Here is a 57,671-nt window from a genome sequence, read left to right as displayed (position 1 = left end):
GTGTCCAGCGGATAAGCGCCAGAGATAAAATCCTGCGTGAGATTATTTCCAACCTGCTCATGCACCGTGATTTTTCCAGTGGATATGTACCGAAGCTTGTCATTGAACGGGATAAGATTACAACAGAGAATGCGAACCTTGCGCATGGGCACGGAAACTTGAATCTGAAAACATTCAAGCCATTTGCAAAGAATCCGCCGATAGCAAAAGTGTTCCGAGAAATCGGACTTGCTGATGAGCTTGGAAGCGGCATGCGCAACAGCTATAAATACACGAAGATGTATTCTGGTGGAGAGCCTGTCTTTACAGAGGCAGATGTTTTTACGACAGTGATTCCCCTTTCCGAGGCGGCAACTGTCAAGGTCGGGCCGACTACCCAAGGTACCCCACAAGTCGCACCTCAAGATACCCATCAAGTCACGCCCCAAGATCTGGAACAAAGGTTATTGAGATTAATTGATTTTTGCAGTACACCGCGAAGTAAGCGTGAGATGATGGATTACCTTGGCCTTACGGATAGCAAGAATTTCAGAGAAAGGTATCTTGTTCCTTTGCTTAGTGCAGGAAAAATAGAAATGACGATACCAGATAAGCCAAACAGCAGGAACCAGAAATATAAAAAAGTGAACATTGAAGATTAAAAAGCGACCATTGGAGACAGAAACCATATATCGAATAGAGGAAAACGGACATTCAATGTATAGTTTTGGTTTCACAAATAGGTATGTCGAGACGATGGGATTTCGGACTTATTTCCTCAGAGCGAGTCTTGAAACGAACGTCAAATCTACGGATTTGCATATTACAGGTAGGAACATGTCCTTTGAACTTTTCCGAGAACGTATAAGGGCAAAAATCGGTGTGTTTCCGAGCAAAAACACGCTTTGACCAATTCCAGCGAGCGAGCACGAATCTGGCTACACACTTGACATCAAGATGAAGCAGTCGTGCCAGCTCGTGACCTTGAAGCTGCTGAAGATGATGTTACTGCTGCTAAGCAGGCTGTAACCGATGAGGAAGCAAAGCAGGCTAAGCATGATGCAGCCCAGACTGCTTCCGATAATGCTAACGATGCTTTCACCGCTGCTCTCGCTAAGTTGAACAAGACTAAGAAAGACGCTGAAGGTCCACTGCTGCTCCTGCAGATTTGACTGAAACGACCTTTGCTGCTGCTACCGCCGTTGTTTTTGCTGCTAAAGATAAGGTTGGCGCCTTTAATGCTGCTCACGCTGTTGCGTGCTGGACTGTTTTGCCAAATTTTCTTTTCTTCGCAGTCTAGTGTGGTAGTAGTTTTATACGGCTTGTTGAGTGTGTTGCTTCCGGTTTTGTGGACGCTACTAGGGGCGTTCGTGAAACCGGAGGCTTTTTTTGTTTATTAATTTCTTTCTTGCCGCTTGCCCATCCAATTTTTGGGGAATAACCCAATTTTTTACTGATTACCCTAATAAAATTAGGGTGACACCCTGATATTTGTCAGTGTTGCAAAAAAAATATGAAAATGCTTAAATAGTTGAATCTCTTTGCAGAGATTACGGTATATATTCTGCTGTAACAAAATGTAGTCTCACGTGCACTAATTTGGGCAGTGCAACAGGCTCTCAAATTAGCTGGAAAGGTGTAGAAATGATTTATAAGATAAAACAAAATATTGCTGATATTTCTGCTGGCGTAGTTTCTTTATTAGTAGCTTCATTCGTTAAAGGTCAAGGTTGGAATATTCAAAATATTATGATTTGGCTTGCAACATTCGTAGCAACATATATCACATTACGTCTATTATTTATGCTTTTCAAAATCGTAAGAAATCTTCTCACTAAAAAACAGTAAATTTTAGGGTTATAGGCCGAATTTATGGCAAATAAATTGGCCTATAACCTAAATTTTAAAACAGACATTATAAAACTTATCACTATTGTTAATAGTAATGTTATTAAACGAAAAACAATTTCTGAATCTTAGTGATTATATACTTATTCATAACGATACTTTTGAATTTCTTTAACGCTCAACTTACTATATAAAATTATAATTTGTTGGCGAATTTGTGTATCGACAAATGATGAGTTTAGGTAGAGTTTTATTGCGATTTTTTATTGGAACTCATTATGGTGCTTTTTTGGAAGCGTAATATTTACATGAGAATGTTTCTCATCAAGGCCTATTGGTATGATTACTAAACATAAATAAACATAAATAAATACAAATAAATACAAATATAAATTAAATATAAATCTTTACGCCGTGTATTGAGTGCGCTATTTAAGTTGCGCTCAATGGGTTAACAAGGCGTGAAATCGTGTGTTAAGCGTCTTAAGCGGTTAACCTGATCAGCGTAAGGAAAGTATATGCGTAAACTTTTAGCATATTGCCGTCGTGTACCTCAATTAACAGTCGTAATTCTTGCTTTTCCGTTTATTGCGGCTTTGTACTCATGCAATTTGCCAATATTAGCTACTTTTAATGAGAAAATTTCTAATCTTTCGCAACGAATTTTTGATTTCTTAAATCTTGATTTCGATATTTCAATAAGTCTTAGTATTGGCAAAACTATTATCGCTATTCTCGTTTTATATACCAGCCTTACTTCTTTACACAACATGATTAAAGATTTGCGCGACGGCACTTTGGGTATTGATTTGCTAGCTTTTGTTGCGCTACTAGCCACTTTGTCAATGGGAGAATTTTGGGCGAGCTATCTCATCGTGGTAATGGTTTGGACCGGATCCGCTATAGAAGATTTTGCGCATATTAAAGCCCAACGCAATCTGTCTCTTTTAGTAAGCGCAGCTCCAAAAACTGCTCATCTTATGACTTTGCCAGGCATTGAGCACGAAATGCAACGCAATCAAGAAAACAATGAAACGTACGTGCCACCGTGTATGAGCGGCAACCACTGCGACCCAAGCACGTGCGCATTGTGCCAGCACGCTGAATTCAAAAAAGTGGATGCGTGCCAGCAGAAACATATCCGCAATTGTTGCCCATTCTTACAATCAACCGAATCGGGCGAAACCGTCGCAAAATTGCAGCGCTACACAACAGTGCCAGTTAATGAACTAAAAATTGGTAACGTTATCGTCGTGCTTCCCGGCGAAACTGTGCCGGTTGACGGCGAACTACTCAGCGGTTCCGCAACCCTAGACACAAGCGCTATTAACGGCGAATCCGTGCCGCGAGAAGTATTTGCAGGGGCGTCAGTGCTTTCTGGCTGCGTAAACGGCGGCGTTGTGCTTATTATGCGCGTAACCAAGCTATCGGAACACTCGCAATACCAAAAAATTATGCAACTAGTCGAATCTGCTAGGTCGTCACGCGCAGCTGTCGTGCGTTTTGCAGATATGCTATCTGTACCGTTTACAATAATTTCGTTTGCAATCGCCGGCTTTGCTTGGGGTTTTTCTGGCGACGCATTGCGATTTGCGCAAGTGCTAGTTTTGGCAACTCCTTGCCCGCTACTTATTGCAGTTCCGGTCGCTTGCATGGCTGGTACCGGGCGTTTAGCAAAACTTGGAATTGTGGTTAAAAGTCAAGACGTACTCGAGCAATTAAGCCGCGTAACTGACGTCTTCTTCGACAAAACCGGCACGCTAACTGTAAAACAGCCGCAAGTGGTAAACGTAGACGTAACCGACACTACGCAGGATGCTGACCGAATTGTAATGCTCGCAGGCGTGCTCGAAACCTATTCGCAGCACATTCTCGCCGGCGGCATCGCGAAAGCGGGAGCAAAGCTGTGGGAACGCACGCACCCATCGTCAACTCCGCAACTTCCTAGCGTACGAGAATACCCTGTAGTGCACAGTGTTAAAGAAACTGCAGGTCAGGGTATTCAAGGCGTTGTAGACGGCATTTTAGTGCGTGTAGGTAGGCGAAAATACGTAACGGAAAAAGATGCGGATCAAACTGTAGGGACTGTAGAAACTGTGGAAACTGTGGGCAAAGCTCTTGCCGCAGACGAAATGGCAACCTACGTTTCTTTTGACGGCGTGCTAGTTGGTCGTATTGTGCTAAAAGACGTGCCGCGAAATAACACAAAAGCAACTATTGCTTCACTGCGTGCGTTAGGTGTGCAATCGGTAGCAATGCTCACCGGCGACGGTTTGCAAGCTGCAACAACCATTGGTAAAAGCGTCGGCATTGACACAATACACGCGAATTTGCTTCCGCAAGATAAATTAGCACACGTAAAAAAGCACAATCTTGACGCTGCTAAGAACGGGAAAAATTCAACCGTAACCATGATGGTTGGCGACGGTGTAAATGACGCTCCAGTGCTTGCGGCAGCCGATATTGGCGTGGCGGTAACGGACGGCACTGATACAGCGGCATCGGAGTGTGCGCAAGTTGTTATTATGAACAATGATATTGCGTCGGTTGCTAACGCCGTAAGCGTTGCGAAACATACCAAACGAGTGATGATACAGTCGGTTTTGCTTGGAATAGGCTTGGCTGTTGTCAGCATGATTTTTGCAGCTTTTGGTTTTATACCAACGGTTCTTGGCGCCATGATGCAGGAAATTATTGACGTTGTATCAATTATGTGGGCGTTAACTGCGTTGCGCTCGCGTAATATTACTCACTAAAGCATGTTGTAAGACTTAGCGGTGCGCTACTCTAAATATGAAAGCATACGCGGATGCCTTTTGCGATAGCGAGTGCTGCAAAATGCGTTGAGAGTAAGTTTTAAGCATGTTGCGTAATTAGTTTTAAGTATTACGTAATTAGCAGAGCTTGGAAGTTTAAATATACGAAGGCAACCTATGCTTGTAGGCCGCGCAAAATGGCGCGAACGCGGCGAAACTGCCGCATGATACAGCTCAATATGGGGATAATAATGGAAAATAATATTGCTATAAATGAAAATGTTTCACGGGAAACGTCCGAACTGCGCATTGCTGTAGTCGGGGCTGGTCCTGCCGGAGTGTATTCTTCCGATATTTTCTTGCGCCAGCTCGCTAAACGCGGAGAAGAATTAGGGCTTGGCACGCGTGCTCGCATCGATCTTTTTGAAAAATTGCCTGTGCCTTTTGGCTTAGTGCGTTACGGAGTGGCTCCGGATCATCCAAGTATTAAATTTATTGCCGACGCTCTCGAAAAAACGCTTGATAATCCAGATATTCACCTTTATGCGAACGTGGAATTTGGCAGAGATATTACTTTAGAAGACTTGCTGCAACGTTACGACGCAGTGTTGTTCGCTACGGGTGCCGTAGAAGACAGGCCGCTTCGAGGCGTGCCAGGCGCCGATTTAGATGGCGTGTACGGAGCTGCGAAATTCGTAGAATGGTACGACGGCTACCCAACGAGCAAGCGCACATGGCCGCTTAACGCTCAGGAAGTAGCTGTTATCGGCGGCGGAAACGTGGCTATGGATGTTGCACGCGAGCTTTTGCGAGATCCGGACTATTTGCGCGATCATACGGATATTCCGGACGACGTGTACGAAGGATTGCAGCAAAATCGTATACAAACTTTGCATCTGTTTATTCGCAGAGGCGTGGCACAAGCCAAATTCTCCGTGCAAGAATTGCGCGAAATGGAAAAGTTGCCGGGAGTGCAAATCGTTATTAACGAAGACGATTTTGAACTTGACGACGAAACGATAGAAGTCGCGGGTAACGATAAGCTCACGCGCCAAATGGTGGAAGAATTATTTGCTATACGCGACATGGCAGAAGACATGGAAGATGGCGGAAACGTTGATTTTGAAGGAAATCCTGCAAATCGGCGTTACGTTATTCATTTCAACTCGGCTCCGGTTGAAATTCTTGGCGAAGATGGGTGCGTAAAAGCAATTCGCGTTGAACGAACTGTCACAAGTGCAGACGGCACAATGACGCACACTGGCGAATTTGAAAACTACAATGTGCAAGCAGTATATCACGCTATCGGCTACCATCCTGCCGAAGTTGCCGGTATTGCTTACGACGAAAAGCGCACGTTGCTCGCGAATAATGACGGTAGAATCGTAACTTCTGCGGAAAATGGTGAGGTGCGCAAACGACTGTACGCTACTGGTTGGGCTAAGCGCGGGCCAGTCGGCTTGATCGGTTCTACAAAATCTGATGCATTGCTCATTGTGAATAATATGCTTGAAGATTTATCGACGTCTGGTTTGGATGCGCAAGATCGCGATGCGCAGTCTATTGATAGGCTGCTGGAATCTCGCGGCGTGCAGGCTATTGATTACGCAGGGTGGAAGCGGGTTGACGAGTATGAGCGAGAACTTGGCGCTAAAGAACAGCGCACTCGCAAGAAAGTAGTGTCTGCTGCGGAACTTGTGTCTATTGCTTTGGGCGAGTAGTGCGCTGGCGTTTTGACGTTGCGGCGTTTTGGCGTTGTGGCGTTTAGATAGTAGTGAGTAAATACGCAGTGTACATTCAGAAAAATTTAAGTTCTTTTTATTAGACTGACTCCCATGTTTAAGGGCGTAAGAGCATACCACTATAACAGTTTGAAAGCCGCGCTGTTTTTTGGCGTTGTGTGGCTTTTTCTTACGTTATGCTGGCTGCTTACCGGCGCCCACATGGACTCATTGTTGTGGTTTATTTTGCTGGGGCTTGTGGTAAGTGCTACCGCTTACTGGTGCTCCAGCAAGCTCGCCATCGCTGCTATGGGTGCGTGCGAAGTTACTGAGGATGAAGAACCAGTGCTGTACGGTATTGTGCGAGAACTTTCTGCACGTATCGGTAAATCCATGCCTCGCGTGATGGTAGCTCCTTGCGAAAGTCCTAACGCTTTCGCTACTGGGCGAAACGAACGGCACGCTACTATTTGCTGCACGCGCGGATTGCTTAATATTCTTAACGAACGTGAGCTTCGTGGAGTAATAAGCCATGAACTTATGCACATTTATAATCACGATATTCTTGCGTCTTCTCTCGCTACAGCTACAGCAACCGTGCTAACGTACGTTGGTTCCTTCCTTGTTTATACGGGAAATAAGTACCAGCGTGGCCTTCGTAAATATTGCAAATTTGTGGGTAAAGGCTTGAATGTGCTATTTGCTCCTATTGCTGCTGTTATTATGAGCGCAACAATTCCCGGCTCGCGTGAATTAGATGCCGATAAAGACGGAAGTGAAGTAACAGGTGACCCAGCGGCGCTCGCGTCTGCCCTGAATAAAATCGCATACGGCGTGCAATTGCACGGGATGAAAGCTACTGCTGGCCTGCAGGCGGTTGCTTCGTTGATGATTGTTCGTCCGTGGAATAGTGGCGATTCCGTGCTTGTTGATTTATGTCCTTCGAGGGCGGCCGTTCAGGAGCGCATTGAGAAATTGATGGATATGGCTCGCTGATTTTGCGTGGTTGCGTATTGGTATTTGCGAACGTTGCTGTTTTTGTTTGCGATTAGTAATAGTAGATGCGTGTTGAAGCAGTAAACGGTGCATGGTAACCTTGAATGGTTGTTGCGCAACATGGTTGCTGCAATTTTTGCGGATGTAGTTCATCGGTAGAATGGAAGCTTCCCAAGCTTCAGAGGCGGGTTCGACTCCCGTCATCCGCTCCACTTACATAGCAATCTTGCATATTCCACATATAAAATTTACGTTTCTATAAGTCTGCGTATAAGTCGTCGCGCGCACACTTTGGGTTAGATGTGCGAAAGTAAGTACTATATATTTCTTTTTATTAAGTATTGATAATTCGTATAAGCAATATAGAAAATAACTATACGTATATAAACATTTATAGAAATAATCTATTATTAATAGCAAATGATACAGCGCGATGAAAGCGCAAAATTAATATATTTAGGAGAACAATATGAGTCTTATGAACACGCATATTCTTCCATTTAAAGTAAATGGTTATAAGAATGGCGAATTTGTTGAAGTAAGTGATGCTGACGTTCTTGGCAAGTGGGCAATTTTCTTCTTCTATCCGGCTGATTTTTCATTCGTATGCCCAACTGAGTTGGAAGATCTTGCAAATCATTACGAAGAATTGCAAAATCTTGGCGTAGAAGTATATTCCGTTTCTACAGATACACATTTTGTGCACAAAGCATGGCACGACGATTCCGAAGCCATTGCAAAAGTAAAGTACACTATGTTAGGCGATCCTTCCGGTGCTCTTTCTCGCAACTTCGACGCTTGGAACGAAGAATCCGGTTTAGCTCACCGCGCTACGTTCCTCGTGGATCCGCAAGGAATGATTCAGTTCTTCGAGATGACAGCTGATGGCATTGGCCGCAACGCTGACGAGCTTCTTCGTAAAGTTAAGGCAGCCCAGTACATTGCTGCTCATCCAGGCGAAGTCTGCCCAGCTAAATGGGAACAAGGCGAAGAAACCTTGGAACCTTCTATCGATTTAGTTGGCAAAATCTGATTTATCTAAAATCCCAATATTGCGTAGGAACCTACAATCGTAGCTTCCTACGCAACCATATTTACTATGTAAGCCTACAATCAATATTGCTGAAAGAAGTAAAATTTTTATGTCACTGTTGAATACATCATTAACTGCTCAACTCGCGGAATTATTAAAGAAAATGGTTTTACCAGTTGAACTTGTAGCATATACGGATAATTCTGAAACATCCCAAAAAGTTCGCGCACTAATTAATGAAGTATCTCAACAAAGCAACAAAATCAATATTATTGAAGGCGAGCAAGCAGTAAAGCAGACTGGCACAATTCGGAAGCCAAGTTTTATAATTAGGCGCGCAGAATCTAAAAATAGTAAGAACCAAGAAAATGAAGTATTCGTAACCTTCGCAGGATTGCCTCTCGGCCACGAATTTAGTTCGCTTATTCTAGCACTGCTGCAAGTAAGCGGATACGCTCCAAAAATTACCGACGAACAACGCGAATCAATCCTCAAACTTGGCGAACACAACGTAACAACCTACATGTCCGTCACCTGCCTTAACTGCCCAGAAGTTGTGCAATCACTAAATACTATTTCCATAATCAACCCTAAAATTCAGCATACTGCAGTAGAAGGTAGCGCTTTTAGAGAAGAAGTAGAGCGCCTTGGTGTAATGAGCGTGCCAGCCGTATTTGAAAACGGAAAACTCATTTCTTCCGGACGAGCAGGAATTGATGAACTGGTGGCAATACTTGCGTCTAACGAAAAATCTGATGGGAATAATAGCGTTTCTGCGCAAAACGCTGCGCTAGCAGAAAAAATGAATGCGCAAGATCCTTACGATATTATTCTTGTTGGCGGCGGCCCTGCTGCTTCCGCTGCAGCAATTTACACTGCGCGCAAAGGCTTGCGTACGGCTATGATTATGGATCATCGTGGCGGACAAGTAGTGGAAACGGAAAGTATAGAAAACCATATTTCACAAACGCACACTACTGGTGCTCAGCTAGCAGCAGATTTAACTAAACATATTGCACAGTACAATATTGACGTTTTCACACCAGATTGGGCAGATTCGCTAGATTTAGCTAAAGAAGCATACGGTTTGCATACAATTCATGCTCGCTCTGGCGGTGTGCTTAAAGCTCGCGCTGTGATTATTGCAACTGGTGCGACTTGGCGTACGCTTGGCGTTCCTGGAGAAGATGAATATAGGAATAGAGGCGTATCGTTCTGCCCTCATTGCGACGGTCCGCTTTTCAAAGATAAGAATGTTGTCGTTGTTGGCGGCGGAAATTCTGGTGTTGAAGCTGCTATTGATTTAGCTGGAGTTGCAAAACACGTAACTGTAGTTGAATTTATGGATACGCTGAAAGCAGATCAAGTATTACTAAATACTTTAAATAATTTGCCAAATACTGAAGTTATTACGAGTGCTGCTGTAAGCAAAGTTGAAGGCAATGGAAATAAAGTTACAGCAGTGCATTACTTAGATCGAAACAGCGAAAATAATTCTGAATCTAAAGAGCATGTTATTGAAGCAGACGGCGTATTCGTGCAAATTGGTTTGGCTCCAAATACTAGCTGGCTGGAAAATCAGTTGCCTCTTAATAAACGAAAAGAAATTATTACGGATAGAGCAGGTTGCACCGATATTCCAGGTATTTTTGCTGCCGGAGATTGTTCAGACGAACCGTATAAGCAAATCATTACAGCGTATGGAACGGGCGCGAATGCCGCATTGTCTGCATTTGACTATCTTATCCGCAGCCCACAAAACAAATAATTTGTAACATTTATTACGCAATAAACAATGGGAGGCGTCTTATGAATATTAGAGCGCTAGAATATCTAATAGCTTTTGCGCAAGAAGGAAGCTTTACCAAGGCGGCTGTTCGTATGCGCGTTTCCCAGCCTACTCTTTCAACGCAAATTAAAAGACTTGAAGAAACTTTAGGCGTGGAACTTATTGAGCGTACTCCCGGAAAACAAATCTTAACTCCTGCTGGGAGGGAAGTGGTTTATTACGCTAAACGTATTCAGGCAGATATGTCACGTATTCGACAAGCTGCAAGGCGTTCAGAAGACCCATGGTCATCTACAGTGGTTTTGGGTGTTTTTCCAACATTAGGACCATACTTACTTCCGCGTATCATGCCTGTTTTAAGGCGTTTAAAACCAAAACTTACTATTCGTTTTATAGAAGAAAAATCAGCAAAACTTATTGATTTACTAGATAGCGGTCAAGTTGACGCAGTTATATTAAGCGAAAGTTTGAATGCGCCTTCAATAAAAGTGTGTCATGTTTTTGACGAAGATTTTCTTCTTGCGGCTTCTACAAATTCTTTGCTAGGCCATGAAAGTAAACCAATTGAACTTTCAGATTTGTCTACACAGAAAGTGCTTTTATTAGAAGATGGGCATTGTATGCGTAGAAGCATGCTCGACGTATGTCAAAAAGTAGGTGCGAAGCAATCGGAATTTAGAGCAACATCGTTAGAAACTTTGCGATATATGGTTGTAGGTAGCAAAGATGTGACGTTATTGCCACGTCTTGCAACTGTACCTCCAATTGTGCAGCCGGCTGGTTTAATGTTACGAGAGTTTAAGAATCCCAAGCCTTATCGTTCACTGTACTTAAATTGGCGTGCGGCTTCTCCAGTTGACAAGATTATGGAAGGATTGTGCAAAATCGTCAGCTCTGTTTGTGCTGACCTGCACAAACAATAATGTTGGCCTATAACCCTGCGGTAGCGTAGGTGCGCTCGCAAACAGAGCATTAAAAAATTTAACCCCGGCGCCTGAGCGCCGGGGAAACAAAAAGGAGAGAAGAAAAGAATAAGTTTTTAGTGCTTTTTTTCGTTGCACCTGTCGTTTTTTCATCGACAATATTATGAAACCACACGATGCTGGGTAGCAGTAAAATGCTGGCTGACAGTTATCTGAAAATTCTCTACTTTTCTTCTGAAACTTAGTATTTAATCAACAATCGCCATATTAATTTATATTTAATGACGATTGTGTGACCTTATTTTCCTAAATCAGCACGATAGAAATGTTCGTATGAGCGCGATGGGGTTGGACCGCGCTGACCCTGGTAATGTGAACCGTTTACAGAAGACCCATACGGATTCTCGCACGGAGAACTCAACTGGAAGAAGCACATTTGGCCAATCTTCATGCCAGGCCAAAGCTTAACCGGCAACGTGCTCACGTTAGAAAGTTCAAGCGTAATATGGCCTTCAAAGCCTGGGTCAATAAAGCCAGCTGTGGAATGCGTCAAAATACCAAGACGACCGAGCGAGCTTTTGCCTTCCAAACGCGCAGCAATAGTTGCATCAAGCTTTACATACTCCCACGTAGCGCCTAAAGCGAACTCTCCAGGATGAAGAATCCAAGGCTCGTCAGGAGCTACCTCGAACTGTTCCGTAAGCTCTCCCTGATTCTCTGCCGGATCAACATACGTGTAAGCATGATTGTTGAATAATCGGAAGAAACGGTCAAGACGCACGTCAATTGACGCTGGCTGTACCATTTCCGGGGTCCATGGGGTCAAATTAATATGGCCCTCATCATGAGCTTTGAGAATGTCGTGATCAGACAACAGCATGACGTCAAATCTCCTTGCAATAACTTATGCACAACACACTTCTTCGTTCGCACGAAATATTCCATTTTCTATTGCATATTTTGCGCGACAACACAATACGGACAATTGTAGCGTGTGCTGCGGTCCGGCAGTTTCTAAAACTATTTTCTGAAAACAAACAAGTATTCGTGAGCAATAAGCAAAAAATTTTATAGAAAATAAAAACACAAAACGCGGCACAGAAACGTAGCTGATGTAAGAAAACTACGTACTGTACCGCGTATTTGCAAGGCAGCTTGATAATTTATTTTATTAAGCAGCCATAGTTAAGGATTTTGCTGCCTTGCGTTTAGCGATAAAACGCAACACGCACTTTCTAAGCTCGGAAGCTATTAGCACCACCATGGAAAGGCCGAGGCACTCAAACCATTCAGTTAAGCTCAAAGGCACAGTGCCAAATGGCTCGTTCAAGAATGGAATGTAAATTACAGCCAGCTGGAGAACCACAGAAATTGCAATAGCGCCCCAAAGCCAACGGTTCGCAAACAAACCTACGAACACGCTCTGCAAATCGGAACGAGATGCTAACGCGTTCAACATCTGCGCAAACACAAGAATGGTGAAGCCCATTGTGCGAGCATGAGTCATTTGAGCGGCGTGGCTCATAACGCCAACAGAACGGTCAGTAAACAAGCCGCCAGCCAAATGCATATCCATGCCGATTAACGTAATAGCAGCCATGATTATGCCGATAAATACAATATCTCCCCACATTGGTCGGTCAATAACGCTATCGGTGAGCTTTCGAGGCTTCCTATCCATTACGTCGTCGGTTTGCGGGTCAACTCCCATAGCGAGAGCAGGGGCCGCGTCCGTTAGCAAATTAATCCATAAAAGCTGAGTTGCAAGCAAAGGCAAAGTAACGCCAACGGAATTAGGCTGCGTAATGCCAAGCGCGCCAGCAAAAACAACGCCACCAAAAACTGTGCAAACTTCGCCGACGTTAGAACTGAGCAAGTATCGTAAGAATTTACGAATATTATCGAAAATTCCTCTACCTTCGCGCACAGCCGCAACAATAGTTGAGAAATTATCGTCAGCCAAAATCATTTTGGCGGATTCTTTCGTAACTTCAGTACCGGTAATGCCCATAGCGACGCCAATATCAGCCGACTTTACTGCTGGAGCATCGTTTACGCCATCGCCAGTCATAGCAACAATGTTGCCTTGACGCTGCAACGAAGACACAATAGCAAGCTTGTGTTCAGGGGCAACGCGCGCGTAAACGCTGGTTTTGTTTATTGCTTCGTCAAAAGCGATATTGTCGTCGTCTCGAGAAAGAAGTTCGTCGAGATCGTCACCGGTGAGTGCGTGCTCGTCTTTGCCAACAATTCCAAGATCTCGCGCAATACGCGTCGCAGTGAGCGGGTGGTCGCCAGTAATCATAACAGTGCGGATTCCAGCGCGGTGAGCCTGAGCAACACTATCTCGAACCTCAATACGAGGCGGGTCAATAATGCCAACCATGCCGTTCCAAATCAAATCGGATTCCAACACGTCGCTCTGCTCAGCGACATCAGCAATCTGACCGGCAGCATTCGCAACCATGCCGTCAACCTTTGCCAAGCTATCCACGCTAAGCGGACGATACGCCATGCCAAGAGTTCGGTAAGCTTCTCCGGAAAGGCGTTCGACGGTAGCTAATATATCCTCACGGTCGCCATCGGTGAGCGGGCGCACAGCACCGGCTACCGCAATGCGAGTGCAGTAAGAAAGCAGCACGTCCGGAGCGCCCTTAGCGCAAACAATCAAATTTCCGGAATCTGAACCATCTTTTACAACCACGGACATACGCTTGCGTTCGGAAGTAAACGGAACCTCAGCAACGCGAACTAAGTGAGCGTAGCGCTTATCTGCCTTCGTTTTACGTGCGGCAACAATTAACGAAACTTCCGTAGGATCCCCAACCGGTTGCCAACTTTTAGTAGTTTCGTCGCAATGAAGATCGCCATCGTTAGCCAAGTAGCCGGAACCTAAAGTTCCCAATACTTCTGTAGCGAGATTTTGTGGAACTGCAAGATCTGCGTCTGCAGAATCAAGAAGTACCATGCGACCTTCCGGCTTGTAGCCGCTACCAGTGAGCTGAACTTCGCCGCTCGGCGTCACTACGCGCTCAACAGTCATTTCGTTGCGAGTAAGAGTACCCGTTTTATCGGAACAAATAACGGAAGCGGAACCAAGCGTTTCAACGGAAGACAATTTTTTTACTACCGCATGATGCTTAACCATGCGCTGCACGCCAAGCGCAAGAACTACTGTCAAAATCGCGGCTAAACCTTCCGGAACCGCAGCAACAGCAAGCGAAACAGAAAGCAGCAGCGAATCAATAATATCTTGGATTGTATGGAAGCCTTCAAGAAGCCACATAGAGGCAAGAACTATCACCGCAATAACGCACACGGCAATGCCGAGAACTTTAGAAACGCGCACCATTTCGCGCTCAAGAGGAGTGGATTCCTCATCCGACTTAGAAAGCATATCCGCAATTTTGCCAACTTGCGTGCGCATGCCGGTTGAAGTTACGATTGCGCGGCCGGTTCCTTGCGTTACTGCCGTGCCATTAAACACCATGTTGGCGCGATCGCCTAACGCTTTCGCGGATTGCAAAGTATCTGGACGCTTGCTTACTGCAACTGATTCGCCCGTAAGACTTGCTTCAGCAATGCGCAAAGAAGCAGCCGCAATAAGTCGGCCGTCTGCAGAAACTGCGTCACCTTCGCCAAGAACAAGAATATCGCCCGGAACCACTTCAGTAGTATCGATGCGGCTAACGCGGCCGTCTCGTAAAACTGAAGTTTGCGGAGCACTCATTTTAGCCAAAGCTTCAACTGCTTCTTCCGCACGCGATTCCTGAATAAAACCGAGCACAGCGTTCGCAATCAAAATTATGATAATAACAATGGAATCAAACGGAAGAATTTCTCCGCCGCTATTTCCTTTATGTTGCGCTCGCTCTACGAACCAAGCGATTGCAGAAATAATCGTGGCTGCAATAAGCAAGTAAACGAGCGGATCTTTGAACTGTTCAAGGAATCGTTTCCACGCAGGTATTTTTGGCGCTGCGGCGAGTGCGTTCGGACCAAATTGCGCAAGTCGGCGAGATGCTTCTTCGGAGCTTAAGCCGTGCGTCACATCTACATGCAGAGCTTCGGCAACTTGTTGAACGTCTTGTAACGATGGATCTTGACTTGGAGAGTCAATTACTTTGTTTTCGGATTGATCAATAGTGTGATCAACCATATTTTCCCCCTTGGGAGCGCCGCGGAGTAGTCAATAATTGCGGTAACAGCGCTATTGTTAGCTGCTTATTATCGTAACTATTGCGCGGTTGTGGATTATTGCAACGGTTTTGCAACAGTTTTACAACAGTTTCGCAACAGTATTGCAATAGTTGAGTACCGTTCTATTATGTCATAGAACGTGCCGGAATATTTGTTTAAGCATTTCTGGAATATTTGTTTAAGTATTTTGTTGCAAAAGTCGCCTGCAAAGTGATAAAACTTGGTACAAACTCAATGCCTCGGGGGCATGTGAGAATAGGAGTATGACTACGAAAAAAGGACCGACCAAGGGGTCGGGTGGAAAACATCGCAACGCGCTACGCGGTAAAGGACCTACACCAAAGGCCGAAGATCGCGTATATCACAAGGCTTATTTTGCTAAAAAAGCAGCTATGAAACGTACTTTTGCTGATCCGCGACTAGCTGCACGTCGCAGAGTAGACAAGTTGGGCACGGATTCAGACGAACTTGTTATTGGCCGCAACGCAGCCCTTGAAGCTCTACGAGTGGGTGTGCCAAGCACGCAGTTGTACGTGGCGAATCGTATTGAACACGACGATCGCACTCGCGAAATTGTGAAGCTCGCCGGTATGCAAGGCTTGCGTTTGCTGGAAGCTGACCGTTTGGAAATGGATCGCATCGCTCATTCTAGCAACCATCAAGGCATTATTTTGAAGGTGCAACCGTACCAATATTACTCGTTGCAGGAATTAGTTGAGCGGGCAGAAAAGAAGGCTCGCGCCATGGAAGCTGCAGATTCTGCGGCAGCGCGTATCAATGCGCGACCGTTGTTTATTGCTTTGGATGGCGTAACTGATCCGCAAAATTTGGGTGCGGTTATTCGTTCTGCTGCCGCGTTTGGTGCTAATGGCGTGATTTTGCCAGAACGTCGTTCTGCTTCCGTAACTGCGGCTGCGTGGAAGGTTTCCGCGGGTGCTGCAGCTCATTTGCCGGTTGCTCGAGTCGTGAATTTGAACAAGGCGATTCAAGGTTTGCGCGAACGCGGCTGGTATGCGGTTGGTCTTGACGGCGGTGGCGACAAGCTCGTTGGTGAAACTGGTTTTGAAACCGATCCGTTAGTTGTGGTTCTTGGTTCCGAAGGTAAAGGCATGAGCCGTCTCACGCGTGAAGCTTGCGACGCTATCGCAGGAATCCCAATTTCCAGCGCGGTTGAATCTCTTAACGCTTCGGTTGCTGCTGGTATTAGCTTGTACGCTGTGGCCAATGCTCGCCGTTTGGCGGCTTTGAAACAAAACTGAATAACAAAACTGAAAATTTGATTTAAGTATTCACGCTCGCCATAGTGCGGGCGTGATTTTATTTGTGCGCTGTTTGTGCACAACTTGTGTGATTATTTGAACAAGCAAAAGTTCCGAACGAAGGTAGTTATGAACGGAAACATATCCTATTTGAAATCTGCAGACACGATACGTCTGTCGCTCCGCGCTCGCATACTTACGTTTGCTGCGTATCTTTCGGTAATTATTATCGTCATGTGTTTCCATGAGCCTTGGTTCGATGAAGCGCAAAGTTGGCTTATTGCTCGCGATTCTTCTTTTGCTGATTTGTTAACGCTTCGCCCGCACTACGAAGGGCATCCGCCGCTGTGGACGCTTCTTCTTTCTATTCCTGCAAAAACTGGGGTCCCGTACGAAATCGGTCTTAAGGGAGTGCAATTGTTGTGTGCCGCGCTGCTCGGAGGGTGGATGATATTTCGCGCTCCTTTTAGCAGGCTGGCAATTATCCTGCTGCCGTTTACGTATTTCTTCTGCTTCCAATATGGCGTTACTTCTCGCCCGTATGCGCTGCTTTGCGCTGCCTTGCTAATGGCTGCGCACTATTGGAAACAAGCGGATTCTAAGCCTTCTTGCACTTGGAAACTCATGTTAAGTCTTGCGCTTATGTGTGTGTTAAGTGCTTATGGAATTGCATTGGCTGCCGGTTTTGCGTTGGCTTGGGTTTTCCGAATTATTAAGTCTGCGGGATTGTCGCACGCTTTTTCCGCAATCTTTTCCAATATCCAACGTTTGTTGGCTTGGGTTTTGCTCGCCTTTGTAGGTTTTGCAAGTGTTGCTTGTATTTGGCCCGCTTCTAACGCTTTTGGTTCCCGCGCAACTTTTAGCGGGAATCCGCAGATTATTCAATTTTTGTCTTTCCTTTTCGTCGTTCCTTCAGAAAGTGCGTTTACTGCTTTTGGCGGTGACGTGTCGCTTCGACGTTTAACTTTGGGCGTGCTACCTACTGCTATTTGCGTGATTGTTTCGCTATTGATGTGGGCTTGTGTGATTCGTATTGCGCATCGCAGGAGTATGCTCGCTGATCTTATTTTCCCGTATTTGGCTTTTTCTGCGGTGGCGACGCAATATTTTACTTTGCATCATTCGGGAATCGTGTTCGTACTGTTTTTGGCGCAACTTTGGATGTGTATTGCAAAGCGGCCGCTTGATAGAGGTGACGTTCCGGCTATGCTGGTCAAACTTTTTGCACGGTTGAGGCATTATTTTGCAAAATATAATATTGCAGATCGGCAAAAGGCGGTTAACTTACTTATTGTCATATTGCTTGCGCCAAGCCTAGTGTGGAATGCGTTTGCTTGTGTCAACGATATTTGTTTCGACTATTCTGGATCTCGCGCGCTTGCGCAATTTATTAAGCGCAATCATGCTGAAAATAAGCGTTTCGTAACTTCTTGGCTGCATAAAGATGAACAAACTGACAAATACGGTAACGTAATATCTCCGGAAGTAAGTGATATTCATCAGTATTCGTGGCAACTTATTACAGCAAACCCATATTTTGCTAAGAATCTTATTGATTGCAGCTACAAAAACACTTCGTTTATTACCAACGAGCAGCCTAATGAACAGCAATCTTATGCTGAATTAGCTGTTTGCAGATCGAAGCGGGAGCCTCAATTCTTTGTTACGGAATCGAGCGAGCCTTGGTACTATTTCCTAACTTTGGATTACAACATTGAGCACTATACTGCGCACGTCATTGCGCGAACCAGGGCCTCTTGGAAATCAAAGATTTCGCAGGGCACGGTTACGGTTTACGAGCGTAAAAGTAACCTTGCGAAGTAATCAGTAAAGCGCAAATCGACGAAGCGCAAATCGAGTAATAAAAAATAAATAAAAAATAGATAAAAATACGCCCCGACTGCAAGTTGTATGAACTTACTTTCGGGGCGTATTTGTTTAACTAATCCGCATTTTCAGCACGATTGACTGCGCTGTTGTGCGGGTAGTTATTCAATTTACCAGAAGCCAAACGGATCAAAAATTCCGCCGTCATCTCCATCGTCGTCTCCACGCTGCTGCATGTCATCATCGTCGTCATCGGAACTATTGCCATGCTTATTGCGCAAGCTATGGCGCTTCTTGTTCTTATTGAACTGGCTTTCTTGACGATTGGCGCCATTAACGGCTGCTTCTTCTTGGTTAAATGTCACCCGTAGTTTCAGCGTACTTCCGCCGCGCACTACCGTAAGTGTGGCCTTTTCGTTGAACGCTGTAGCGCGCACGTACCCGAGCAGAGCGTAATTGTTAGTCACCGGCTTGTCGTCGAAGGCTACAATAGTGTCACCGGCTTGCAAACCAGCCTTTGCTGCAGGAGAGCCTTGGTTTACTGAGGCGATTTGCGCACCTCCGCGGGTAATTCCGTTTGATTCAACGGCTACGCTTTTAATCATAATTCCCAAAGCTACGTGTTTAACGGAACCTTTTTTAATAATTTCTGAAACTACGCGTTTTACTAAGTTCGCTGGAATTGCAAAGCCGATACCAATAGAACCAGCGGTGCCGCCTTGTGCAGATGTTGCTGCAATGGAGGAGTTGATACCGATAATTTGTCCTGCTGCGTTAAACGTTGGGCCGCCTGAATTTCCAGGGTTAATAGCTGCGTCGATTTGTACTGCGTTGGTTACGATTTCGGAACGGCTTTGGTCATCCATAACAGATACTGGTCGGTTTAATGCTGACACAATACCAGTGGTTGCTGTGTCGTCGTAGCCGAGTGGGTTGCCAATTGCCATAACCGGCTCACCTACCGCAAGATTGTTGGAGTCGGCGAACTGTGCTGCCTTCAGATTGCTTGGCGCGTTGTTGAGTTTGAGCACTGCCAAGTCGGTTGTTTTATCTGCGCCCACCAAAGTTGCTGAATACATTTGCCCATTGGAGAGCGTGACCTGAATCTGTTTTGCGCCAGCGATTACGTGATTGTTGGTCACGACATAGCCTTTAGAGCTAATGATTGCGCCGGAGCCTTTGCCCATGCCACGTTCCAAACGTGTTTGTATGGATACTACAGATCCGGAGACTTGACGTGCAACGTTTCGCCAATCTGGGGCATTTGCGCCTTTGACTATTGCCGTTCCTCGTGCCGAATTATTTGTGCCAACGTTAGCCAAGGATCCTGCTTCCGGAAGTGCAATAAGTCCTTGAGAAATGGCAAAAGCTACCACTACTAAGCATACTATTGCTGAAATTGCAGCGGAAATAATGGCAGTGAAAACAGGGGATACTACGTTCTTATTGCGAAGCTTTGGTGCCGTTGTGCCGTTTGCGTTGTTGTTGCTGGTATTGTACGGCTCCCCGTTAGGATCCGTGTTGTTTGCAGCTGCATTGTTGGCGCCGTTTACAACATTCGGATTTTCGTTAGATTCGTAAGGATTTCCAAATGTGTTGCTCGTATGTTGCAAATTGGCAAACGGTATAGGTAACGTATCGTTAGTGTTGCCTTCGCGCGTGGCGTCGCCGTTAAATCCATTTTGTGTGTTTTGTGCGTCTTGCGTATTGCCGGTAATTGCGCTGTTTGCTGCGCCCGTGTTATCTGTGCGAGCAGGGCCATAAGCGCCGAATTCTGGAGCAGGACTGTATATTTGCGGTTGCTGCGTTTGTGGCGGTTGCGGCAGTTGCGGCGCAGGTTGCATTTGCTGAGGTTGCTGTGTGTTTTGCTGCGTTATTTGCTGAGTCTGCTGTTCTGCTTCCGGTTGAGCTTCTTGCTGCGACTGCGACTGCGGCTGCGGCTGGGGCTGGGGAGCGTAAGGCTGATTATCTTGATTGCCTTGAATCTGGTTAGACTCGTTGAATTCTTGCTGATGAGCATCATAAATATCGTCAGCCATTCATCCTCCTTAAAAATATTCTTAACACAACATAATAAACCATGCAGTTATTCTTAATACGAGTTAATCTTCTCGTTCTTAAAATTTCCTGAACAATTCACAATAAAAAACCCGTAAATTAGCTAGCGATTGTCTCCAAAATAGGTATTTGCATATATCATCGCGAATTTTGTAAGTTACGTTGGTTCGCAAATTTCGTCAGTTTATAAATAGTATTACTTTGTTTTCGTAGCAACTTTTAGTTTTACTCGTCAGGGCTTCTAATAAAGTAAAGGATATGACAAGTCTTCTTGAACATCCACGCGGAGCCGAGCCTGGGAAGCCTGGTGACCGCAAAGAATTTTCGTTTACAACTAAAACGCGACTTTCCAATACTGCTGAAGGTAAGGGTCGCGACGGCGCTCGTTACGGACGCACTGGCGTAATTCACACGCCTCACGGAGATATTCAAACTCCTGCGTTCGTGCCGGTTGCGACGCAAGCTGCGATGAAGGCAGTATTGCCTGAAACTATTAAAGATTTAGGCGCGCAGTGCATGCTTTCTAACGCTTTTCACTTGTATGAGCGTCCGGGTGCGGATGTTCTTGACGAAGCTGGCGGTTTAGGAAAGTTTATGAACTGGGATAAGCCAACTTTTACGGATTCTGGTGGCTTCCAAGTGCTTTCTTTAGGCGCTGGTTTTAAGAAAACGCTTGCAATGGACGTTACTGGCATGAAGTCGGATGATGTTATTGCGGCCGGCAAGGAGCGTATGGCTTTCGTTGACGAGGACGGCGTAACTTTTAAGTCTCCTCTTAACGGATCCAAGCACCGTTTTAGTGCCGAAATTTCTATGGGAATCCAGCATAAACTTGGTGCGGATATTATGTTTGCTTTCGACGAGCTTACTACTTTAATGAATACTCGTCGCTACCAGGAAGAATCAGTTGAGCGTACATTCCGTTGGGCTAAGCGTTGTGTTGCTGAGCATCAGCGTTTGACTGAGGAGCGCGTTGGTAAGCCGTATCAGGCATTGTATGGTGTAGTTCAGGGCGCTAATTATGAGGATTTACGTAGGCATGCAGCTGAGCAGATTGCTTCGCTAGATTTTGATGGCGTTGGTATTGGTGGCGCTATTGAAAAGCGAATTATTGGAGATACTTGCGCATGGATTTGTGACGCGATGCCGGAAAACAGGCCTCGACACGTGCTTGGTATTGCTGCAGTCGACGATATTTTTGCGTGCGTAGAGAACGGTGGAGATACATTTGATTGCGTAGCCCCAGCTCGTTGTGGACGCAATGGTGCGATTTTCACTCGTCATGGTCGTTATAACGTAAAGCGTGCTGAATTTAAGCATGACCAGCGTCCGCTTGAGGAAGGTTGCGATTGCTACACTTGCACGCATTATTCTCGAATGTATGTGGATCATTTGTTGCGAGCTAGCGAAATGAACGGTTTTACGCTTGCGACTATTCATAACGAGCGTTTCTTTGTGAAGTTGCTTGACGATATTCGTGCTTCTATTGACGGCGGATATTTTGAGGAGTTCCGCGACGAAACTCTTGCGCATTATTACGAAAACGGTTCAAAAGGCTGAGAGCAATTTGAGTACAAAACGCTAGGCTAAATATTGCGAGTTTATATCAAGTATGGTAGCCTTGCACTTTGTATGCGAACGTGGCGGAATGGTAGACGCGCTGTCTTCAGGTGGCAGTGAGTGTATACTCGTGCGGGTTCAAGTCCCGCCGTTCGCACTCTTTGTAAAACGTTGATATTTCAACGTTTTTTTATTTTGTAGCATCATATTGCAACATCATGTACAACAATTGTGCATTTGCTTAAAAATATGTGATAGACTAAATAAGTAGATGTCATAAGACGTCATATGTGTTAAAACATAGTGGTTTTAATTTTTACGGTCATGGAGGACTAAAATGGAACGTCGTTCAACGAAGACGACGAACCTAAGTGTAGATATAGTAAATATCGCAGGTTCGGAGCACACGCGATTCAACCATGCCACAATAAAAATTACACCAACTAGCGAAATCAAAGAATATAGCGAAAACGCATCGAGCATCAATCGTAAAGATAAAAACGATGGAATAAATCAAAACGAAGGAATAATAAGGTTCAAATTTGTAGCAAATGCGAATTGCGATTTATTAAATGTTAAGCCCGCGCAAAAATCGCAAGCTTCCACGCATCAAGAGCACGCAACTCCAATAATAAAAATAAGTATTAAAGAAGATTCTCCACTACTTATTGCGCAAAATCTTTTAGAAGATAGCGCAGATGCAAATGGCGCGAAAGAAATTGCACTGCACATGGAAGATGCGCTAGGCGCATGCGATGGGCGCGAACACGATTTTGCAATAACGTACGGAAGTTTTGGAAGCCGATTCTATTTAGACGGATACCAATGCTTTGCGAGCGCAACGAATCTTGGGCCGCAAAGAGTGAGCGAAAAAGCGGCCGAAGTGTGTGCAGCACAGGCAGAATCTTCGCAAATCTACGACCTTTACTACTCAAACCACTTGCCAAATCCAGAAGAAATCGCAAATTCGGCCACTCAAGCACAGCCAGACATATGGTTTGCAGGACCTACGATTTGCGCAAGAGACATAAAACGCGTATCTTGCAAGTCGATCGGAACGCTGCACATTCAATTTAGATTGCGCGGCCCGGGCCAACATGGAGTGCTTTTTGCTGCTGGAACTGTTGGAACAAAAACTAATCTAGAATCTAGCGAAAAAATAAGCGTGTATGCAGGGCCAGAAGGCATAAAAATCACGCTAATCGACAGCGAAACGTGCGTAAAAAGCGTAATCGAAGCAGCAGCAAGCGTTGACGACGGCGAATGGCACGACTTGATTATTCGCGCAAATCGCGGAGCAATCGACATTTACGTAGACGGATACAGCCAGTCGCACAACATAGGACAATTCTGGTTTGCAAACATACCAGAATTAAACGCCGTAAGCATTGGCGAAGACTTGCGCGGAGTGCGATTAATGGGAGAAGCTAGAACAGGCGGAATCTACTTTAGCGCACTAACCGAAGGCCAAATCCAAAGAATATCAAAAGTAAAACCGCTTGTAACAACCGCACTATTTGACACGGGATATGCGGGCTCTCGCAGCTACAGAATACCGTCTCTTGTAAAAACGCACATGGGAACACTAATCGCAGGAGCAGACCAGCGAACAAGCGTTTCAAACGACGCTCCAAACCACATAAACTTTGTGATTCGCCGGTCCGCGGACGGCGGCAAAACGTGGGGGCCTTTGCAAACCGTAATCAACATGCCTGGCAAAAACCTTGGAAAACTGGGCGCGAGCGCAATCGATTCCTGCCCTGTTTTAGACCCAGAAGGCAAAAGTGAAAGAATTAACGTATTAATCGACATTAATCCTGGCGGAATTGGGCTAACAAATTGTAAAACCGCTGTAGGCGTAGACGCATGCGGAAGAATCAAGCTTATAGACCGCTTAGGAGGCAACTACGCGGCAGCGATGGACGCAAGCGCGGCCGTAAAATTGCCATGCGATTCTAGCGAAAAAGAATGCGCAACAAAGTGGCTAGTTTTCCCAGACGGAAGCATAAAAAATGGCGATTTGAATGGCGATTTACACAATGACTTACGCAATAACTCGCACAGTAATCAAACTTGCGACTGTTCCACGTGGGACATATGGAAATCGCCAGCAATTGCAAGCGAAAGTCAGCCATTATTTGCCGAAAAAACGTGTTATATAGCGCAAATCTACTCGGACGACGACGGCAAAACATGGAGCGCACCACGCTTAATCGACCACATGGTTAAGGAGCCATGGATGAGCTTTGCGGGAGTGTGCCCTGGGAACGGAATTGTTATTAGGCACAGCGAAAAACATTACGGCAGAATACTCGTGCCATTCTACTGCAGCGGCCAAAGCAAATCGCACTACTCTTCGGGAGCGCTTATTTCGGACGATGACGGCAAAACGTGGAGCCGAGGCAAAATGATTAACGAAGGGCGATTAATCAACGGAAAAATCGTAGACCCTGCAACAATGCAAGACGACGATGCCACAAGCTCCGAAACTGTGTTTGTTGAACGCAAAAATGGCGATATTCTAGCTTTCTTCCGCAATCAAAATCGCTCGGGATGTGTAGGCAAAGCTATTAGTCAAGATTGCGGAGAAACTTGGAGCGAGCTGATTTTTGACACAAGTTTGCCAGAGATATTCAGCCAGCCGAGCGCAACCTGTTTAAGCAGCGAAAATGCAGAAAACGCAGAAACCGCCGACTGCATAGCGTTTGCAAACGCAAGCCAAATGATGCCGTACCGCGGTCGCGGAGTTGTGAGATTTAGCTTTGACGGTGGAAAAACATGGGCAAAAAGCGTGTGTATAAACCCGTTCCACCACGTTTATCAATGCCTTAGCTCTAGCAATAAACGAACTTTGCAACTACTGTGGGAAAGAGAGACTACTGGAATTTATATAACAACAATAGATTCCTCGCTTTGGCAACAAGATAGTTTGCACACAGGTTTCAAAAACAAAGTACACAAAAACGAAGTACACAAAAACGAAAAAATGGAAGAAATAAAAGAGAGAAGACTCACGCGAACTGAAAGGAGCCAAAATGGAAGAGACATTTAGCAGCTGCGAAGACGACGAGATGACAACACTAGACCGCTTATCGTTATTGCAAGCAAGCTCTAATTCCGCTCCAATTGTTGCAAGAAAACGTTGCGACGAAACGATGGATGCAATCAGATCGCTTATTTTAAGAGAACGCTTGCAACCCAAAGACATGCTGCCAACTGAGCCAATGCTATGCAATTTGATTGGCGCATCAAGGTCATCGGTGCGCGAGGCGATTCGCAAGCTGGAAGCACTTAACATTGTGGAAGTTAAGCAAGGAAAAGGCATGTTTGTTGGCTCGCTATCTTTGGACCCAATGGTGGAAACACTCGCTTTTCGCTCCTTAATCTCCATTAATAAGAATTTTGAAGACTTGAGTAACGTTGTAGAAATGCGAAAATTCCTAGACCTTGGATGTGCGGATAAGGTGGTTGAGTCGCTTAAAGGAACGCAGCATCCAGAGCTGGAGGCGCTTTCGGAAATAATGACTAAAGAAGCGCATGCTGGAAAAACGTTCTTGGAACAAGACATTGCGTTCCACACGGGCATTTTGCGCGCGGTAAACAATACGATTGCAGAGCAATTCGTGCGATGCTTGTGGCTTGTGCATATGGCTGTTTTGCCACAATTGGGGCTGGAAGTTTCGGACGAGCTTGAAAAAACCGCTAGAGCGCACGAACTTATGCTTAAAACGGCTATTGCGGGAGACGCAGATGGATATAGACAAGCCGTAAATTCTCACTACGAACCAATCCAATCCATTTTGTTACACAGACTAAAGAAGAATTAATCTTACAAAACGAACGCACAAATAGAAGAACCGCTCTTATTTACGGAGCGGTTCTTTTATCTTCAATGGTGATGCCTGAGTACTGTGACATCACGCTTAAATGTAACGATTACAATCGTTACGAAATTTTATGGCCTTCTAGCCAAACGTGCTCGACGGCCAAAGTCCCAGAATTAAGCAAAAGTAAGTCGGCTGCGTAACCCTTTTCAACCAAGCCCAAAGGCGCGTTAGTTATACCATTCTGCTTATCTACCCCAAGAGCTCGGGCTGGAACGAGAGTTGCAGCCGCAATTGCCGCCGGCAAGCCAATGCCAAGCTCTTTAACAGCGCGCTTAATCGCAACGTCTAACGTTAAAGTAGACCCCGCTATAGCGCCATTAGAAACAAGCCTTGCATGACCGTCTGTAACCTGAACGTCAAGTGCTCCAAGCTTATAAGAGCCATCCGCGCAACCGGTGGCGGCCATAGCGTCTGTTACAAACGCAATCCTTCCAGCCGCTGCCTTAAACGCCATTCGCAAAACGGGGTTTTCAACGTGGAAACCGTCGTTAATAAGCTCAATCGTGACGCGCGAATCTTCCAAGGCTGCAGGAATCGGGCCTGGCTTACGATGATGAATGCCATTCATAGCGTTAAACATGTGCGTCATAAGCGTGGAACCTGCGTTAAAAGCTGTGCGAGCAGTTTGATAATCCGCATCGCAATGGCCAACGGCTGGGATTACGCCAGCATCAACAAAACGTTTAATAGCCTCCATGCCATGTTCACGCTCAGGAGCAATAGTAATTTGACGCAAAGTGCCGTCTGCTGCCTCCAGCAGTGCTTCAACGCGCTCGGCTGTAGGATCCACTAGACAATTAGGGTCGTGAGCGCCTTTTCGAGACAGCGCCAAAAACGGTCCCTCCAAATGCGACCCAAGCACATCTGGTCGCGTTTGCATAACCTGCTTAACAACGCGCAAGTTTTCCTGCATTACGTTGAGGGGATTCGTAATTAAGCTAAGAACTTGCCGAGTTGTGCCATGAAGCATGTGGTAAGCGCGCGCGATAGCAATCCCTTCGGCGCCGTCGTCAAACGAATGTTCCCAAGCTCCATGAGCGTGCAAATCAATGTAACCGGGCGCAGCAAAACAGCTACGCCCGTCTACAACACTTAAGTCAGATGCGCGCAATCCGCAAGCATTAATCGCAAGCGCAAGGTCTTCGTCTAAAATGCCCGTTTCTAAAATCACGCCGTCTTTAACTAAAATCCAAGCGTTTGGAACGATTCCGCGCGCGTCTACAACGCTAACGTTTCGCACTACAAAATTGCGCCCCTCACTTGATTTTAGTGAATCATCAATCTTATTTACGGCATCTAAATATGCATTTTTTGACATTTCATTCACCTGCGATTGTGCTTTTGAATACGTTACTAAATTTTAGACTTGAGTATCAGATTCCTTGCCAAGATGGCTTATTTGTGTACACCCAACGATAGTAGTCTGCCAACTTAAGCTTGCTTGCTGCCGCTTCGTCTATAATCACGGTTGCGTGTGGGTGCATTTGAAGCGCGGAAGCTGGGCATAGCGAGCTTACTCCACCTTCTAGCGTTGCAGCTACAGCATCTGCCTTATTTGAGCCAAACGCAAGAAGAACAAGATGCTTAGCGCGCAAAATCGTCCCAATTCCTTGCGTTATGCAATGTGTTGGAACTTGGTTAATATCTCCGTCAAAGAATCGGCGGTTATCTACACGAGTCTGCTCGGTTAGTGTCTTAATGCGCGTGCCTGAAGCAAGCGAAGATCCAGGCTCGTTAAAGCCAACGTGTCCATCGGAGCCGATTCCCAAAATTTGCACGTCGATTCCACCAGCAGCAGCAATAGCAGCGTCGTAGTCAGCTCCAGCGTGCGCAATCTTGCTGCCTTCGCTTAATGGCGCTCCGTTAAGAACATCTCCTGGAACGTGCACTAAATCTGGGTTTAGGCCGATTAAATCGGTTACGGTTCTGCGGATTGTGCTGTGGTAGGACTGCTCGTGCGTTAGCGGTAAACCAATGTATTCGTCGAGAGCGTATCCACGGACGTTAGAAACGTCAATATTTTCTTCTTTAACGCGTTTTGCCAAATGTTCATAGGCTTTAAGCGGGCTTGAGCCGGTGGCCAGTCCCAAAACTGCGTCCGGCTTACGTTTAATTAAATCCGCAACGGCTTTTGCGTAAAGTTCGCCGGCTTCATCTTGATCCTTTACGATAATAACTTCTGCCATATTTAACTTCTCCTTTAAAGTCTTGTAATTATTTGCGTCTAATTTTTAGTACGTAATTTTTAGTACGTAATTTTTTGGTATGTAATTTTTTGGTATGTAATTTTTGGTACGTAATTATTTGCGTGTAATTATTAGCATTGCGGCAAGCGCACTAAACGCATGCCGCAACACTATTTGCTTACTTTTCGCCATCAAGAAATGATTTTTAATTTTCTTATTTAGTAGAAGCGCTTACTTCTTCTGGAGTCTTAGCAAGCGTAAGTCCAACTTCCTTAAGAACACCGGCAATAGCTTCGACGTTCTCTCCTTGAAGCGGAAGAACAGGATTTGGCATCTGATTCGTGTCAAATACGCCAAGAAGTGCCATTGCGGTTTTAAAAGCTCCGACGCCGGCTCCGAAGCCTGCCACGCCGCTAGGTACGGTAACAATTCGCATCAAAGCCGAGAGCCAATCCTGCTCTTTCTTAACCGTTGCCCAATCTCCCGCCTGAGCAGCCTTCCACATACGCACGTAGCCAGTGGCTTCGACGTTTGCAAGACCTGGTACAGATCCATCTGCGCCTGCCATATACGCGCCGTCAACAACAACCTCCTGGCCGGTAAGAAGAATCAAAGGATGGCCAGCCTTATTGTTGTCGTCAACCAAGAATCTGAACGACACGTCGTCGTTGGACGAATCCTTAACGCCTGCAAGAACGCCATCTTTTCCAAGTTTTACAAGCAAATTGCCAGGAAGTTTCGTGTGTACACAAACTGGGATGTCGTAAGCAAACAATGGCAAATCCGGCACAGCTTCGTGAATAAGACGGAAGTGACGCTCAACTTCAGCCATGCCACCAAGTGCGTAGAATGGCGCCGTTGCAACGATTGCGTCTGCTCCAAGCTCCTTAGCTTCCTTTGCGTGCTCAATTACGCGGTTTGTTTCCGTGTCAATGCAGCCAACCAAAACTGGCACGCGACCGTCTACAATGCGCATTACGTTTTCAATGATTTCGCGGCGGCGCTTATCGGTGCTGAATGCCACTTCGCCAGAAGATCCAAGCGTAAAGAGGCCATCTACACCAGCGTCAATCATGCGGTTAAGCGAGCGCTCAAAGCTAACAACGTCTACTTCGCCGTCTGCAGTTAATGGCGTAACAACTGGAGGAATAACGCCGTGGAATTTTTCAGTCATAATTACACTTCTTTCGTATTTAAAATTTTCGTATTTAAATTTCGTATTTGAAATTTAGCCGGATAAAGCGGGCGGCTTGCATGAGTCTCATTGCAAGCCGTAGCAAACCGCCCACGGTTACGTTTAGATTTATAGATTTATAGATTTATTTGGCGCACCTTACTTGCACTCTTCTTTCGTTGGGTGCAATAGCGACGGTGCTGCACCCATCAGAATCTTTGTGTACTCATTTTGCGGATTATTAATCACTTGGTGCGTTTCGCCGCGCTCAACAATCGTTCCATGATTCATAACAACAACTTCGTCGGATATGTAGCGAATCGTTTGAATATCGTGACTAATAAACACCATTGAAAGATTCAGCTTCTTCTTTAAGTCGGAAAGAAGATTCAAAATCTGTGCGCGAACCGACACGTCCAAAGCGGAAGTTGGCTCATCTGCAATGATTGCATCCGGATTAAGTGAGAGTGCGCGAGCGATTGCCACGCGCTGACGTTGGCCGCCAGAAAGCTGGCCTGGCAAAGCGCCAAGAACAGAATGAGGCAAACCAACCATTCGGATTAGCTCCTTCGCCCTTGCGTCGCGCGCTTCCTTGTCGCCAATTTTGTGTACAACAAGAGGGTCAATCAGCTGGTCAATAACGCTCATGCGCGCGTTCAATGCCATTGCCGGATCCTGGAACACAACGGAAACAACGCGACCAATATCCATACGCTCTTTTGCAGTGCGATGCGTAACGTCTTGCCCCTTGAACAGAACCTTGCCGCTCGTAACCTGCTGAAGACCGCACATAATATTTGCGGTTGTTGACTTTCCGCAGCCAGATTCGCCAACAATACCAATTGTTTTACCCGGCATCAGCTTAAGGTTTACCTTGTTTACTGCAGTAATCTGGTTCTTATGGAACAGGCCAGATCCAGCTCGAGTAGTAAACACCACTTCCGCGTCTACAAGCTCAATGATTGGAACATCGCCATTTTTGTTCTGTGCTTTATTTGTTTCGCTAATATTCATGTTCATCGCACATCTCCTTGATCAGATGCGTTCAAAATTGCGGAAGGTGCATCCGTTTCAGGCTCCGGTTGAGCGGCGTAGAAGTGCCATGTTCCTGGAATGCGCTTCATTATTGGGCGCACGTCAAGTCCCTGATCTGGGTGCGAAGAGCGCGGAGCGAATCGATCTCCCTTAGGGAAGTCGGATGGGCTTGGAACTGTTCCTGGAACCTGGTGCAATCTTGGAGCGCCAGCTTCGATAGAAGTTACAGAACCGAGCAAACCGCGCGTGTACTCGTGGCGAGGATCTGTAAGTATTTCCTTAGTTGCACCCTGCTCAACAACTTGGCCTGCGTACATTACGGTAATGGAGTGAGCAACCTTAGCTACGAGAGCCAAGTCGTGGCTTACAAACACCATTGCAAATCCAAGCTTTTCACGAAGTTCATTAAGAAGATCGATTACCTGCTTTTGAACAGTGACATCCAAAGCGGTTGTTGGCTCATCTGCAATTATCAACTTTGGATCTCGCGTAAGTGCCATTGCAATTAGCACGCGCTGACGCTGGCCGCCAGAAAGCTCGTGCGGGTAGGATTCAAGCGTGCGCTTTGGATCCAAGCCTACAAGCTCTAGCAACTCTTCGGCGCTACGAGTTCCTCCGCGAGAGGTCAACTGCTTCATTTGAGTCTTAATCAACATTGATGGGTTCAAGGAAGACAATGCGTCTTGGTAAACCATTGCAATTTCGTGGCCGCGCAGAGCGTTGTGCTCCTTTGGGCTAAGTTTTACAAGATCCTTGCCATTAAACAGAATCTGTCCGCTAATCTTTGCTTTTGGATCCAGCAACCCCATAATTGCAAGCGAAGTAATCGACTTTCCGCAGCCGGATTCGCCAACCAAGCCCATTGTTTCGCCTGGGCGAACTGAGAAGCTCAAGTGATCTACAACGTTCACATTTCCGTAGCGAGGGAACTGAATGCACAAGTCCTTAACCTCAATGACTGGCGCTTCTGTAGACATTGGTTGCAAGCGATCCGTGCGCTTTAACTCAGCTTCGCGAAGTTTCGCAAGAGATTCAACCAAAGCTGCGTGCTGTTCTTTGTAAGCTGCAACTGGGTCGGTAAGAATCCTGTCTTCCTTGCGTGCGGCGTCAGCGTCGGCAGCAGTCTTAGAAACTGGAGCAGTTGGCGCTGCGACCATTGCGTCTGTAATGCCTTCAGAAAGAATGTTCAAGCACAAAACGGTGATCATAATTGCAAGGCCTGGGAACAATGCTTGCCACCAGTATCCAAAGATAACGCCTGCTTTTGCGGAAGATAAAATGTTACCCCAAGTTGGAGTTGGCTCTGGAATACCTGCGTTAATGAAGCTAAGTGAGGCTTCGAAAACGATTGCGTCGGCAACGCAAAGCGTTGTGAACACCATGACTGGAGCTGCAATGTTTCGGGTTACATGCTTGAGTAAAATCCACGGTGCGCGGGCGCCGGAAACGATTACTGCTCGTACATAATCTTTTCCATATTCGCTTATGATATTTGCGCGCACAATTCTTGCGATTTGTGGCACGTAAAGTACACCAATGGAAATGATGATACCAATCATTGATTGTCCAAGAATTGCGAGGCACACAGCTGCTAATGCGATTCCTGGAATGGACATTACGATATCAATCAATCGCATGATAAGCTCAGAAATCCAGGTGCGGCTTACTGCTGCGATTGCGCCGATGATGGCTCCCATAACCAATGCGAAGAGCACGGACGACAAACCGATTACCAGCGAGTAGCGTGCGCCATACATAACCCTGGAGAACACGTCTCGACCAAGGTTGTCGGTACCGAACCAATGTGCGCCTGTTGGTGCCTGATAGTTTTGCGTAATCTTTACTGGATCGCAAGGAGCTATAAATCGTGCGAAAGTTGCGCAAAAGGCTAGAATCGCAATTACGATGAACGAAATTCTGGAGCCTAAGCTCATTTTGTTGAATCTGTTAAATTTGATGCCTGGTTTTGATGCGGCATCTGCTACCTGATTCTTTCCAAATAGCATGTCACACCGTCCTAATCCTTGGGTTGATTAATACGTAGAGCAAATCAACAATGATGTTTATAAAGATGAATGCGATTGCAACAACCAGAACAACGCCCTGTACGAGCATCGGCTGGTTGCCGTTGATGCCATCGAACATTGCGGTACCCATTCCTGGGAGAGCAAAGATAACCTCAATAACGATTGCGCCACCCATAAGGTAACCAATCTTCATACCAAGGGTTGTGATTGGTGTAATCAAAGCGTTGCGGAACACGTTTCTAGCGACCACCACGCTTTTTGGAATTCCTGCGCCGATTGCGGTTCGCACGTAATCCTTATCCAATTCTTCTACCATTGAGGTTCGTATGATTCGCGTAAGCTGACCGGCTACCGGAAGGCCTAGTGCGAAGCAAGGCATTGCCATTCTTGCAATATAAGCTTCTGGATCTTCAAAGAACGGCACAAAATCGCCGGAACCAGGAAGCCACGCGAGCTTAATCTGAAGAACGTAAATCAAAAGAACGCCAAGCCAGAAGGATGGAGTTGCAATTGCAATAATCGAAAGAACTCGAACTGTTTGATCAACCCAAGTATCGCGGTAAAGTGCTGCAAATACGCCAAACACTACGGCAAAAATTATTGCAATCAGCAAGCCGATGAAAGTTAGCTGCAGAGTGATTGGGAATGCTTCTGCAACGCGTTCTGCTACGGAATCTTTGTTTACGCCGTAAACACCCATATTTCCTTGGAAAAGGCCAAGAATGTAGGATCCGAACTGCTCCCACCACGGCTTATCGTAACCCATTTCGTGGCGGAAGGCTGCCAGAGCTGCCGGAGACGAGTTCTCGCCTAAAGCTGCAACTGCTGGATCGTATTTTGAAAATGACATAAGGAAGAATACGAGGAACGTAACGCCGAATGCCATGAACGGCAGGGCAATGAGTCGCCTACCTAAAAGTCTAAGAAAATTACTCATAAGACATCCACACATCCATTGAAGAAATTGTTATTTTGTATAACAAAACCGGCTCATCTGCGCAAAGGTGAGAAAGGTAAACAGTTGGGCCGGTTTTGTGACTAGAGGTTTGGGGAATGAAGTTTATTTATTCGCTTCTTGATTTGCACCTACTTTGTTAGCTTTGCTTTTACCAAGTTGATGCCGGTAGATCCGATTGCGTTCCACTCAGCCAAAGAACCCTTCTTTACAGCGGTTGTAGTCTTGCGGTGGAAGAGTGGGTACAGAGGAACTTCGTCGCTAAGCAAATCGAAGCACTGGTTCCAATACTTTTGGCGCTCTGCTGGGGTGCTAGCTGCCAAAGCCTTGTCCATAAAATCGTGAAGTTTTGTATATCCTTCGGAGGTCTTCCAGAATGTGCGCTGACGGGTCCAAGCGTTGTCGCCGTACCACCAGCTCATCAACAAATCTGGATCGTTGCCGAATACGGATGGATCGCCAGGAGCCAAAACCATCGAGTAGTTTGCGTCGTCGCGGTCGGTGATTGATGGGTAAAGTGCGGAAGACTTCATGGACTGAATGTCTACGTCCATGCCTATTTCGGCGAGGTCATTCTTGATTTGTGGGGCAAGCTGGGTGATCCAAGTGTGGTCGGTTGTGTAAAGGGTGAACTTGATTGGTCCGCTTACGCCGGCTTCCTTGAGTAAGCTCTTTGCCTTGTCGATATTCTTGGTGTATACGTTCTTCGCCTTATGGTAGTTTGCGTAGTTCTTTGGCAAGAAGCTTGTTGCTGGCTCGCCTTGGCCGCTCATTTGGTTGGAGATGAGCTTGTTTACGTCGATTGCGTAAAGAACGGCTTGGCGCACTCGCTTGTCGTCGAATGGCTTCTGCTTCGTGTTGAACATAACGAATGGGAGAGTGAAGCCCTGAGCGGTTTTAAGTTCAGAGCCAGACGACTTCAAAGTGTTGAAGGCTTGTGCTGGAACCATTTCCATTACGTCTGTTTTGCCGCCTTGCATAGCGGTTACGCGAGCGGTATCGTCAACGGTTATGTTCCAAACCATGTTCTTGGTTTGTGCCTTGTACTTGCCGTTGTACAAATCGTTGCGCTCAAACTTTACTTGGTTATCGGTGATTGATACGTACTTCCATGGGCCGGATCCGATTGGCTGATTCTTTAAGTCTGCATCCGACTTTGCGGTTGGAACAATTTGAATCAAGGCGAGACGCTGCTTGAACAGTGGGAAGGCTTTCTTTAGCTTAAAGATTACGTGACGATTGTCTTTTGCTTCTACGGAATCAATGAAGTCGAGCATAGAAATGTAGAGACTTCCTTGCGCGGTTGTGCGCTTGAAGGAGGATACTACGTCGTCTGCTGTTACTTCTGTTCCGTCCGAGAACTTAGCGGCATCGCGAATCGTTACTTCGTATTCGGTGTCGGAAATTTTCTTTGGCTCTCCTTTTGCAAGAGCGTTGAAAACCTTAAAGTTGCTGTAGTCAAGAGCGTAAAGAGGCTCTGTAACATGCCAGTTTGCTGCCATTGGCAACGCGCCGGATGTTGTGGATGGCGCAAAATCACGGCTTGCGTACGCAACCTGAGCGGTAATCGTGTCTTTGACAGCGGTTTTCGCTTTGACTGATTTGTGGGTTTTTGCGCCGCCGCAGCCAGATAGCATCATTATTGCGGCTAGGCTTGCAGCTATTACAGCGGTTAGCTTTGAGCTAATTCGTTTCATGTTTTCTCCTCACCGTTGAGTTTGTTTATTCACATTTCATCTTTGAATGTGAAAAGTTTTCAATTATAAGCTCGTGTGATTTTCACGTTACTCTAAACATAAGAGGTCTGATGTCTGATGTCAAGTCTTACGTGTGTCGTGATCGTGAAAATTTATTTATTCTTTATTTTTTTTTACAACTTTGCTGCAAACCAACGCGTAATCGACGTTGGGTGCGTAATTGCAGTTCCAACAACTGCTGCCCACGCGCCCATCTGCATAACCTCATGCAACTGCTCCGGGGTGTGAATACGCCCCTCACAAATGATAGGGTAGTTTGGGAAAGCTTGCAAAATCTGGCCTAAAAGTTCAAAATCAGGCCCTTCTGTTTTTGGTCTTCCGGGAGAAGTCCCCGCCAAAGTCGTAGATATAATATCCGTTCCACAATCCGCAGCGCGCTTAGCGTCGTCGAAATTGCCGCAATCAGCCATAACAACTATGCCTTCGTCATGTAACGCACGAACCGTCTGCTCGTAAGTAAGCCCGTCTGGACGCGGCCTATCAGTTGCATCAATCGCAATAATATCCGCTCCAGCCGCCGCGCAGCAACGCGCATGGCGCAAAGTTGGCGTAATATAAACGCCTTCGTGCCCGTCTTTCCAAATGCCAATTACGGGAACGTCAACCTGCCCTTTAATCGCAGAAATATCCGATAACCCTTGGCACCGAATTCCTATAGCGCCTCCTTCTACGGCAGCCATTGCCATTTGTGCCATTGTTTCCGGGTGTCTAAGAGGCTCCCCAGGGTAAGCTTGGCAGCTAACAATCAAGCCACCTTTAATTTTTTCAACTACAGAATTCATAGTTTTCTCCTTTGTTTTAGCGTGTTTCAAATGTTTTAGCAGTGTTTCAAACTTGAGTAAGCGGCAAAAGCGGCACCAATTAACGGAGCAGTGCCACCAAGTTTGCCTTTAAGAATCGGAGTGTTTTTAACCAAAGCTAAGGCAGAATCTTCAAACCCAGCGCGCATAGCATCCCACCAAATATTGCCCGCTTCTACAACGGAACCAGAAAGTACTATGACGTCGGGGTCTATAAGATTCGCCATTCCAGCTACACATTCTCCCAAAGCTTTTGCGCTTCTAGCAAGCGTTTCTTTAGCGTGTGGTTGGCCTTCGTTTGCGTAAACACATACTTCGTAGCCGTTTTGTGCTGGATGAACGCCCTCCGGTAAATCGCGATTGTATAGAGTTGCGAGACCAGTTCCAGACGCAACCGGCTCAATATGCCCCGCATGCGCTCCACACGAGCAATCGAAGCCAACGCCAAGATCGCTAACAACGTGTCCGGCATGGCCTGCAACTGAGTGCGCACCCGTAAAAAGTTTGCCGTTTATAATAATTGCGCCGCCGATACCCGTTCCTATTCCAATGGAAAGTACAATCGATTTTCCGCGTCCAGCACCATAAATTGCCTCTCCTAATCCGTGTCCGCCAACGTCTCCAATCATATAAACCGGCAAATCGGTTACGTTTTTAAACGCGTCGTAAATCCGCTGCCCGCGCCAACCGGGAAGAATATTCGTTGCCGCCACAATTTCGCCAGTTTTACTATTTGGCACCCCTGCGGCTGCGATTCCGATTCCGCTAATGGTTATGCCATTTTTTTGTGCTTCTTCTAGGATTTGTTTCGCTTTCGCTACTAAACGATTTTTTATATCTTCCCCGCCTTTTGACGCTTCGGTTGGTATTGATCCGTAATCTTGCACAAACGGAATAGCGCAATTTTTGCTATCTGAAATATTCGTGCTGCACGAAAGCTCCGGCAAAGTAACCAATCCGTAAGCTATTTTCGTTCCACCTATATCAAAGGCAAGATATGTAGAGCGAGAATCTTTTGTTTCGTTCATAATTACATCCGTTGATTAAATATTTTTTATTTGTGAGGTAATTGAGTTTGACGATTCACGCGTCTTGAGTTGCGTTTACGGCGTCGTAAATGTGCATTAAGTAGTTCAAACGTTCCGAAACGCTGGCGTCTTGAGGAACGCACACTTTTGCCCCCAAATAGTCGATTGCATAGTCGTCTTTTAACGCTTCGCGCGTGGTTTCTTGAATTTCTTTAGAAGTCATTAAAGACGTTGGTTCGTCTGGAGCCATAGGCAAGTGTCCGTCAATCCACTCGTACCCGTATTGCGTAGCGTCTGGTCCTGCCCCCGAGAACATTACTCCCTGCAGAACTCCAGCCTTTCTTGCTTCGCGCACGTGTGCTATAGCAGCTTGAGCGTTGCGTTCTTCGACAACGCTGCGGCCCCAATTAATTGTGACTCCAATTCCCGTATCTTTTGCGATTTGAATTTCATTTTCGAGCGGAAGGAAGCCTTTTTCTGGATTCTGGCCCTCAATATATCTGTCGCAATGTTCTATTACCAGTTTTGCCCCAAGCCAATCCAGTTGTGCTAGCTCATCTAGCGACTTTTTCATTGCGTCTGCGCTTGCTATTCGAGTTGGTGCCGTGTGTATTTCAATATGCGAAATATCGCAGCTGTTGCGAAGGTTTGCAAAATCAGCTATTGCTTGACGAATGTCCTTAAAGAAGGAAATTGCGCGAAGTCGGCCTTCTTCATCCGGGCTTGCTAGTCCAAATTCTGGGTCCGGATCAAAATTTATGTGCCGCATTGTTCCTGGAATTGCGGTTATCGTGTTTTTATGCCAGCTAGACGGGATTGCGGTTGCTAACCATGCTCGGTTTTGTGGGTCTGCTAAATCGCCAGGATATGGGATTTCAGTTCCCGCAACCCAGTTTTGAGTTCCGAGTAAATCGTAGTATTGTTTTTGTTCTTCGCGTGATTTTGGCAGCGACGCGTATGCGCCTACAACGAACTTAGTTTTCAGCATGATATCCTCCTTGAAATCGCGGCTGAATTAGCTTTCTTTGTATGTTACAGTAAACACGCTACAATTCGTCAGACGTCTGATAAATTATCAAATCTTGTTAAGTTTGCAATACTTTACTTTTGCAAAGCAAAGGCTACCATTGCAAAATCAAAATATTTATTCTACGAATTTTTATGAGTTAATCTTCGAATGCCGTATGCTGTAAAGGGAAAAATCATAATGACGTGATACGAAATATTTATTAAAATAATAATTTATAACGCAACTATTTATACGAGCGGCGGTGATGCAATGAATACTAACGATGAACAGTATGGTAATAATGCGCGTAACAATTCTTACGAGCCGCATATTGGCCGCGAATCGCATGTAGTTCCAGGACATTTTGGCGAGCCTCTAAAAGTAACGCACGCACAATATTCGCAAGGAAATGCTGCAGCTCACCCAACGCATCCGTTGCTGCTGTTGTTGCACGGCTGGGGCTCTAACGAAGAAGATTTACTAGATTTATTGCGAATAGTAGCGCCTTATAACGATGCGATTGCGCTTCGTGCTCCTCTCAAGCTCGCTGAAGGCGCGTACAGTTGGTTCCATGATGCCGTGCCACAGCGGGAAGATTTGGATTGCGATATGTATGCGGCTGCGGCGGCAATCGACGAGTGGGTGAGTGCAAATATTCCAGCCAACCGCGATGTAGTTCCGTTTGGTTTCTCGCAGGGAGCTGCGCTCGCAGTGCACGTGCTGCGTTTGAACCCTGACCGCTATCGTGCTGCAGTTGCGCTTTCTGGTTTTATAGCTCCGAACGTTCCTGCTTTTGCCAGCGAAGTTACGCTAAAAGACGACGAATTGGCAGAGCGAAACACGCCTGTATTCTTTGGTTACGGCTTAGAGGATGCAGTTATTCCTCCTTACGAATTTTCTGCCGCGGCCGCTTGGCTTGAGGAACACACGTGGCTTGAGGAGAAGCGATATCGAGGTCTCGATCACGCCGTGCACATGGAGGAACTTGGCGATATTCGCAAATGGTTTGTTACTCACGATATTGCGTCGGGACTTCTTTAGTAGTTGCGATTTGTAAGTTGATTGTGTGAGTTGATTGTGCAAGTTAATTTCGCAAGTTGATTGTGTGAGCTAATTCTATGAATAAAAACGATGATTCCGTTACTTGCGCAATGAAGGAAGCGTTGCGATTGGCGGTAGAAGCGGCTAAGGCGGGTGAAGTTCCTGTTGGTGCCGTTGTACTTGATGGCGACGGCAATATTATTGGCCGCGGCGCAAACTTGCGCGAGCGAGAGTCGGATCCGTTGGCTCATGCGGAAGTGCTTGCTATGAAAAGTGCTGCTATTGCGCGAAAATCTTGGAATTTATCTGACTGCACTTTGGTAGTTACGCTCGAACCCTGCCCAATGTGTGCTGGCGCAATTTTGCAAACTCGTCTTAAGCGCGTAATTTTTGGTGCGTGGGATGCAAAATTGGGTGCTTGCGGGTCAGTATGGGATATTTTACGAGACAGGCATGTAGGCTCATATCCGGAAGTTATTGGTTCTGTGTGCGAATCTGAATGTGCTCAACTTTTGCGAAACTTTTTTGAAAATCATAGGTAAAACTGAATAATTTTTTAGTGTTGCGTTTAATTCAAGATAACGCAGTGCATGAAAAGTAATTTTTTAGCGCGTTCCCCTTGTGTTCATCCTAGCAAAATGTTATAGTTGCGGTAACGTTACCGCATGAGGTAAGTTGAAGAAACTGACAATTGTGGGAACGTTATCTCAATTTGCGGATTCTATTCAGCGCTGATGAAACTGCTCATTGAGAATAATGTTGTACAGAGGCTCTTATGCATGGTTGCATAGTGCTGTTTTTCTCCAACGAAAGGAGTATATGAAAAAACGTAGTATAAAACATGGAGTACAAGCTAAAATCAAAACATATCGATAACAGTGCAAAATTGTTAGCACTGGTTGAGCATAAGAGATGAGCTGGAGGTGTCATGTCGTACATTACGATTCGCGATGTTGCGCAACGTGCTGGTATATCAGTATCAACTGTTTCCCGCGCATTGAATAATACGGGTCGTATATCGGCAAGCACTAAGGCGAAAGTTGAGCGTGCAGTTGCGGAATTAGGTTATATACCAGATTCTCGCGCTCAGGCAATGCGGTCATCTCATACTAAGACAGTTGGGTTACTTGTGCCAGATATACGCAATGCATATTTTGCTGAGCTTGCGTATACTGTGCAAGACTCGTTGTTTGATGCCGGCTATTGTGCGTTTATTGGAACATCTTCTGAGAGTGCAGCTCGTCAAGATTCATTCATTACAAGTATTCTTTCTCAACGCATTGATGGTGCGATTATTGTGCCTCAAGGTGAGGAGACTGATGCTATGAGAATGTTGATGGAACAGCATCTTCCACTTATGTTTATGGATAGACATGTGGAGCCTCGGACTGGTGATTTGACGCATGTGCCAGTTGTGGATTCGGATCCAGAGCAAGGTATTCGTGACGCATTATTGGATGTTAAACAACATGGTTTTTGCTCAGTTGGCTACGTGTCGGGTCCAATTATCGCTTCACCGTCACTGCAAGAACGCGAACAAGTATTTCGTACAGTGGCTTCTGAGATATTTGGCGAAGAACATGTATTTGTAGAATCTACGGGGTTTGAACAATCCTCATGTGCTAGCGTGTTGCATCGCATGATTAGCGTTGGCGTAAAAGCGCTTATTATCGGCTATTCGCCAGATGCGCTGCGAGTGATGGATGTAATGGCTCGTGAAGGATTAGTGATAGGTAGTGATATTTCAATTATTTCGTTTGATGATGTTGAAATATTCCGCTTAGCAACGCCGCGTATTTCTACTATTTCGCAACAAGTTCAGCGTATTGGTCGTACTAGTGCTGCACTTTTTTTGGATATGTTAGAACATAATGTTGATGTTCAATCGCAGCGAGTAGAAACTATGTATATTCCGCGTGAATCGTTAGGAAATGCGTAGTTGTAAGGCTGTTATTTTATAGCTTGACACTATTGTTATTGATTTTTGTACTGTGACTTTGTAAGCGTGTGCAGCAATCGCCTGAGCGTACCGTTGTTGTTACGTTTTGCATGCACATTGCAGCATAATTCTCATCCAAAGCACAAGCGTAATGTAGCGTAATTTATTGCATTTTCGTGGCAGCAGTGGTGCTGTAGCGAAGAAAGAGGTAAGACATGACGGAACTATCGCTAGTAGGAGTATCGAAAATATTCGGTAATTCTACAGTAGTTGACAATTTGTCTGTAACAGTAAAACCGGGTGAAGTGCATGTTCTCCTTGGTGAAAATGGTGCGGGCAAGTCAACAGTTATTAAGATGATGAGTGGCATTTATCAGCCAGATAAAGGTCATATTGAGATCAATGGTGAAACAGTGCGAATTCCTAATGTGGATGCTGCTCGCAAATTGGGTATTGCTGTGATTCACCAAGAGTTAAATTTGGTGCCAGAACTTTCTATTATGGAAAATTTGTTCCTTGGTATGCTTCCCACTAAAGCTGGTTTTATTGATCGTGCGACGATGCGTACTCGTGCGAAAGTCGCATTACAAGTTATCGGTTTAGATGAAGATGTTAATAAGCCAATGGGAGAACTTGGCGTAGCTCGTCAACAAATGGTAGAAATTGCTAAAGCGCTTATGCAGCATGCATCTATTCTTATTCTTGACGAACCGACTGCAGCTTTAACGAAGCGTGAATGTGAACAATTATTCAGCATTATGGAAGATTTAAAATCCAAGAATGTTGGCATGGTGTTTATTTCTCACCATTTGGATGAGATTGCGCGCGTTGGTGATGTTGTAACTGTGCTTCGTGATGGTAAATATGTCGATACTGTTGATGCGAAAGTTTCTGAGAAGGAACTTGTAAAACTCATGGTAGGTCGTGATATTACAAATCAATTCCCTCATGGCAAACGTAGTCAAGGCAAAGAGCTGCTAAAAGTAGAAGGCTTAACGCGAAAAGGTACGCTAGAAAACGTATCCTTCAGTGTTCATGCTGGCGAAGTTGTGGGTCTTGCAGGTTTGGTAGGTGCTGGTCGTACCGAAGTTCTTCGTGCAATATTTGGTGCAGATAGCTATGATTCAGGCACAATAACTGTTGATGGTAAGCCAATTGCAAAAGCGAATATCGCAGGAAGCATTGCAGCCGGTCTTGGTTTAGTCCCAGAAGATCGTCGAGTACAAGGATTGATTCTTGAGGCATCTGTTGCAGAAAATTTGGGAATTTCTACATTAGTTTCTACAGCACACGCCGGCTTTGCAGATTTGAAAGGGCAGCGTACTCGCGAAGAAGAAACTGCAAAAAAATTGCGTATTCGTATGGCAAACATTGATCAATTCGCTGGTTCGCTATCTGGCGGTAATCAACAAAAAATTGTGTTCGGTAAATGGTCTATGGCGAACGTGAAAGTGCTATTGCTGGATGAGCCTACTCGTGGTGTTGATGTTGGTGCTCGTGTAGAAATTTACGAGTTGATTAACAATATCGTAGAAAATGGAGGTGCTGTGCTAATGGCATCCTCAGATTTGCCTGAAGTGCTTGGCATGTCAGATCGCGTATTGGTGATGTCGAACGGCAGAATCAGCGGTGAATTAGCTGCAAACGAGGCTACGCAGGAAAGTGTGATGGAACTTGCAGTGACTCACCTTAATGCATCTGGTATTTGAGCATACAGAAATGAGCAAAACCTTACTGTTTTCAATATGAAACTGATACATGAGCCATGTTGAAATCTTAAAAATTAAAGTTACCAATCAAACGTAAAACTTGCATACAACAATTTATTGCGCATACCAGTGCAGTGAGTTATAGCAAAATTTGTTAAAGGAGTATAAATTATGGCTGCTACGAGTAGTGCAAAATCTGAGCATTTGGGATACGGTGCAGTTGATAAAGGATTTTTGCCTGCAGCGAAAAAGTTTGCATCTCGCAATGGCGCTCTTATTGGCTTGGTTATTTTATGCGCTGCGCTTTCATGCGCTACGCCGGCATTTTTGACGAGTGTGAATATTCTCAATGTGGGTATTCAAGCTGCGACAGTTGCTATTTTGGCATTCGGTCAAACCTTTGTTATCGTGTCCGCTGGTATTGATTTGTCAGTAGGTTCGGTGGCTGCAATTTCTAGCATGTTGGTTGCATATACAGGCGTTTCTATGGGGTTGCCACCAGTGCTGACTGTTGTGGTTGGTATAGCAACCGGTGCACTTTTTGGACTTATTTCTGGCGTAGCTAACGCTTTCCTTAAGTTGCCATCGTTTATTGCCACATTGGCAATGATGTCTGTTGCGCGTGGCCTTACCCTTGTTGTTTCAGACGGTCGTCCTATTTCTACATCCGGCATGGTTAATTTCTTTGGTGCCAACATATTAGGTATTCCAATGCCAATTGTGATGATGATTATCATGGGTGTTATTGCTGCAGTAATACTGAACTTCACCACTACTGGTCGTTCTATGTATGCTGTTGGCGGCAATATGGAAGCTTCGCGCCTTTCTGGCATCAATATTCATAAAACACAAATTATGGTGTTTGTTCTTTCGGGTATTTTTGCCGCTGTCGCCGGTTTAGTTATTGCTGGTCGTCTACATTCCGCTCAGCCTCAGGCTGCCACTGGTTACGAAATGGATGCGATTGCTTCCGTTGTTATCGGTGGTGCTTCACTTTCTGGCGGCAAAGGCAAGATTTCTGGCACTTTCGTAGGAGCAATTTTGTTGGCTGTAATTCGTAACGGCTTGAATATTTTGAATGTTTCCTCGTTCTGGCAGCAAGTAGTTATCGGTTTGGTTATTGCATTCGCTGTAAGCCTTGATACTTTGCGCCGTAAGGAAGATACGCACTGACAGCAAATTAATACTTTTTATAAACTTGATCTTCTCGTAGTAAGGAGGTGAATCTTGCAAATGTTGATTCGTAAGCGGTGAGTAATCAATATTTTCAGCAAGAATTGAAACAATTTGGAATATTATAACTGAACTTTATAACTCAAAACTACGTAACAATAAGGTAAAGAGATGGTGAAACATCAGCCTTATGTCACTGCAATATTGTGGATTTATTGAACTAAAAAACTTGCGGTAGCACAGGGCAATAATCAAAGGAGATATGATGAATTATCCAATTATGCGTCGAAGCGTAAAGATTGCTTGCGCGTTTGCAGCAGCATCTGCACTTATTGTCAGCATGAGTGCATGTGGTAGTACTAATGGTGGCGATAAAGTCGCATTGCTAGTTTCTACTTTGAACAATCCGTTCTTTGTGGATCTACGTGATGGTGCTCAAGCTGAAGCAAAGAAACTTGGTGTTGATTTGCAAGTTTCCGACGCTCAGAATGATTCTGCAAAGCAGCAGGATCAAGCGCAGAATGCTCAATCGCAAGGTGCAAAAGCTGTTATTATTAACCCTGTAGATTCTGATGCTGCTGGTCCTGCAGTTGCCCCGTTGCTAAGCGCGAACTTGCCTGTGATTTCTGTTGACCGTTCTGTAACTGGTGAAAAAGTTACTTCGCATATTTCTTCCGATAATGTTGCTGGTGGTGCTCAGGCTGCTGACACGCTAGCTAATAGTATTAGCGAAAAAGGTGAAGTTTTGATTTTGCAAGGTATTCCTGGAGCGGCTTCTACTCGCGACCGTGGCAAAGGATTCAAAGATCGTATTAAGAAATATTCAAATATTAAAGTTGTAGCAGAACAAACTGCTAACTTTGACCGTGCTGAAGCATTAAATGTGGCTACTAATTTGTTGCAATCGCACCCGAATGTAACTGGCATTTACGCCGAAAATGACGAGATGGCATTAGGCGCCATTCAAGCATTAGGAGCTAAAGCTGGTAAAGAAATTAAAGTAGTCGGTTTTGATGGCACTGCTGACGGTATGAAAGCTATTAAGGCCGGCACAATGGTTGGAACAATTGCTCAGCAACCAAAGGAACTTGGCCGTTCTGCCGTTGCTGCTGCTGTAAAAGCTATTAAAGGGAAAAGTGTTCCAAAGACTGAGCCAATTACTGTGAAAACGGTAACAGCAAAGAATGTGGGTGATTTTGAGTAATACATATTTGCATAAAACTATGTAATTCCGTGTATAAACATTAAAATTTATGTTGAGTAGTTTTATGGATCAATATAGCTAATGCAAAATTTATATGGCGCTGGGAGCATTCATGATGCTTTCGTGAAAATAATCGCAACAGTAAAATTTATTAATACCGTATGATTTAGTGTTCTCAGCGCCATTTTTTTCTTAATAAGATTTTTATCATATATGTTCGTGGTGGCGAACTTGTTATAAAGGTGATGATCATTGTTGATGTCACTTTCATGAGCCGTGATATGGGGTGAATTATGTTAACTCATGGTATTTTGAACGCACAATTAGCAGCTGCTATTGCAAAATTAAGGCATAAGGATCAATTTGTTGTTTCTGACTGTGGCTTGCCTGTCCCGGCGGGCGTAGAAGTTATTGATTTAGCCTTGGTTTTTGGAATACCGCGATTTACTGACGTGCTTGCATCAATAAAGGATGATCTTGTTCTTGAGTCTGGTATTATGGCGGAAGAAGCTTGTGATGATGTTCCAGAAACATGGGTCAAGGATCTGCTTGGCGTGCCATTGACTTATGTGCCGCATGATGGCGAACAAGGATTTAAGGCTCTTGTTTCGCAAGCTAAATTCGTGATTCGAACGGGTGAGACTACCCCGTATTCTAACGTGTTGCTGCGTTGTGGTGTTCCATTCTAAGCTTTGTTTTGCGCAATATTTAGGGAGAATTATGTCTAGTTATCATATGCTTGACTCGTTGGAGAGTTTAGAAAAGATTAAAGTCATTCAGCCTGTTAATGTGGATTTGCAACATGAAACATTGCCTGCGATGCGAAATATGAAGATGCCTACTGTAGCGATAGTTGGTTCTATGAATGCGGATTATACTATTGTTGCTAATCGTCTTCCTATGCCTGGTGAGACCATTAAAGGCAACGAAATACGAATACTGCCTGGAGGTAAGTCAGGTAATCAGGCAGTATCTGCTGCAAAGCTTGGTGCGCACGTATGTATGTTCGGTGCGGTAGGCGATGATGCTAATGCTGATTTTCTTACTGGTGCTTTGCAAGAATCTGGTGTTGATACGACGTATGTACGTCATGTACCCAATTGCAACAGTGGTGCAACAGTGATTACAGTGGATGCGCAAAGTGGCGAAAATACTATTGTTTATGCGCCTGGATCTAACTCGCAAGTTGATGTTGATTATATTCAGTCGCCATCTGTGAAAGCTGCTATTACTAGTGCAAAAGTATTAGGACTTTGTTTGGAAAGTCCGTTAGAATCGGTTACGATGTGCGCTCGCTTAGCGCATGAGCATGGCGTAAAAGTTTTGCTTAATAATTCGCCTTTTTTGGATACATTACCGCAAGATCTTATACGATCTGCAGATATCTTACTGGTTAATGAGCATGAAATGGCGCAATTGTTGCATATTTCAGAACCTGATAATGGCGATTGGGATTCGTTTGATTGGCAGCATGCACTTCGTGCAATGCATGAGTTTGGCTTTAATGAAGCGATAGTAACACTTGGTTCAAAGGGGTCTATTGTTTTGGATTATGCCGATAATTCAGTGCATAGAATTATGGCTCAGCATGTCAATGCTGTTGATACCACTGGTTGTGGTGATGCTTTTATGGGTACTGTGCTCGCATGTTTGTCTGCAGATATGCGACTCGTTGATGCGGCTTCGTTGGCTTCTTATGTAGCTGCATATGCTGCTACTGGATTTGGTGCACAAGCTTCTTACGGCACAGTTGCTCAAATTCGTCAATTTTTTCACTTGTAAGTAGGTGATGCATGCATAAATTGTGTATATTCAGTTGACGTTCGCGCCTTGCCGATATACAAAATTTTGACATTCTCCAAAAACTGTGTAATATGCTATAAAAACCAAAAAGCAGTTGGCTGATTTTAGTCACTACGATCAGCCTTACTGCTTTTTATTATATTTGTAGTCGCTTCGACGTAATTCCTGTAAATGCATGAATCTCGCCTAAGCACACTTTTACCTAAAAGGAGGTGTCACTATGAGTGGCATGAAATATGCAATGATCGGTTCTGGAGCTATGGGATATCGCTATGGCGTTTTGTTGCAGGAAACGGCCGGTATTCATGTTGACTTCATTGACACCTGGGATAAGAACGTAAATAAGGTGCGTGAGCAGGGCGGTGTAATGGTTAGCCGAGACCACGAAAACCGCCATTTGGTGCCGATTAATATGTATACGCCGGAAGATTACGATGGCAATCCAGACGTGTGGATTGTGTTTATGAAGCAGATGCAGCTTGCAGAAATGTTGGAGCGTTGCAAGCATCTGTTTAAGGATCATCAAGTTGTGTTTGCTGCAATGAACGGTTGGGGGCACTTCGAAAAGTTGCAGCAGTACTTCCCGGATGATCATATTTATGGCGGAACTGCCATGATTGCAACAGTTTTGAACGGCCCGGGAGACGTTGATTTTATTGGTAAAGTTGGCGTTGGAACCATGAATATGTGCGCGTTGAATGAGCAGGTAAGCGATGTTGAGCTTGCTATGCGAGACGACTTTAAAGCTGCTGGTTTGAACCCTACTATTACGGAAGATTTTAAGGGTACTTGCATGGCGAAGGTGATTTTTAATTCCGTAATTAATACTTTGTGTACTATGTATCAGATTCAGATGGGTCAGTTTATTTCGTACCCAGGAGCAATGGATATGGCTCGTCAGCTTATTAACGAAGCGTACGATGTGTGCGATCGTGCCGGAATTCGTATGGTTAATACGCGTCAGCAAGAGATGGAAGCTATTGATTACGTAAGTCGCGTGGCAAATCCTTTGCATTATCCTTCTATGTATCAAGATATGAGCCGTGGTCGTGAAACGGAAGTTGACTATATCAACGGTTATATTGCGAAGCTTGGTCGCGAAAACGATTACGTTTGCCGCACTCACGAGTTCTTAACTCACGGCGTGCACTTAGCTGAGCTTGCGTTCAAACTGCATCATCAGCAATGATTGAGAGACTATCCCTATAGCTCTTGCAATGAATGAGAAGGAGGCGCGGCTCGCGGTTTTTGCTGCGGGCCGCTTTTTTATACTCTTTTAACTACAATATTTACAAGTATAATAACTTTTATATATACTTGTAAAACGCATAGTAAATATACATGTATTAAGTATACGCATGGATTGTCTGTAGAAAAGTTAGGTTAATGCATATGGTTACGGTAGCTCCAATAAGCACTATGGTTCCTATTAGCGCTTTTAGTAATGGTAAATCTGCGCAGGCTTTTGCAAAAGTGAGTGCTGGCATGCCAGTTACAGTGTTAAAAAACAATCAACCAATGTACTTCATTATTGATCGCGAAGATTTTGAGCATTACCAATCACTTGAGGAACAACTCCAAAAGTATATTGAAGAAGCCATTGAAAATAAAAACGAGGAAGCTCGTAAACAGGTTCAAAATCACGAATTTACTCATGAATCACACACTGCTTCAGATATGATGGATTACCTAAATGGACTGTGAAAAGAGACGACTTCTTACAATTAAGTCATTTGATAATGACTACAAAAAGATTCGTAAAAAGCATATTAACACTGAAAATTTTCTTGCTGTATTTCAGGCTCTTATAGATAATGATCAACAGATATTAAAGAGTAAATATCGTGATCATGCTCTTACTGGTAGTTGGAAAGGGTACCGTGAGTTGCATGTACAGCCAGATTTACTGCTTATTTATTGGGTTGATGGCTTGTCTGTTTCTTTAGTATTGGTGAGATCTGGTAGTCATGATGAATTATTCTCTAATGCTAGAACTGATTCTAAAATTATTCGCAAGTATTCTGAAATGGTAAGTAATGCTCTATCGTTGCTTGAAAAATCCAAAGATAGCTGAAATATGGAATAATAAATTATAGATAATAAAAAATAGATTATAAAAATAATTAATGGGGAGTGTATGACTACTTTTGATCGAGCGAACTTGCCGCAATCCGTGCGCACAAACGGCGCTACGCCAAACCCTTGGTGGGCGAATGCTGTTGTGTACCAGATTTATCCGCGAAGCTTCCAAGATACGAACGGTGACGGCATTGGTGATTTGAAGGGAATCACTTCGCGCCTCGACTATTTGGCGGATTTAGGTGTCGACGTGCTCTGGCTCAGCCCTGTTTACAAGTCTCCGCAAGACGATAACGGTTACGATATTTCCGACTATCAAGATATTGATCCGCTTTTCGGGACCTTGGAAGATATGGACGAGCTTTTGGCTGGTGCTCACGAGCGCGGGCTTAAAGTCGTGATGGATTTGGTAGTAAATCACACTTCTGACGAGCACGCTTGGTTCCAGGCTTCCCGCGACGCTTCAAGCGATTACGCGGATTGGTATTGGTGGAGGCCGGCGCGTGAAGGTTGCGTCCCTGGTGAGCCGGGCGCGGAGCCGAATAAGTGGGGTTCGTATTTTGGCGGTTCCGCGTGGACGTACGATCCAAAGCGCGGCGAATACTATCTTCACCAGTATTCGCCAAAGCAGCCAGATTTGAATTGGGAAAATCCTGCGGTTCGCGCTGCCGTGTACAAGATGATGAATTGGTGGATGGATCGCGGAATCGACGGCTTCCGTATGGATGTGATCACGCAAATTTCCAAGCATGTTGATTCTGAAGGTCGTTTGCCGGGTGAGGTTGGTTGCCAGATTGAGGATTTGCCAGCCGGAGCCGACGGCTATTCTTCGCCATTCCCGTTCTGCTCAGACGGCCCTCGCTTAGACGAGTTCTTGCGCGAGATGCGTGCAAAAGTTTTCGAAGGGCGTGAAGGTTTCTTGACCGTTGGTGAAGCTCCAGGAATTTCTCCGCATCGCAACACATATATTACGGATCCTGCTCACAGCGAACTCGACATGCTATTCCTGTTTAACCACGTGGATATTGATTGCGAAAACGGTACTAAGTGGAATCCTGTGCCTCTTAAGCTTACTTCGTTAAAGCGCGTGATGGCTGAACAGCAGCAGGCTGTAGCGGATGCTGGTTGGGCGAGCCTGTTCTTTAATAACCACGATCAGCCGCGTGCATTGTCTCGTTGGGGAAGTGAAGCTAGCGACGAGATGCGCGTGCGTTCTGCGAAGGCGATTGCAATGCTTCTGCACATGCATCGTGGCACGCCTTACGTGTACCAAGGCGAGGAAATTGGCATGACTAACGCGCACTTTACGCGTCTCGAACAGTATCGCGATTTGGAAGCGTTAAACATGTTTAAGCAGCGCGTAGAAGAAGCGCATATTCAGTCGGCGGAGTCGATGATGGATGCGCTCGCAAAGCGCGGCCGAGATAATTCTCGCACTCCAATGCAATGGAATGCGTCTAAATATGCGGGATTCATGCCTTTTAATGTTCCGTCGTTAAATAATGCGGAGCCGTGGATTAGCGTGAATCCTAATTATGTGGATATTAACGCGGCTGAGCAGATGGAAGATTCGGATTCCGTTTACGCTTTCTATAAGTATTTGATTGCGTTGCGTCATTCGGAGCCTATTGTTTCTGCTGGTTCTTGGAATTTGGTTGATGCGGATGACGAGTGCGTGTACGCGTTTGTGCGCGAGCTTAAATCTGGTTGTGAGAAGCAGGGTGATTCTGCGAAATCTGCTGAATCTAGTGCGGAATCTGCTGCGGATTCTGCGAAACGCATGCTCGTAATGGTTAATATGACGGATTCAACTGTACCTATTCCTGCAGAAAGTGCGAAAATGCTGCAAAATCGCGTTTCTAACGATTTTGTAGAGCATGACGTAATGGTTACAACCTACGACGTAAATCATGCGCTTACATCGCTTAAAAACGGTACTCTTGCGCCTTGGGAAGGTGTTGCAATCCTTTTGTAATAACTGAAGTAATCGAAAGCAAATAATTAGCCCTCGCTACTTTGCCAACCTGTTTGCAAATTGGTTTGAGTAGCAAGGGCTATTTTATTTTCGGTTCGTTATTCTACGTTTAGACGTCACGTATTAGACGTCACGTATTAGTTACTATATTCTTCAATAGTTTCGTCTACCAACTTTGGCAGAGCTTTCGCAATATCTTCGCGGATTATGTGCTTTGCCAAATAATCGTATTGGGTGGCACCCAAGTTCATTATCGTAATCGGCACTCCCGCGCGCGCTGCCAACGGCACTAAAGATGCGGCTGGAAATACTTCTAGTGTGGAACCAATAACCCACATTTCGTCCGCTTTAACTATTGCCTGCGCGCTGCGTTCCATAGCGCCTTCCGGAAGTGCTTCTCCAAAATATACGACGTCTGTTTTTATAAGCCCATTGCAAGGCATATTGCTGCGGTATGGCAGGGCACGTCTGCAATGCGGATCCGGATGCTCATCTAAATCGCGCATAATATCGGCAGTATTGTAGCTTGCATGGCAGCTCATACAATGCGAGGTGCCGATGCTTCCGTGAAGATTGACTATAAAGTTTGGATCGTTTCCGGCTTTTTCGTGAAGCGCGTCAAAGTTTTGCGTTGCTATAAGGTCGAGCATACCGGCTTGCTCGAGCTTCACGAGCGCTTTGTGTGCGGTTCCCGGCTGCGCGTTCCAAACGGGGGATTCTTTTTGCCAGCGCCAAGAGTAGATACGTTCCTCTTTGCTGCTTAGGAACGCGTCTATGTCGTAAACACTCATCTGCTCCGGGTGCTTAGTCCATACGCCGTCTGGGCCGCGAAAGTCGGGGATGCCTGCGCTTGTGGAGATTCCGGCGCCGGTTAGCACCACAATGTGGTGCCCGTGCTTGCTTGCGCGAGTGTTGGTGGTGTTGGTGGTGTTGGTGGTGTTGCTCATTCTTCTACTCCTTCGTTTTGCTAAGTTCTCATTTTCTATAAGTATTTATTTATAAGTGTTATTTAATTAGTGTTTATAAGTGTTTATTTTTAAGTATCTACTTATATAAGTATTTCTCACGCCATATATAGCGCTCATATAATATAGCGCTCATATATTTTTGCGTATATCTTACCTATTTCTGCCTCGAATATGTCTTTTTTGTTTTGTTTTCGTGTTGGCTTTGTGTCTTTGTTGCTGTTTTGTTTGGGGGTGTGGGTTGTGAGATTAGTGCGACACTCCCGGGTTTTGTGTTTTTGGGGTTGTTTTTGGTTATTTTTTGTTGGTTTTGGGTTGGGTTGTTGGTTTGTTGTTGGTTTTTTCTCTGGTTTTTTACTGTTTTCGACACGCCGGTGTTTTGGCTTGTTTTCAATGGTTTTGGGGTGTTTGTTTTTGGTGGGTTTGCGTTTTAGCGTGGGTTGGTGTAAGTTTATCTCTTGCTGCTCAGCGCGGCTGGTTCTCCTCGGTTGAGGTTGATGGGCCGGCTGGTGTGGTGGTGGTTTGAGAACTCAAGAGCGTGTCTGTACTACTTATTAGTTAATTATTGCCAGTTCATTGCCTGCCTCACAGATTGTGGGGTGCCTGAGAGATGGTTAAATGGTGGTGAGGTTTTTGTTGGGATGTTCTTTCCTTAAAGAATGTCTCGTCTTTTTCTTATTTTTTGGAGCCTTATTTTGGCTCTTCATTGAATTTTTTCGTGGAGGGTTCGATTCTGGCTCAGGATGAACGCTGGCGGCGTGCTTAACACATGCAAGTCGAACGGGATCTGACCAGCTTGCTGGTTGGTGAGAGTGGCGAACGGGTGAGTAATGCGTGACCAACCTGCCCCATGCTCCAGAATAGCTCTTGGAAACGGGTGGTAATGCTGGATGCTCCAACTTGACGCATGTCTTGTTGGGAAAGTGTTTAGTGGCATGGGATGGGGTCGCGTCCTATCAGCTTGTAGGCGGGGTAATGGCCCACCTAGGCTTCGACGGGTAGCCGGCCTGAGAGGGCGGACGGCCACATTGGGACTGAGATACGGCCCAGACTCCTACGGGAGGCAGCAGTGGGGAATATTGCGCAATGGGGGAAACCCTGACGCAGCGACGCCGCGTGCGGGATGAAGGCCTTCGGGTTGTAAACCGCTTTTGATTGGGAGCAAGCTTTCGGGTGAGTGTACCTTTCGAATAAGCGCCGGCTAACTACGTGCCAGCAGCCGCGGTAATACGTAGGGCGCAAGCGTTATCCGGAATTATTGGGCGTAAAGAGCTTGTAGGCGGTTCGTCGCGTCTGGTGTGAAAGCCCATCGCTTAACGGTGGGTCTGCGCCGGGTACGGGCGGGCTAGAGTGCAGTAGGGGAGACTGGAATTCCCGGTGTAACGGTGGAATGTGTAGATATCGGGAAGAACACCAATGGCGAAGGCAGGTCTCTGGGCTGTTACTGACGCTGAGAAGCGAAAGCGTGGGGAGCGAACAGGATTAGATACCCTGGTAGTCCACGCCGTAAACGGTGGACGCTGGATGTGGGGCCCATTCCACGGGTTCCGTGTCGGAGCTAACGCGTTAAGCGTCCCGCCTGGGGAGTACGGCCGCAAGGCTAAAACTCAAAGAAATTGACGGGGGCCCGCACAAGCGGCGGAGCATGCGGATTAATTCGATGCAACGCGAAGAACCTTACCTGGGCTTGACATGTGCCTGTCGACTGCAGAGATGTGGTTTCCCTTCGGGGCAGGTTCACAGGTGGTGCATGGTCGTCGTCAGCTCGTGTCGTGAGATGTTGGGTTAAGTCCCGCAACGAGCGCAACCCTTGCCCTGTGTTGCCAGCGGGTTATGCCGGGAACTCACGGGGGACCGCCGGGGTTAACTCGGAGGAAGGTGGGGATGACGTCAGATCATCATGCCCCTTACGTCCAGGGCTTCACGCATGCTACAATGGCCAGTACAACGGGTTGCGACATGGTGACATGGAGCTAATCCCTTAAAACTGGTCTCAGTTCGGATCGTAGTCTGCAACTCGACTACGTGAAGGCGGAGTCGCTAGTAATCGCGAATCAGCAACGTCGCGGTGAATGCGTTCCCGGGCCTTGTACACACCGCCCGTCAAGTCATGAAAGTGGGCAGCACCCGAAGCCGGTGGCCTGACCTTTTTGGAGGGAGCCGTCTAAGGTGAGGCTCGTGATTGGGACTAAGTCGTAACAAGGTAGCCGTACCGGAAGGTGCGGCTGGATCACCTCCTTTCTACGGAGTTTTTGTGCACGCTCGGTTGAGTGTGGTTACTGGTGTGGAAATCAATAGTTAATGTTTTTAAATGAGTTTGTTGGGCATGCTTTTGGGTTCCCGGATTGCCACCCCTCCATTTTTTTGGGGGTTGCGGTCCTGGCCCTTGGATTTCAGGTTGAGGCTTTTATTGTTTTTGGCTTGGGTTCTTGGTGTTGTGGTGGTTTGAGAACTGGATAGTGGACGCGAGTAAAATGCGAAACTTTTTGTTTCGATTTTTTTGCTTTTATCAATTTCAACCGGCTCCTTTTGTTGGAGTCGCTTGATCGTTTTGTGATCGTTTAGTGTGATGATTTTTTGTCTAGAGAATTTTGCTGATGGGTTCTTACTTTAGTGTTTGTCACTGGTAAGGGCGTATGGTGGATGCCTTGGTAGACAGGACCGATGAAGGACGTGACGGGCTGCGATATGCCTCGGGGAGCTGCCGAGTGGGCTTTGATCCGAGGATTTCCGAATGGGGAGACCCGGCCACTGTTATGGGTGGTCACCACAGTTTTTGTGGGGGGTACGCAGGGAAGTGAAACATCTCAGTACCTGCAGGAAAGGATACTCCGTGAGTAGTGGCGAGCGAAAGCGGATCAGGCTAAACCGGGTGCGTGTGATAACCGTCAGGTGTTGCGCATTCGGGGTCGTGGGATTGACTGTTCAGCCTCTGACGGGGTTGAGGAGAGTGATAAAATGTCGTGCTAGGTGAATGGGATTGAATTCCCAGCCGTAGAGGGTGATGGCCCCGTAGCTTGTCGTGCGATGTCTCTTTATGTTTATTCCCAAGTAGCGCGGGCCTCGTGGAATCCCGCGTGAATCTGCCCAGACCGTTGGGTAAGCCTAAGTATTCCTGTCTGACCGATAGTGTACTAGTACCGTGAGGGAAAGGTGAAAAGCACCCCGGGAGGGGAGTGAAATAGTTCCTGAAACCGTGCGCTTACAATCCGTCGGAGCCTTCTTTGTGGGGTGACGGCGTGCCTATCGAAAAATGAGTCTGCGAGTCAGTGGTATGTGGCGAGGCTAACCCGGGTGGGGGAGCCGTAGCGAAAGCGAGTTTTAAAAGGCGTTTGAGTCGCATGTCCTGGACCCGAAGCGGGATGATCTAGCCCTGAGCAGGTTGAAGCGCGGGTAAGACCGTGTGGAGGACCGAACCCACCTAGGTTGAAAACTGGGGGGATGACTTGGGGTTAGGGGTGAAAGGCCAATCAAATTCCGTGATAGCTGGTTCTCTCCGAAATGCATTTAGGTGCAGCGTCGTGTTATTGCTTACAGGGGGTAGAGCTACTGGATGCTTGCGGGCCCATACCGGGTACCAATAGCAGCCAAACTCCGAATACCTGTTAGGTTTATCACGGCAGTGAGTCGGCGGGGGATAAGCTCCGTCGTCAAAAGGGAAACAGCCCTGATCGTCGTCTAAGGTCCCGAAGCGCGTGCTAAGTGGGAAAGGATGTGGAGTCGCATAGACAGCCAGGAGGTTGGCTTAGAAGCAGCCATCCTTGAAAGAGTGCGTAACAGCTCACTGGTCTAGTGGTTCCGCGCCGACAATGTAGCGGGGCTTAAGCACGCCACCGAAGACGCGACTGCATGAATTTTGTTCATGCGGGGTAGGAGAGCGTCCTGTATGGGGTGAAGCGGCAGTGTGAACTTGTCGTGGACTGTACGGGAGTGAGAATGCAGACATGAGTAGCGAGAGACGGGTGTGAATCCCGTCCGCTGAATGACTAAGGGTTCCGGGGCCACGTTCGTCGTCCCCGGGTGAGTCGAGTCCTAAGGCGAGGCCGACAGGCGTAGTCGAATGGATGAACGGGTTGATATTCCCGTACCGGTGTTACACCGTTCGAACTGAATCTGAGAGTACTAACCTTCATTTGCGAGTTGGCTTCCTTTCGGGGTTGTTGGCTTGTTTGTGTTGGGACTGTATTGGTAGTAGGTTAGCGTGGGAGTGACGCGGGTAGGTAGCCGGCTGCGGAGGTGGTTTTCCGTGGCTAAGCGTGTGGGCTGTCTCCTAGGTAAATCCGGGGGATGTTAAGCTGAGGCGTGATGGGTAGGCTGTAAGGCTGATTCCGGTGATCCTGCTTGCCGAGAAAAGCTTCAACGTGAGGTGTGATTCCGCTCGTACCCTAAACCGACACTGGTGGTCTGGTAGAGTATACCGAAGCGATCGGGCGAATCCTGGCCAAGGAACTCGGCAAATTACTCCCGTGCCTTCGGCATAAGGGAGACCCTTGATGGTGATATGGTTTTACGCTGTTGAGCTGTTGGGGGTGGCACAAGCTAGGGGGTAGCGACTGTTTACCAAAAACACAGGAGCGTGCGAAGGCGTAAGCCGCTGTATACGCTCTGACGCCTGCCCGGTGCCGGAAGGTTAAGAGGATCCGTTAGCTTCGGTGAAGCGGTGAATTTAAGCCCCGGTAAACGGCGGTGGTAACTATAACCATCCTAAGGTAGCGAAATTCCTTGTCGGGTAAGTTCCGACCTGCACGAATGGCGTAACGACTTCCCCACTGTCTCGGCCAGGAGCCCGGCGAAATTGCAGTACGAGTAAAGATGCTCGTTAAGCGCAGAAGGACGAAAAGACCCCGGGACCTTTACTATACCTTGGTATTGTCGTTAGGTGTGGATCGTGTAGCATAGGCGGGAGGCTGTGAAGCGTGGGCGCTAGCTTGCGTGGAGTCGAATAGTGAAATACCGCTCTTTCCATATCTGGCGTCTAACCTCAGCACGTTATCCGTGTTAGGGACAGTGCCTGGCGGGTAGTTTAACTGGGGCGGTTGCCTCCTAAAGAGTAACGGAGGCGCTCAATGGTCCGCTCAGCCCGGTTGGCAATCGGGTGTTGAGTGTAATCGCACAAGCGGGCTTGACTGTGAGACTGACGGGTCGAGCAGGGACGAAAGTCGGAGATAGTGATCCGGTGCCGGCGTACGGACGTGGCATCGCTCAACGGATAAAAGGTACCCCGGGGATAACAGGCTGATCATTCCCAAGAGTCCATATCGACGGGATGGTTTGGCACCTCGATGTCGGCTCGTCGCATCCTGGGGCTGGAGCAGGTCCCAAGGGTTCGGCTGTTCGCCGATTAAAGCGGCACGCGAGCTGGGTTCAGAACGTCGTGAGACAGTTTGGTCTCTATCCTCTGCGCTCGTTGGAATGTTGAGGAGACCTGCCCATAGTACGAGAGGACCTGGGTGGACGAACCTCTGGTATGCCGGTCGTCACGCCAGTGGCGCTGCCGGTTAGCTACGTTCGGAAGGGATAACCGCTGAAAGCATCTAAGCGGGAAGCCTGCTCCAAGATAAGCATTCCATGCACGTTAGTGTGTGAGCCCCCATGTAGAACACGTGGTTGATAGGCTAGATGTGGAAGCCCTGTAAGGGGTGGAGCTGACTAGTACTAATGGGTGATGGTGACATTCTTCTCTACTCTTGTGAGTGGGGAGGGTGAGTTTCTGTGAGTATTTTTCTTCTAGTGTTAATGAGTACTGAATGTTTTGCTTAACGATCGGTTGGTAAGAGTTGTTTTTGCTCGCGTTCATGTCCGGTTCCCAAACCGCCAACTTGCCACTCACTGCTGGTGAGTGTTATAATTAAGTTTGCGGTGGTCATGGCTCAGGTGAGACGCCCGGTCCCATTCCGAACCCGGAAGCTAAGGCCTGACACGGCGAGGGTACTGCACTCGATAGGGTGTGGGAGACTAGCACGCTGCCGCATTATT

General features: G+C 46.1%; 42 protein-coding genes, 2 tRNA genes and 3 rRNA genes (1 of these 47 running past the window's edge). 33 read left to right on the top strand and 14 right to left on the bottom strand.

Going from position 1 to position 57,671, the window contains the following annotated elements; all coding sequences use genetic code 11:
- From AXE77_RS06385 to AXE77_RS06340, 11 genes are all read left to right on the top strand, one after another.
- On the top strand, nt 1-641 hold the 3' portion of the coding sequence (locus AXE77_RS06385) for a Fic family protein (RefSeq protein ID WP_430886659.1). The gene continues 160 nt to the left of window position 1, outside the view; 641 of the gene's 801 nt are visible here — the last part of the coding sequence; its start codon lies off the left edge, out of view; its stop codon occupies nt 639-641.
- Nucleotides 642-947: 306 nt separating this feature from the next.
- Nucleotides 948-1,151: a hypothetical protein gene (locus tag AXE77_RS06380; RefSeq protein WP_116712640.1), complete on the top strand. Its 204-nt coding sequence runs from the start codon at nt 948-950 to the stop codon at nt 1,149-1,151.
- Complete coding sequence (locus AXE77_RS06915; RefSeq protein WP_276308805.1) at nt 1,148-1,279, top strand: hypothetical protein; 132 nt, start codon at nt 1,148-1,150, stop codon at nt 1,277-1,279. The genes AXE77_RS06380 and AXE77_RS06915 overlap by 4 nt, the downstream gene beginning before the upstream one ends.
- 299 nt (nt 1,280-1,578) lie before the next feature.
- Nucleotides 1,579-1,827, top strand: a complete 249-nt coding sequence (locus AXE77_RS06375) for a hypothetical protein (RefSeq protein ID WP_240612677.1) — start codon at nt 1,579-1,581, stop codon at nt 1,825-1,827.
- A gap of 518 nt (nt 1,828-2,345) precedes the next feature.
- A complete protein-coding gene (locus AXE77_RS06370) occupies nt 2,346-4,583 on the top strand; it encodes a heavy metal translocating P-type ATPase (protein WP_116712638.1) in 2,238 nt (745 codons plus the stop codon).
- 239 nt (nt 4,584-4,822) lie between these two features.
- The gene (locus AXE77_RS06365) at nt 4,823-6,304 is read left to right on the top strand and encodes an FAD-dependent oxidoreductase (RefSeq protein WP_430886658.1); all 1,482 of its coding nucleotides are present in this window, start codon (nt 4,823-4,825) and stop codon (nt 6,302-6,304) included.
- Nucleotides 6,305-6,418: 114 nt separating this feature from the next.
- Nucleotides 6,419-7,300, top strand: coding sequence for a M48 family metalloprotease (locus AXE77_RS06360; RefSeq protein ID WP_116712636.1), 882 nt, complete (start codon nt 6,419-6,421; stop codon nt 7,298-7,300).
- Between the two features lie 138 nt (nt 7,301-7,438).
- Nucleotides 7,439-7,512, top strand: a tRNA-Gly gene (locus tag AXE77_RS06355).
- Between the two features lie 257 nt (nt 7,513-7,769).
- Nucleotides 7,770-8,333, top strand: coding sequence for an alkyl hydroperoxide reductase subunit C (gene ahpC, locus AXE77_RS06350; RefSeq protein ID WP_116712635.1), 564 nt, complete (start codon nt 7,770-7,772; stop codon nt 8,331-8,333).
- Between the two features lie 109 nt (nt 8,334-8,442).
- Nucleotides 8,443-10,101, top strand: coding sequence for an alkyl hydroperoxide reductase subunit F (gene ahpF, locus AXE77_RS06345; RefSeq protein ID WP_116712634.1), 1,659 nt, complete (start codon nt 8,443-8,445; stop codon nt 10,099-10,101).
- Between the two features lie 41 nt (nt 10,102-10,142).
- Nucleotides 10,143-11,045 (top strand): LysR substrate-binding domain-containing protein, encoded by a 903-nt coding sequence (locus AXE77_RS06340; protein WP_116712633.1) that lies wholly within the window; start codon nt 10,143-10,145, stop codon nt 11,043-11,045.
- A 298-nt stretch (nt 11,046-11,343) separates the two neighbouring features.
- On the opposite strand, the gene dcd is transcribed toward AXE77_RS06340, so the two are convergent.
- Together dcd and AXE77_RS06330 are read right to left on the bottom strand one after the other, a co-directional pair.
- Nucleotides 11,344-11,925, bottom strand: a complete 582-nt coding sequence (dcd, locus tag AXE77_RS06335) for a dCTP deaminase (RefSeq protein WP_116712632.1) — start codon at nt 11,923-11,925, stop codon at nt 11,344-11,346.
- 291 nt (nt 11,926-12,216) lie between these two features.
- Nucleotides 12,217-15,204 carry a cation-translocating P-type ATPase gene (locus tag AXE77_RS06330; protein WP_116712631.1) on the bottom strand — a complete coding sequence of 996 codons (2,988 nt, stop codon included), beginning with the start codon at nt 15,202-15,204 and terminating at the stop codon, nt 12,217-12,219.
- Nucleotides 15,205-15,508: 304 nt separating this feature from the next.
- Here AXE77_RS06330 and rlmB point away from each other — a divergent pair, with 304 nt between their 5' ends.
- Both rlmB and AXE77_RS06320 read left to right on the top strand, forming a co-directional pair.
- On the top strand, nt 15,509-16,504 hold the full coding sequence (gene rlmB / locus AXE77_RS06325) for a 23S rRNA (guanosine(2251)-2'-O)-methyltransferase RlmB (protein WP_165846103.1): 996 nt from the start codon (nt 15,509-15,511) through the stop codon (nt 16,502-16,504).
- Nucleotides 16,505-16,633: 129 nt separating this feature from the next.
- Nucleotides 16,634-18,328 (top strand): ABC transporter ATP-binding protein, encoded by a 1,695-nt coding sequence (locus AXE77_RS06320; protein WP_116712629.1) that lies wholly within the window; start codon nt 16,634-16,636, stop codon nt 18,326-18,328.
- 173 nt (nt 18,329-18,501) lie between these two features.
- Here the strand turns inward: AXE77_RS06320 and AXE77_RS06315 are convergent, their stop codons facing one another.
- A complete protein-coding gene (locus tag AXE77_RS06315; protein ID WP_116712628.1) occupies nt 18,502-20,370 on the bottom strand; it encodes a S1C family serine protease in 1,869 nt (622 codons plus the stop codon).
- 277 nt (nt 20,371-20,647) lie between these two features.
- On the opposite strand from AXE77_RS06315, the gene tgt reads away from it, so the two are divergent.
- The 4 genes from tgt (at nt 20,648) to AXE77_RS06295 (ending at nt 25,776) form a co-directional block, all read left to right on the top strand.
- On the top strand, nt 20,648-21,949 hold the full coding sequence (tgt, locus tag AXE77_RS06310) for a tRNA guanosine(34) transglycosylase Tgt (RefSeq protein WP_116712627.1): 1,302 nt from the start codon (nt 20,648-20,650) through the stop codon (nt 21,947-21,949).
- Between the two features lie 74 nt (nt 21,950-22,023).
- Nucleotides 22,024-22,106, top strand: a tRNA-Leu gene (locus AXE77_RS06305).
- Nucleotides 22,107-22,286: 180 nt separating this feature from the next.
- Nucleotides 22,287-25,001, top strand: a complete 2,715-nt coding sequence (locus AXE77_RS06300; RefSeq protein ID WP_116712626.1) for a sialidase family protein — start codon at nt 22,287-22,289, stop codon at nt 24,999-25,001.
- On the top strand, nt 24,985-25,776 hold the full coding sequence (locus tag AXE77_RS06295) for a FadR/GntR family transcriptional regulator (RefSeq protein WP_116712625.1): 792 nt from the start codon (nt 24,985-24,987) through the stop codon (nt 25,774-25,776). The genes AXE77_RS06300 and AXE77_RS06295 overlap by 17 nt, the downstream gene beginning before the upstream one ends.
- 118 nt (nt 25,777-25,894) lie before the next feature.
- On the opposite strand, the gene nagA is transcribed toward AXE77_RS06295, so the two are convergent.
- The 10 genes from nagA to AXE77_RS06245 form a co-directional block, all read right to left on the bottom strand.
- Nucleotides 25,895-27,154: an N-acetylglucosamine-6-phosphate deacetylase gene (gene nagA / locus AXE77_RS06290; protein WP_116712624.1), complete on the bottom strand. Its 1,260-nt coding sequence runs from the start codon at nt 27,152-27,154 to the stop codon at nt 25,895-25,897.
- 55 nt (nt 27,155-27,209) lie between these two features.
- Complete coding sequence (nagB, locus tag AXE77_RS06285) at nt 27,210-28,022, bottom strand: glucosamine-6-phosphate deaminase (protein WP_116712623.1); 813 nt, start codon at nt 28,020-28,022, stop codon at nt 27,210-27,212.
- Nucleotides 28,023-28,236: 214 nt separating this feature from the next.
- The gene (locus AXE77_RS06280; protein WP_116712622.1) at nt 28,237-29,196 is read right to left on the bottom strand and encodes a dihydrodipicolinate synthase family protein; all 960 of its coding nucleotides are present in this window, start codon (nt 29,194-29,196) and stop codon (nt 28,237-28,239) included.
- Between the two features lie 159 nt (nt 29,197-29,355).
- The gene (locus AXE77_RS06275; RefSeq protein WP_116712621.1) at nt 29,356-30,216 is read right to left on the bottom strand and encodes an ABC transporter ATP-binding protein; all 861 of its coding nucleotides are present in this window, start codon (nt 30,214-30,216) and stop codon (nt 29,356-29,358) included.
- A complete protein-coding gene (locus AXE77_RS06270; protein ID WP_116712620.1) occupies nt 30,213-32,237 on the bottom strand; it encodes a dipeptide/oligopeptide/nickel ABC transporter permease/ATP-binding protein in 2,025 nt (674 codons plus the stop codon). The genes AXE77_RS06275 and AXE77_RS06270 overlap by 4 nt, the downstream gene beginning before the upstream one ends.
- Before the next feature lies 1 nt (nt 32,238).
- Nucleotides 32,239-33,195, bottom strand: a complete 957-nt coding sequence (locus tag AXE77_RS06265; protein ID WP_116712619.1) for an ABC transporter permease — start codon at nt 33,193-33,195, stop codon at nt 32,239-32,241.
- 149 nt (nt 33,196-33,344) lie between these two features.
- Nucleotides 33,345-34,910: an ABC transporter substrate-binding protein gene (locus AXE77_RS06260; protein WP_116712618.1), complete on the bottom strand. Its 1,566-nt coding sequence runs from the start codon at nt 34,908-34,910 to the stop codon at nt 33,345-33,347.
- A 173-nt stretch (nt 34,911-35,083) separates the two neighbouring features.
- The gene (locus tag AXE77_RS06255) at nt 35,084-35,752 is read right to left on the bottom strand and encodes an N-acetylmannosamine-6-phosphate 2-epimerase (protein WP_116712617.1); all 669 of its coding nucleotides are present in this window, start codon (nt 35,750-35,752) and stop codon (nt 35,084-35,086) included.
- A 35-nt stretch (nt 35,753-35,787) separates the two neighbouring features.
- Nucleotides 35,788-36,798, bottom strand: coding sequence for an ROK family protein (locus tag AXE77_RS06250; protein WP_116712616.1), 1,011 nt, complete (start codon nt 36,796-36,798; stop codon nt 35,788-35,790).
- Nucleotides 36,799-36,853: 55 nt separating this feature from the next.
- A complete protein-coding gene (locus AXE77_RS06245; protein ID WP_116712615.1) occupies nt 36,854-37,786 on the bottom strand; it encodes a DUF4862 family protein in 933 nt (310 codons plus the stop codon).
- Between the two features lie 291 nt (nt 37,787-38,077).
- Between AXE77_RS06245 and AXE77_RS06240 the strand changes: the two genes are divergently transcribed.
- The 12 genes from AXE77_RS06240 (at nt 38,078) to AXE77_RS06185 (ending at nt 50,730) form a co-directional block, all read left to right on the top strand.
- The gene (locus AXE77_RS06240) at nt 38,078-38,848 is read left to right on the top strand and encodes an alpha/beta hydrolase (protein ID WP_116712614.1); all 771 of its coding nucleotides are present in this window, start codon (nt 38,078-38,080) and stop codon (nt 38,846-38,848) included.
- A 77-nt stretch (nt 38,849-38,925) separates the two neighbouring features.
- Nucleotides 38,926-39,390, top strand: coding sequence for a nucleoside deaminase (locus AXE77_RS06235; protein WP_116712613.1), 465 nt, complete (start codon nt 38,926-38,928; stop codon nt 39,388-39,390).
- Between the two features lie 386 nt (nt 39,391-39,776).
- On the top strand, nt 39,777-40,787 hold the full coding sequence (locus AXE77_RS06230; RefSeq protein WP_116712612.1) for a LacI family DNA-binding transcriptional regulator: 1,011 nt from the start codon (nt 39,777-39,779) through the stop codon (nt 40,785-40,787).
- A gap of 215 nt (nt 40,788-41,002) precedes the next feature.
- Nucleotides 41,003-42,496, top strand: a complete 1,494-nt coding sequence (locus tag AXE77_RS06225) for a sugar ABC transporter ATP-binding protein (protein ID WP_116712611.1) — start codon at nt 41,003-41,005, stop codon at nt 42,494-42,496.
- Between the two features lie 171 nt (nt 42,497-42,667).
- The gene (locus tag AXE77_RS06220; RefSeq protein ID WP_116712610.1) at nt 42,668-43,669 is read left to right on the top strand and encodes an ABC transporter permease; all 1,002 of its coding nucleotides are present in this window, start codon (nt 42,668-42,670) and stop codon (nt 43,667-43,669) included.
- 265 nt (nt 43,670-43,934) lie between these two features.
- Nucleotides 43,935-44,873, top strand: a complete 939-nt coding sequence (locus tag AXE77_RS06215; RefSeq protein ID WP_421778501.1) for a D-ribose ABC transporter substrate-binding protein — start codon at nt 43,935-43,937, stop codon at nt 44,871-44,873.
- Nucleotides 44,874-45,166: 293 nt separating this feature from the next.
- A complete protein-coding gene (rbsD, locus tag AXE77_RS06210; protein ID WP_116712608.1) occupies nt 45,167-45,562 on the top strand; it encodes a D-ribose pyranase in 396 nt (131 codons plus the stop codon).
- Between the two features lie 46 nt (nt 45,563-45,608).
- A complete protein-coding gene (locus AXE77_RS06205; RefSeq protein ID WP_116712643.1) occupies nt 45,609-46,655 on the top strand; it encodes a ribokinase in 1,047 nt (348 codons plus the stop codon).
- Between the two features lie 241 nt (nt 46,656-46,896).
- On the top strand, nt 46,897-47,865 hold the full coding sequence (locus tag AXE77_RS06200; RefSeq protein WP_116712607.1) for a ketopantoate reductase family protein: 969 nt from the start codon (nt 46,897-46,899) through the stop codon (nt 47,863-47,865).
- A 203-nt stretch (nt 47,866-48,068) separates the two neighbouring features.
- The gene (locus tag AXE77_RS06195) at nt 48,069-48,380 is read left to right on the top strand and encodes a type II toxin-antitoxin system Phd/YefM family antitoxin (protein ID WP_116712642.1); all 312 of its coding nucleotides are present in this window, start codon (nt 48,069-48,071) and stop codon (nt 48,378-48,380) included.
- Nucleotides 48,370-48,750 carry a type II toxin-antitoxin system YafQ family toxin gene (locus tag AXE77_RS06190; protein WP_116712606.1) on the top strand — a complete coding sequence of 127 codons (381 nt, stop codon included), beginning with the start codon at nt 48,370-48,372 and terminating at the stop codon, nt 48,748-48,750. The genes AXE77_RS06195 and AXE77_RS06190 overlap by 11 nt, the downstream gene beginning before the upstream one ends.
- 63 nt (nt 48,751-48,813) lie before the next feature.
- Nucleotides 48,814-50,730: an alpha-glucosidase gene (locus AXE77_RS06185; RefSeq protein ID WP_116712605.1), complete on the top strand. Its 1,917-nt coding sequence runs from the start codon at nt 48,814-48,816 to the stop codon at nt 50,728-50,730.
- Between the two features lie 137 nt (nt 50,731-50,867).
- Here AXE77_RS06185 and AXE77_RS06180 read toward each other — a convergent pair whose 3' ends face one another.
- Entirely contained in the window at nt 50,868-51,677 is an 810-nt protein-coding gene (locus AXE77_RS06180; protein WP_116712604.1) for an SIR2 family NAD-dependent protein deacylase, read from the bottom strand.
- A 397-nt stretch (nt 51,678-52,074) separates the two neighbouring features.
- Here AXE77_RS06180 and AXE77_RS06900 point away from each other — a divergent pair, with 397 nt between their 5' ends.
- The 4 genes from AXE77_RS06900 (at nt 52,075) to rrf (ending at nt 57,667) form a co-directional block, all read left to right on the top strand.
- Nucleotides 52,075-52,221 carry a hypothetical protein gene (locus AXE77_RS06900; RefSeq protein ID WP_162720529.1) on the top strand — a complete coding sequence of 49 codons (147 nt, stop codon included), beginning with the start codon at nt 52,075-52,077 and terminating at the stop codon, nt 52,219-52,221.
- Between the two features lie 189 nt (nt 52,222-52,410).
- A 16S ribosomal RNA gene (locus AXE77_RS06175) occupies nt 52,411-53,936 on the top strand.
- Between the two features lie 375 nt (nt 53,937-54,311).
- A 23S ribosomal RNA gene (locus AXE77_RS06170) occupies nt 54,312-57,373 on the top strand.
- A gap of 177 nt (nt 57,374-57,550) precedes the next feature.
- A 5S ribosomal RNA gene (rrf, locus tag AXE77_RS06165) occupies nt 57,551-57,667 on the top strand.
- The 16S, 23S and 5S rRNA genes sit together here, the layout of an rRNA operon.
- Nucleotides 57,668-57,671: the final 4 nt, after the last annotated feature.

It is taken from the genome of Gardnerella massiliensis, from assembly GCF_003408845.1.
Lineage (GTDB): Bacteria > Actinomycetota > Actinomycetes > Actinomycetales > Bifidobacteriaceae > Bifidobacterium > Bifidobacterium vaginale_H.
Note: the sequence above shows the minus strand (reverse complement) of the source record. Positions and strands in the feature narration are given on the sequence as shown.

Bases quoted from the DNA above. Each gene is read 5' to 3' on its own strand.
- ahpC (WP_116712635.1), top strand. From the start codon at position 7,770: ATGAGTCTTATGAACACGCATATTCTTCCATTTAAAGTAAATGGTTAT.
- AXE77_RS06330 (WP_116712631.1), bottom strand. From the start codon at position 15,204: ATGGTTGATCACACTATTGATCAATCCGAAAACAAAGTAATTGACTCT.
- AXE77_RS06275 (WP_116712621.1), bottom strand. From the start codon at position 30,216: ATGAACATGAATATTAGCGAAACAAATAAAGCACAGAACAAAAATGGC.
- AXE77_RS06365 (WP_430886658.1), top strand. From the start codon at position 4,823: ATGGGGATAATAATGGAAAATAATATTGCTATAAATGAAAATGTTTCA.
- AXE77_RS06295 (WP_116712625.1), top strand. From the start codon at position 24,985: ATGGAAGAGACATTTAGCAGCTGCGAAGACGACGAGATGACAACACTA.
- AXE77_RS06185 (WP_116712605.1), top strand. From the start codon at position 48,814: ATGACTACTTTTGATCGAGCGAACTTGCCGCAATCCGTGCGCACAAAC.
- AXE77_RS06230 (WP_116712612.1), top strand. From the start codon at position 39,777: ATGTCGTACATTACGATTCGCGATGTTGCGCAACGTGCTGGTATATCA.
- AXE77_RS06240 (WP_116712614.1), top strand. From the start codon at position 38,078: ATGAATACTAACGATGAACAGTATGGTAATAATGCGCGTAACAATTCT.
- AXE77_RS06200 (WP_116712607.1), top strand. From the start codon at position 46,897: ATGAGTGGCATGAAATATGCAATGATCGGTTCTGGAGCTATGGGATAT.
- AXE77_RS06180 (WP_116712604.1), bottom strand. From the start codon at position 51,677: ATGAGCAACACCACCAACACCACCAACACCACCAACACTCGCGCAAGC.
- dcd (WP_116712632.1), bottom strand. From the start codon at position 11,925: ATGCTGTTGTCTGATCACGACATTCTCAAAGCTCATGATGAGGGCCAT.
- nagA (WP_116712624.1), bottom strand. From the start codon at position 27,154: ATGTCAAAAAATGCATATTTAGATGCCGTAAATAAGATTGATGATTCA.
- AXE77_RS06205 (WP_116712643.1), top strand. From the start codon at position 45,609: ATGCTTGACTCGTTGGAGAGTTTAGAAAAGATTAAAGTCATTCAGCCT.
- AXE77_RS06300 (WP_116712626.1), top strand. From the start codon at position 22,287: ATGGAACGTCGTTCAACGAAGACGACGAACCTAAGTGTAGATATAGTA.
- rlmB (WP_165846103.1), top strand. From the start codon at position 15,509: ATGACTACGAAAAAAGGACCGACCAAGGGGTCGGGTGGAAAACATCGC.
- AXE77_RS06255 (WP_116712617.1), bottom strand. From the start codon at position 35,752: ATGAATTCTGTAGTTGAAAAAATTAAAGGTGGCTTGATTGTTAGCTGC.
- tgt (WP_116712627.1), top strand. From the start codon at position 20,648: ATGACAAGTCTTCTTGAACATCCACGCGGAGCCGAGCCTGGGAAGCCT.
- AXE77_RS06315 (WP_116712628.1), bottom strand. From the start codon at position 20,370: ATGGCTGACGATATTTATGATGCTCATCAGCAAGAATTCAACGAGTCT.
- AXE77_RS06340 (WP_116712633.1), top strand. From the start codon at position 10,143: ATGAATATTAGAGCGCTAGAATATCTAATAGCTTTTGCGCAAGAAGGA.
- ahpF (WP_116712634.1), top strand. From the start codon at position 8,443: ATGTCACTGTTGAATACATCATTAACTGCTCAACTCGCGGAATTATTA.
- AXE77_RS06250 (WP_116712616.1), bottom strand. From the start codon at position 36,798: ATGAACGAAACAAAAGATTCTCGCTCTACATATCTTGCCTTTGATATA.
- AXE77_RS06220 (WP_116712610.1), top strand. From the start codon at position 42,668: ATGGCTGCTACGAGTAGTGCAAAATCTGAGCATTTGGGATACGGTGCA.
- AXE77_RS06320 (WP_116712629.1), top strand. From the start codon at position 16,634: ATGAACGGAAACATATCCTATTTGAAATCTGCAGACACGATACGTCTG.
- rbsD (WP_116712608.1), top strand. From the start codon at position 45,167: ATGTTAACTCATGGTATTTTGAACGCACAATTAGCAGCTGCTATTGCA.
- AXE77_RS06225 (WP_116712611.1), top strand. From the start codon at position 41,003: ATGACGGAACTATCGCTAGTAGGAGTATCGAAAATATTCGGTAATTCT.
- AXE77_RS06190 (WP_116712606.1), top strand. From the start codon at position 48,370: ATGGACTGTGAAAAGAGACGACTTCTTACAATTAAGTCATTTGATAAT.
- AXE77_RS06265 (WP_116712619.1), bottom strand. From the start codon at position 33,195: ATGAGTAATTTTCTTAGACTTTTAGGTAGGCGACTCATTGCCCTGCCG.
- AXE77_RS06360 (WP_116712636.1), top strand. From the start codon at position 6,419: ATGTTTAAGGGCGTAAGAGCATACCACTATAACAGTTTGAAAGCCGCG.
- AXE77_RS06260 (WP_116712618.1), bottom strand. From the start codon at position 34,910: ATGAAACGAATTAGCTCAAAGCTAACCGCTGTAATAGCTGCAAGCCTA.
- nagB (WP_116712623.1), bottom strand. From the start codon at position 28,022: ATGGCAGAAGTTATTATCGTAAAGGATCAAGATGAAGCCGGCGAACTT.
- AXE77_RS06370 (WP_116712638.1), top strand. From the start codon at position 2,346: ATGCGTAAACTTTTAGCATATTGCCGTCGTGTACCTCAATTAACAGTC.
- AXE77_RS06280 (WP_116712622.1), bottom strand. From the start codon at position 29,196: ATGACTGAAAAATTCCACGGCGTTATTCCTCCAGTTGTTACGCCATTA.
- AXE77_RS06270 (WP_116712620.1), bottom strand. From the start codon at position 32,237: ATGCTATTTGGAAAGAATCAGGTAGCAGATGCCGCATCAAAACCAGGC.
- AXE77_RS06215 (WP_421778501.1), top strand. From the start codon at position 43,935: ATGAATTATCCAATTATGCGTCGAAGCGTAAAGATTGCTTGCGCGTTT.
- AXE77_RS06195 (WP_116712642.1), top strand. From the start codon at position 48,069: ATGGTTACGGTAGCTCCAATAAGCACTATGGTTCCTATTAGCGCTTTT.
- AXE77_RS06235 (WP_116712613.1), top strand. From the start codon at position 38,926: ATGAATAAAAACGATGATTCCGTTACTTGCGCAATGAAGGAAGCGTTG.
- AXE77_RS06245 (WP_116712615.1), bottom strand. From the start codon at position 37,786: ATGCTGAAAACTAAGTTCGTTGTAGGCGCATACGCGTCGCTGCCAAAA.